Raw genomic sequence first — 55,438 nt, forward strand, 5'->3', positions numbered from 1 at the left:
GTCTGACCAGCAGTATCGCGATGAACGAAACCGTCAGCACCGCAATCTTGGCTATTGATGGCATGCGCGCGATCTTCATGCAGTATGGGCAGGGCACTGCTGATGAAATTCGCTGGGGCTTTGCCCGTTTCCTCGAGACTATGGTGGAGCCTCATCACAGCCTTGCGCAAATCGACGATGAGCGATTTGGCGTGATTCTTCCCGGCATGCGGCCGAAAGAAGCGCGAGCTTGGGCGGTTGACACGCTTCAGGTGTTTAGTCGGCTCGCGATGCCCGCTACCGGGAGCGAGCCAGAACTGAGCGCAAGCGCCGGGATCGCTCGGGCAGATTTGAGCGCAGAGTGGACAATCCGCCAGGCCGAATTGGGCCTTGTGATGGCCCGCTCGGCTGGGGGTACGCAGGCCGCGATCTGTCAGCCGCATTCCTGTCTCTCAAACGGGCGCACGGTTGAGCGCGCAATGGAGAGCGTGGTCGAGCGTTCGGCCAAGAGAATGCCCTAACCAACTCCACTACCGGATCGCGCTCTCTGGGCTTGGAGGGGCTCGAGCACTGCGCTACGGCGGGCGTATGTCTTTTACAGCCACTATCCTCCTCCTCGGTTCTGGCGAACTGGGCCGCGAGTTCACCATTTCAGCCAAGCGTCTGGGCGCGCGGGTTATTGCTTGCGATGCCTATGAGAACGCCCCCGCCATGCAAGTTGCCGACGCATGCGAAGTCTTCTCCATGTTGGACGGATCCGCCTTGCGCGCAGCAGCAGAAAAGCACCGCCCTGACCTGATCGTTCCAGAAATCGAAGCGATCCGGACCGAAGTCCTAGGCGAACTTGAAGGCGAAGGTTTCAATATCGTCCCGTCTGCCCGCGCGGCACAGCTGACGATGAACCGCGATGCCATCCGCGATCTGGCAGCCGGGGACTTGGGCCTCACCACATCGCGCTATCGCTACGCCACCAGCCTTGAAGAGGTGCACGCGGCAGCGGAGCACTCGGGTTTTCCTTGCGTCATCAAGCCTGTGATGTCGTCGTCTGGCAAAGGTCAGAGCAAGGTCGACAGCGCCGCGGCCCTTGAAGAGGCGTGGGATTATGCCTGTGCCAATATGCGCGGTGATCGCGCACGGGTGATCGTCGAGGAGTTCATAGCCTTCGATTATGAGATCACGCTTCTGACCGTGCGACATGCGGGCGGGATCAGCTTTTGTCCGCCTATTGGTCACCGCCAGGAACGCGGCGATTATCAGGAAAGCTGGCAGCCCACTGCCATGTCACCAGGTGCGATTGCCAAGGCGCAAGAGATGGCGATCAAGGTGGTCGAAGCTCTGCAAGGTGATGGCCGTGGCTGGGGCCTATTTGGCGTTGAGTTCTTTGTTCGCGATGATGAGGTGATCTTTTCAGAGCTCTCCCCGCGTCCACATGACACCGGCATGGTGACGCTTGCGAGCCAAGACCTGACCGAATTCGACCTGCACGCCCGTGCGATCCTCGGACTGCCTGTCCCCAGCGCAATCGAAGCCAATCCCGCCGCCTCTGCCGTCATCCTCGCAGAGCGCGAGAGCGGAGACTTTGCCTTCGAGGGTGTCGACGCGGCTCTCGGCACCCATGACAGCGCCGATGTCCGCATCTTCGGCAAGACTACAACGCGCCCCTATCGCCGCATGGCAGTTGCACTTGCCAGGGGCAGGGACACCGATGAAGCCCGCATTTTGGCTGCCACTACGGCAAGCAAAGTTCGTATCGTGCACCATGACTGATGTTTGGCGCGATTGATCTTTTGCAGCCGCCCCCCTAATCGAACCTTCGTATGACCAGTTATCCAAAAACCAGCGCGATGATGCAGCGCGGAACCGATTTTCTTGGCTGTGAAACCGCGATCCTTTGCGGTGCGATGAGCTGGGTGTCTGAGCGCAATCTTGTTTCTGCCATCTCCAATGCAGGCGGTTTTGGTGTGATTGCGTGCGGTGCGATGACGCCCGAGCTACTCGATGCTGAAATCGCCGCAACCAAACAGCTGACCGATAAGCCTTTTGGTGTGAACCTCATCACCATGCACCCGCAGCTTTTTGATCTCATTGAAGTTTGCAAGAGATACGCAGTCAGCCATGTCGTACTGGCTGGCGGGATTCCGCCAAAGGGCAGCGTTGAGGCGATTAAGGCATTTGGTGGCAAGGTTATCGTGTTTGCGCCAACGCTCGCGCTAGCCAAGAAGCTCCTTCGCTCTGGCGGCGATGCTCTTGTGATCGAAGGGATGGAAGCGGGTGGCCATATCGGCCCGGTTGCAACCAGCGTGCTGGCTCAGGAATTCCTTCCCGCTCTTTCTCAAGACCATGTAGTGTTCGTCGCAGGTGGCATTGGCCGGGGCGAGGCAATTGCGAGCTATCTCGAAATGGGCGCATGCGGCGTGCAGCTGGGTACGCGCTTCGCTTGCGCGGCAGAGAGCATTGCGCACCCTGATTTCAAAAAAGCCTTCTATCGCGCCAAGGCTCGAGATGCGGAAGCGAGCGTCCAGGTCGATGCGCGCTTGCCGGTGATCCCGGTGCGTGCGCTTAAGAATAAGGGCACCGAAGAATTCACCAAGAAGCAAATTGAAGTCGCCGGTATGCTCGACCGTGAAGAGGTCGATATGGGCGAAGCGCAGCTCGAAATCGAACACTTCTGGGCCGGAGCGCTCCGCCGGGCAGTCATCGAAGGCGACGTCGAAAACGGATCGCTTATGGCGGGCCAATCGGTCGGAATGGTCACCAAGGAAGAGCCGGTGATGGACATCATTACGCAGCTAATGGAGCAAAGCGAAGCGGCGCTGTCAGGGAGGTAAGCCCACCAAATGAGTGATAACCAACCACAAGACTTCCCGCTTCCCAACGCGTCGACCGACCTTTCGGGAAGCGTGGCCGTGGTCACGGGCGCCTCGTCCGGCTTCGGTAAGCGATTTGCCCGTGTTTTGGCGAGCCAAGGGGCAAAAGTCGCTCTGTGCGCGCGGCGGGTGGATCGATTGGAAGCGCTTGCTGAAGAGATCAATGCGAATGGCGGCAAAGCGATTGCCATCCCGATGGATGCCACCGATGCCGATGCTCTGGTGAATGCGGTCGAGGCGGCTGAGAAGAAACTCGGCCTCGTCGATATCCTTATCAATAATGCTGGCATTCCCGATGCGCAACGCGCGCATAAGATGGAGCTTGAGCTTATCGACCGCGTGCTAGGCGTGAACTTGCGCGCGCCGTGGATCCTGTCTTGCGAAGTTGCGCGCAGGCTCTTGGCCGCGAAGAAGCCAGGGCGGATCGTCAATATCTCTTCGACCGCGCATTACCGTTATGATGGCGGTGGGGCAGCGCTGTATGCCACCACCAAGACCGCGCTTGCCCGTATGACCGAAACGCTCAGTGTTGAGTGGGCCTATGCCAATATCAACGTCAATGCGATTTGCCCCGGCATGTTCGTTACCGAGATGACGGACGGCATGTTTGAACGCATCGGCGACCCACGTCCGATGCTTGCTCGCAAACGCGTGCCAGTGCCCGCCGAGCTGGATTCAACCTTGCTCTATTTGGTGGGGCCGGCGAGCGAATGTGTGACTGGTGCCGTGATCAAAGTTGATGATGGCCAATCTGCGCGCATGAGAATGTGAAAAGACCAGCATGAGTGACCCCCTAGTTCTGACGCTCGATTGCGCGGACCAGACCGGTATAACCGCTAAAGTGACCGCGTTTCTGTTTGAGCGCGGGTGCAACATTCTCGACGCGCAGCAATTTCGCGATGAGACCAGTGATCGCTTCTTCATGCGGGTTGCATTTGATCCCACCGGTACGACCGCCGATCAACTTCGCGCGAGCTTTACCAAGCTGGCGAGCGAATACGCGATGGAATGGAAGATCGTCTCGCAAGACCGTCCGCGCCGGGTGATCATTATGATCTCAAAGGGCGACCATTGCTTAGTGGACCTGCTCTATCGTTACCGCGTAGGTGAGCTGAATATTGAGCCGGTTGCGGTTGTTTCCAACCATCCGCGCGACGTTGCGATCCGGACCGATATTGGCGACATCCCATTCTACCATGTCCCGGTGACGAAAGAGACGAAGCCTCAGGCTGAGGCGCGGGTCCGCGCGATCGCTGAAGAAGCCCAGGCCGAACTGGTGGTGCTCGCTCGCTACATGCAAATCTTCTCCGATGAGCAGAGCGCGCATTTCGCTGGCCGCTGTATCAACATCCACCACTCTTTCTTGCCGGGCTTTAAAGGCGCAAGACCCTATCACCAGGCTCACGAGCGCGGGGTCAAGATCATCGGAGCAACCGCGCATTTTGTAACCGCGGACCTCGATGAAGGGCCAATCATCCACCAAGATGTGGAGCGTATCACCCATGCCGACGAACCTGCTGATCTGGTCCGCAAGGGCCGCGATATCGAACGCCGTGTGCTTGCCGAAGCCGTGCGGCTTTTTGCAGGCGAACGTGTCCTGATGAATGGCAATCGGACGGTTGTCTTTAGGGGCTAGTGTTTGGTAAGGCCATGAAATGTATGGCGCGGTTATCAATGAATACCGGCAGGCGATTGGTAATACCCAGTTATTCAATGGTCGGGATTTCAGAGAATACATCTCATGGAGAGGGTAATCTCGAGAGAGGCGATCCTAATTTCCGGCCCGTGGCGGCCGGGCGATAATCGCCCCATTGCGTTTCTTGCGGCGCTCTTCGTTACGTTTTTTCTGTTCAGCTGGATTCTGTTACTCAATTTCTCTGCCTCACCTTCGGTGGAACTTGAAGATGGATTGATGATGGTTGAAGTTGAGCTGCAAAGCCCGCAGCATGATTCTGAACAAGCGGAACCCAGAAAAGACGACCAGTCGGCAGGCATTGAGGCTGTTGTAACGGCGTCAGCAGCCCCTTTGCCTCCCGCGCCATTGCCGCCAACTCGGCCAATCAATCCGTCGCCGCCGCTGGTTTTCAATCCGTCTGAGCCACTCACTGATTTACCCCCTTTAGACGTGGGGCCGGTCGATATTGGCCGTGGCATAACGAATGCACCCAGTGACAACCGAGATGGCGGTGCCAATCGGCAGGCAGGCACAGGGGGAGGAACTGGCGGTCGTTTTGGCGGAAGCGGCAATGGGGATGATGTGCGCCTTGACCTCACGGCGCGTTGGGCGCCTTCGATGAACAAGATCCCATTTCCTGCAGAATATCCGAGGGCTGCACGCTCAAAGGGCATTCAAGGCTTTGCGCACCTCAAATGCTTTGCCGTCCGGCGTAACCGGGTGAGAAAATGCTCAATCTTGCAAGAGAGCCCTCCAGGCTACGGTTTTGGGCGTGCGGCGCTTAGGGCCCAAGACAAGTATCGTGTTATCGTGGAGGACCTTGAGGGAAACCTAGTCCGCAATGAGTGGATCATCATCACGGTCGAGTTTCAACCGGAGCGAGGGCGCGTTGGGGCTCAGGCACTGACTTCTTGAATGTGTTGTCTATCGTACCCCTATTCGCCCAAGCCAGCCGTCTTCGCGAACAGTGTGGCGAGGCCCCTCAATCCCGAGCCAAGGATCGAGCGAGAGGCGAAAGGAGATTTGAGTGCCATGATCTTCATCGGTGCGATCCTCATCGACTGAGCAAGGGAGATGTTGCTGTATTGGTGATATAATACAGCAAGTCAATATTTGGATTAATTACCTCTCTAACGACATGCGCAACAGATCAACGCCGCGCCACTTGTTCAGCGCTTGCCGCTTCCAGCGCTTTGTCCTCGTTGGCGCGCTGGATCACGTAAGCGCGGATCGCCTCGATCTCGTCCTTGGACATCGAGGCTGCAAAGCTCGCCATACCGTTATCGGCAAGGAGCCCATCGTGAACAACCGCTTGCCAGCTTGTTGCATTGCCCAACGTACCTGAACGCCGCAAGTCCGGTAGCGTGGTTGAGCCCACAGCTGCGGGCGCATGACAGACAGCGCAATAGCGGGCGTAGTTCACCTTGCCCAAGGCAATTGTCTCAGCGCTCGCGCGTGATGGTGGCGGATCGAGTGGGATTTCGGCAAGGGTCAGCACGTCAGGCAGGACGGCCTCGCCACCGATCTTGAACACAAGCAACCGGGAAATGTTTCGTACCGGCCCCTGATCATTGATCATATGGCCATCCGCAGTGATTGCATAGGCGCCGCCCCATCCGGCCAGAACAGCGACATATTGTTCGCCGCTCACCGTGTAGGTGATGGGGGGAGCCACAATGCCCGTCTGTGCAGCGAAGCTCCAAAGCTTCTCACCCGTGCCCGAGTTGTAGGCCGCAAACTCGCTGGAGGAGTTACCTTGGAACACAAGACCGCCGCCGGTCGCAAGCAGTCCGCCGTTCCACGGCCCCGGAAACTCGACCGTCCAGCGTGCTTCTTGTGCCACGGGATCCCAAGCCGTCAGCTTGCCTTTGACAGTGCCATAAAGGCCTTTGCGAATGCCAAGGTCAGGCGGCAAATCACCAGCGCCCAAGTCAAAGCCCACGTTAAACCCGCGCGCCCGGTCCGGCTTCCAATCCGCTTCTGGTGCGTAGACGGTCGCCGCTTCGAAAGCGGGGATATAAACAAGCCCTTCGCCCGGATGAAATGCCATCGGGTGCCAATTGTGGCCCCCAAGCGGCCCCGGCATCACTATCGCGGCCTCCCCGGTTTTGTCGATGCGCGTTTCGGGGTTGAAGATTGGACGACCATTTTCGTCGATCCCCTCCGCCCAGTTTTGCGGAATGTATTCTTCAGCGGAAATGAACTCGCCAGTCGCGCGGTCGATCACGTAGAAGAACCCATTCTTGGGAGCCTGCATCAGAACCTGACGCTCCTCACCCTCGATCTCCATATCAGCAAGGATGATGTGCTGCGTCGCGGTGTAGTCCCACGTTTCGCCCGGCGTGGTCTGATAGTGCCAGACATATTCGCCCGTATCAGGTCGGATCGCTACGATGCTGGAAAGATAAAGGTTGTCGCCTTCGCCGGTCCCGTCTTCACCGGGGGAACGGTAGGCGCGGTTCCATGGGCTCCCATTGCCAACGCCGAAATAGAGGAGGTTGAGATCGGGGTCATAGGCCATGGAATCCCAAACGGTTCCCCCGCCGCCAATGGCGTCTGATCCGGCGAGCGCTTCCATATTCCACGTCTCTGCCGCTGCTTTCAGGTGGCCGGGCGCATCATCACCCTCGGTGCCATCGGGCACGGTGTAGAAGCGCCACAGCTCGCTGCCGTCATCCACATCATAGGCCGCGATATATCCGCGCACGCCAAACTCGGCGCCGCCATTTCCGATGATGACTTTGCCATCAATGATGCGCGGCGCGCCGGTGATCGAATAGGCCATGTCCTGATCAACGGTCACGACCTCCCAATTCACCTCGCCCGTGTCGCGGTCAAGTGAGATCAGGCGACCATCAAGCGAGCCTAGGAAAAGGTCATTGCCCCATGCAGCTAAGCCTCGGTTGACGACATCGCAGCACACTTTGACTCCGGTTTCGCCGGGAACTTGTGGATCATAATCCCACAGGGGCTCGCCTGTGGTCGCATCAAAGGCCTTCACCTTCGACCATGCGGTGGTGAGGTACATCTTGCCATCGATGACAAGGGGTGTGGCTTCCTGCCCGCGCGCAGTGTCCATATCGGCAAACCATGCAAGGCCAAGCTCGCCAACGTTGCCTGCATTGATCTTCTCTAGCGGAGAGAAGCGCTGCTCATCATAGGTCCGGCCATGGGTGATCCAATCGGCGTTGTCCCCGTCGCCGTCACTCCCTGCACCCAGGAGCATTTCTGCCGTAATGCCGCCCTCACTGTTTCCGGCCATCTCTTCGCATGATGCCAAACCCAATGCGCCCAACGCCAATACGGGCGCTGCCCAAAACAGCTTTTTCATTTGTCTCTCTCCCCAGGGTGCAGTGAAGCCCCCTCTCGCAGCGCAACCTGCCTTGCAAATTGCCGCTTGTCCATGGCGGGACCTTGGGCCTATCAAACCGCGAGATCAGGGTTTTGAGGATGAGACACGATGTGTGATGAAGCCAAACTAAAAGAGTGGGCACGCGGGCAGATTAGTCGCCGCGATTTGGGCGTTCTTGCTGGCGCTGCTGCGGTCACGGCATGCGCTCCCGAGGCTGTGACGGCCAGCGGGGAAGAAGGCGAGGAGGTTGTGCCCCTTACCCAGACCGATGTGACATTCGAAACGGCCGATGGCGTGGTGGATGCTATTTTTGTGCATCCAACAGACGGCAAGCATCCGGCGGTCATTTTCTGGCCGGATATCGCTTCAATCCGCGCCGCGAAGATCGATATGGTGCGCCGCCTCGCGGGTGAGGGCTATGCGGTGCTCATGCTCAATCCATACTATCGCGATGTCGCGGGCCAGCAATTTGAAGACTTTGCTGATTTCTTCGGCAATGAGGGATTCCCGAAAGTCGCTCCTTGGCGCGAAAAGCTCGATGCCGATTCCATCGGGCGGGATGCGGGCGCAGCCGTGGTGTGGCTCGATGCGCAAGCGGCCGTCGACACCAGCAAAGGTATCGGCACCCAGGGCTATTGCATGGGTGGTCCATTCACCGTTTGGAGCGCAGCTGCGGTTCCCACACGGATCAAGGCTGCAGCCAGTTTCCATGGTGGAGGGCTTGTGCGCGATGATTATGCAAAGAGCCCACACAAAGTGCTCGGCGCGAGCCAGGCAGGCTTTCTGATCGCAGTCGCGCAAGATGATGATGCCGCCGCGCCAACGCATAAGGACGAATTCGTGGCCGCCGCTGAAGCGGCTGGTCGTCCTGCCACGGTCACGGTTTATGAAGGCGATCACGGTTGGACCGTGCCTGATAGCCCCGTCTACGCCGAAGCAGCTGCTGAGCAGGCTTATACTGATCTGCTGACGCTTTACTCAGCGAACCTCTAGGCGCGTTTTCCTACTTGTTCCGCGCAGTGTATCGCGGTGAGTATGCAGCCACTCGAATACCTCTCTCGCCCGCGCTTTCTACGATCGCGACTTGCGAGAGAGGTTTTTTACCCTTGGACAGTGTCTCAAGTGTCTCAAACTCTTTTTGATGCCGCGAGGCGTGGCGCAGAATTCTCAGGCGCTCTGCTTGCGTTTTTTGCTTCTTTCATTGGAAAGGCCAAAACGACCAAATCTGCGATAGCGGGTCATCCATTTGTCGAGGAAGAGCCCAAGTGGACGCGCTTCGATACCGAGATCAGCAAGGGTGTTGGCATCCTCGCTGACCACGCTTCCTGCCTTGAGCAAGGTCCATTGATCGCGGCTCATCGGGGTGAGGGGCATGGCGGCAAACAGTCCGCTCAACCCATCGGGCATGGCGATAAATTTGGACTCGCGCCCGGCGGCGGCGGCAATGCGCGTGTTGATATCCATCATGGTGAGCACTTCGGGCCCGCCAAGTTCGAATATCTTACCGCCGTGTTTGGCAGGATCCTCGAGCGCCACTGCAATCGCCTCGGCAACATCGTCCACATAGACAAGTTGGAGCTGTGCATCGGGGCCAAAGACTGGGAGGACCGGTGCCATCTCAATCAGGCCGCCAAACATGTTGAGGAAGTTGTCGTCCTTGCCAAACACGATGGACGGGCGAAGCACGGTCGCGTTCTTAAAGCCTTCCAGAACAAGACGCTCGCCCAAGCCTTTGCCCTTGGCATAGGTGGTAGGCGAGTCCTCGTCGCCCCCAATCGCGCTGACATGGACGAAGCCTTTGACGTTGTTCGACTTGGCTTGTGCTGCGATCTGACCCGGCGCTTCGCCCATCAGTTTGCTGAGGTCACCAGCAAAAGCGCCGACAAGGTTCACGACATAATCGGCACCGCTTAAAGCCTTGGTGATATGTTCAGGATTGGTGATGTCGCATCGTGCAAATTGGAGCTGACCCAGATTGGCGAGTGGCTTCAAGGGCCAGCTTTTCTCTGGATGGCGGCTCGCAACCCGCACGCGCGCGCCCCGCGCAAGCAGAGCCTGAACGACATAGTTCCCGATAAAGCCTCCACCGCCGAAGACAGTAACGAGGGCATTGGACAGCACTTTGGACTGGGTGGAAGGGTTGGACATGGCTCGAATATCCCGTGGAGCTGATCGGTTTGCAAGGAGCAAACTCGCTGCTCCCATGCTCCAATGCGATGGCGAGAGCAAGAGGCGAGATTTACGCATAAGGTTTGCGTTGACAGCACAGCGCACCGCCCGCTATTTGCGCGCCCCTACCCGGAAGGCCCCTTGGCGGCTTTTCCGATTGTGTGCCCAGATGGCGGAATTGGTAGACGCACCGTCTTCAGGTGGCGGCGCTCGCAAGGGCGTGGAGGTTCGAGTCCTCTTCTGGGCACCATTTGTTCTTCCCTTGTTCTCTCAGACAATCTATAAAAACCGCAGAAATCCAAGGGGTTTGGCCCTTGGATCGTTCCGGATCGTCCCACCTGTTCTCGGCCGTTCCAGACATTTTTGCGGGCCTTTTGTGGGCCTTTTGCAAAAGGCCCAAATGAAAAGGCCCACACATGCCTCTGACGGATACCAGACTCCGAGCCCTCAAACCGAAGGCAAAGCCGTACAAGGTCGCTGACGAGCGTGGCCTATATATCGAGGTCACACCCGCTGGTGGCAAACATTGGCGGTTTCGATATCGAATTGGAAAAGCGCAAAAGAAGGTGTCGCTCGGCAGCTACCCTGTGGTTAGCCTCAAGGATGCGCGAGAAGCAGCAATGGAAGCGAGGCAGACCATAGCTTCTGGCGGCGACCCAGCGGTGGAGAAGCGCAAACAGAAGATTAGGGATGAGTTCCTTTCGGCGAGTACTTTCGAGGCGGTCGCCCGCGAGTACATAGAGCAGATCATGGTTCAGAATGGCCGCGCTGAAGCGACTATCGTCAAGGCGAACTACTTTCTTGATAAGCTGGCACCAGCGATCGGAAATCGGCCGATCCACGAGATCGAACCTTTCGAAGTGCTCGCGCCTTTGAAGCGTCTTGAAGCTACTGGGAAGCACGAGACGGCAAAAAAATGTCGATCATTTGCAGGACGGGTATTTCGGTACGGGGTGGCGACAACTCGGTGCAAATCTGATCCAACTTCGCTGTTGAAGGGAGCGCTCATCACGCCAAAGCCGACGCACTACGCCGCCATTCTTGATCCAGAGAAGCTAGGCGGGCTGTTGAGAGCTATCGACGACTTTGAAGGTTACACTCTCACAAAGTTTGCGTTGAAGATTGCCCCGCATGTTTTTGTGCGTCCTGGTGAACTGAGGCATGCTGATTGGGCGGAGTTTGACCTTGATGAAGGCGTCTGGCGGATCCCAGCAGGCAAGATGAAAGCACGGCGCGCGCACGCGGTTCCGCTCTCAAAGCAGGTCATCAGCCTTTTCGAAGAGCTCGGCACCATGATGGGTAAATCAGGTTATGTGTTTCCATCAGCCCGGTCCGGTCTACGTCCCATGAGTGAAAACGCTTTGAACGCAGCCTTTAGAAGGATGGGGTTTAGCAAGGAGGAGGTCACCGCGCATGGGTTGAGGGCGACCGCATCTACCCTGCTCAATGAAAGCGGAAAATGGAGCTCAGACGCGATTGAGCGCGCGCTCGCGCATGGAGACAGTAATGCGATCCGTGGTGTTTATCATCGAGGTAAGCACTGGTCTGAGCGCGTAAAGATGTCGCAGTGGTGGAGTGACTATCTTGATAGCCTCAAGTTGGGCGGTGACTTGGTATTGCTGAAAGCGAGCTAACTCTTGAGCTTCTTCAAGATCGCGCTCATTGTTTGGCGTATGCCATCCATCGCCGGATAACGTTTCTCACATATCCTGGGGTTTCTCGATTTTTCGGAATGCCTCCTGCTCGCGATACGGCACCTGGGCCAGCATTGTAGGCTGCCAATGCGAGATGGATCGCACCGAACTGATCGAGCATCTGCCGCAAATATCTTGCGCCGCCATCGATGTTTTGAGCGGGGTCATGCCGATTGGTAACCCCGAGCTCCCGTGCTGTTGCTGGCATGAGCTGGGCTAATCCAGCCGCCCCTGCTGGGCTGATTGCCATCGGATTGAACCGTGATTCTTGCCAGACTAACGCTTGGAGGAGCCTTGGCGGCAAGCGGTGACGAGCTTCTGCTTGACGGATCAGAGGCTCGTAGAGCGCCTCTTTGAAGCTTCGTTCAATCTGCGATTTCTGACTTCTAGGATCGTATTGAACGTCCGCTCGTCGGTCTGACGCGCTTTCAACCGACCCCATAACGTGATCGAAAATCTGGAATTCTTGCGCGATGGCGCAGCTTGGGACTGCCAGTCCTAGCGTACCTATCCCGATCGCTATTTTCGAGCTTTTCACTGCGCAATCTCTCAATCTTGATAATTCTGGCGTGAGAACATATTATGAACGTATGGGTGTAGGAAACCATATGATTGGTTGCACCAACAAGAGGAGAGGGAAGCGACAGAAGGGGCAATTGAGCAACTAAGGAGCTCGCATGTCCTTTTCGAATTCCCATCAGTCTCGCGCGTCGTTTGAGGAAACCGCTCGCAAGCTCTGCGAGAGCCGCGACGGGAAGTGGTCTGGCACCAAGGGCATGGCCCGTTGTCCAGCGCACGATGACCGCACGCCTTCGCTCGGTGTCACGCTTGGCCGAAAGGCGATCCTCCTACATTGTTTCGCAGGGTGTGATCAGGCGAGCGTGCTCGCTGCCCTCGCCCGTGAAGGGATCGAGACCTCAGCTCTATTCTCAGGTTCTTCTGACGAATTTCCGTTCCAGCCGAGCTATTCCAGCAAGCCATCAGCTGCAGCACTCCGCATCTGGCGCGATGCCCGACCGCTGCAGCGAAGTCCTGCCAAGGCATATCTCGAAGAGCGCGGCATCCTCGCAACCTCCCATGCGCTGAGGTTTCATCCGCGCACACCGCTTGGACCGAAAGGTCGCGCGCGCTTTTTGCCGGCGATGATCGCTTCGGTCAGCCTCGACGAGGGGCCGATTGCCGTTCACCGGACTTTCCTGTCGCATTCCGGCAATACGCAGGCATCGTTTGCCAAGCCGAAACGTGCTCTGGGGTCTCTCGGCAAGGCGGCAGTCCGTCTGTTCGCACCCGCCGAGGGAAGGCTTGGTCTCGCCGAAGGCATTGAAAGCGCGATGTCGGCCTATGCGCTTACCGGGATCCCAACATGGGCAACGCTGGGCAATGAACGCTTCGGCCTGGTTGCCATCCCCGAGAGCGTGAGCGAGCTACATCTCTTCGTCGATCACGACGCAGGTGGAGAACTCGCGGCAACTCGCGGACTGGAAGCCAACGTTTCACCCAATCGCAAAATCCTGATCCGCAAGGTCAGATCGCGAGGCGAAGACTGGAACGATGAACTGCAGACGTGGCTGCTCCGAAAGAGCAAAACTTAGAGGAGAGAGAGCTCCTGGGTCTTTGGCCGCACGGTTGTCGTGAGGCGCAACAAAGACAGGAGACTACTCATGATCCAATCCATTCCTCTCAAGAAACTAATCTCAAGCCCTCGCAACGTACGCAAAACAAACGACGTTCTTGCCGATTTGCAATTGCGGGCTGATATCGCGGCACGCGGGCTTCTCCAAAATCTGGTAGTTCGCAAAGCCACCCGAGGGAAATTTGAAGTCGAAGCTGGCGGGCGCCGCCTCGCTGCATTGCAAGCGTTGGTCGAGGAAGGCACGCTTCCCAAGAACCATGAAGTCACTTGCCTTGTCATCGAAGGTGAGGAAAGCGAAGTGCGCGAAGCGAGCCTTGCCGAGAACTTCCAGCGCCTCGCAATGAACCCGGCCGACGAGGCGCAGGCTTTCGCTGCGATTGTCGAGGCGGGAGCTAGCACCGAAGACGTGGCTCGCCGGTTCGGTCTCACAGTCCGCTTTGTCGAGGGCCGTCTGCGCTTGGCGGGCCTCGCACCTTGTGTCTTCGAAGCGCTCGCCGAAGGCGCGATCACGCTCGATATGGCCAAGGCCTATGGAGCGATCTCAGACATTGACCGCCAAGCACACGTCTATGCCGAACTGCAGGACGCCTGGTACCAGGTCACGCCTGACACGATCCGTCGCATGGTGCTCGATGCCACTGTTCGTGGCTCCGATCCGCGCGCGGTTCTGGTCGGGCGCGAGGCCTACCTCGCAGCAGGTGGTCGGATCGAACGCGAACTCTTCGACGACGAAGCCAGCGAAAGCTGGATCGATGTCGCGCTGCTCGAAGACCTTGCCCAGAAAGCGATGGATGACGCTGCGAAGAGCGTCGCTGAAGAACACGGACTTGCCTGGGTGCGACCCACGCTTGGCAACTATGTAAGCCACGATCTCGTCGAGGGCCTCAATCGGCTTCCATGCGAACCGGCTCCGCTCAGTGAGCAGGAAGCCCGCGAGCTCAGCGACCTTGAAGCCGACTACGACCGGACAGCGGCCATCCTCGAGGATGAGGACAGCGACGAAAGCGAGATCGCCAAGGCGGAAGAAGAGCTGGTCTCGATCGACCGCGCGATGCGCGATCTGCACGATCGTCCGCCAGTGCTTGCCGACGAGCTAAAGTCAGAGGCTGGAGCGTTCCTTGTGCTCTCACGGAATGGCGAACCTGCAATGGTGCCGCAGTTTTACACTGATGCTGAAGTCATCGACACTGATGACGGAGCTGTCGAACCGGTGGATGCAGGTGCTGTTACCAAGCGCAAGAGCGGGGCGCTTTCGCAGCGTCTGCTCGACGAGCTCGCGATGCAGCGTCGCGATATCCTGGCGATCCACCTGGCCAACGATCCTGCGCTCGCGCTTGATTTCATGGTCTTCACGCTCGCAGATGCTGATGGGCATGACTGGCGCGCGAAAAAGGCGTCGACGCTCGTCGGCTCGGTCGCATCGGGGCCGGTGGCCGGATTCGAGGCGAAGGATGCCCCCGCAAGTGCTGCGCTCGCCGAGTTCGCCGCTTCGCTCGACGAGAGCTGGCGCGCCGGCGAGACTGACGTCGAACGGTTCGAACGCTTCCGCGCATTGAGCGATGAAGCACGTTCGGCCTGGCTCGGCCATGTCGTATCCCGCACACTGGTCGCGAGCCTTGCCTGCGAAGGCGATCGCTCGGCGCCGCTGCACGAGATACTCGGGTCGCTGCTCGAGATCGAAACCGCGCATTGGTGGCGGCCGACGGCGGCGAACTTCTTCGATCGTGTGGCCAAGGCGCGCACGCTTGAAGCGCTCGACGCTGCAGGCGGTCCCGAACTCGTCAGCCGCTATGCAGGTTCGAAGAAGGCAGAACTAGCGAGCGCAGCCGAGCGTATCTTCTCCGGCAATTTCATTGGCGAAGCGGATGTGAAGACGCGCGCGGGAGCGTGGGTGCCCGAGATCATGTGCTTCGGTTCTCCTGAGGAACCGGTCGAGGATGAAACTGCGGCCCCGGTTGAGGACGAGACCGCGAACGAAATTGCCGAGCAGGCTGCCTGACCCCTCCTGACAGGTCCAGGTGACTCGGCGGGCGGTCCGTCCCTCTCGGGATGGGCCGCCTTATTCGCGTTTCCGTCCGAAGGTCGCCTACGATGGTGAGTCTTAGAGGGGAGGACGCTTTGTTCATCCTGAACCCGGACACGTCCGTTCCGGCGATCAGGAGACCATCGATGACAAAGTCCCGCCGCACTGCTTCAGTTTCTCCAGCTGCGCGTATCACCGCCGCCATTATCGAAAAGCTAGAGCAAGGCACCAAGCCTTGGGTCAAGCCGTGGCGTGGCTTGCCGCTTTCTCGCCCGCTGCGATCATGCGGGACGCCGTATCGCGGCATGAATACCTTCTGGCTCTGGATGGTTGCTGATGCCTGCGGCTACGCCTCACCATACTGGATGACATATCGCCAGTGCCAGAAACTCGGCGGCCAAGTCCGCAAAGGAGAAAAATCGACCATCGCGATTTTCTACAAAAACTACACCAAGGAAGTCGAAAACGCTGAAGGTGGGCAGGATACGGAGAGCCGGCGCGTGCTGAAGACCTATTCAGTCTTCAATGCCGACCAGTGCGATGGCCTCCCCGAATTCTACCATCCCAAGCCACTGGTTGCCGCGCTTGAGCCCGAAGGCCGCGAGGAGCGGCTAGATGCCTTCTTCGCTGAGATCGACGCAGAGCTACGCCATCATGGCGCGCAAGCCTACTACGAGCCACTGCGTGATCGCGTCACCATGCCGCCGGCCGAACTCTTCGAAGCCTATGACCATTACTACGCAACACTTGCGCATGAGCTATCGCACTGGACTGGACATTCTTCGCGACTCGATCGAGGCCTCAAGAACCGCTTCGGCAGTGATGCCTATGCCGTCGAAGAACTTATCGCCGAGCTGTCCTCCGCCATTCTTGGTGCCGAACTGGGATTGCCCGTCTCGCATCTCGATCATCATGCTAGCTATATCGCGTCCTGGCTCAAGATCCTTAAACAGGACGAGCGCGCGATCCTGACCGCGGCCGCAAAGGCCGAGGAGGCAGCCACCTTGCTGCTCGAAATGGGCGGTCACCAATCGAGTGCCAATGAGGCTGATGCCGAACTTTCTGACGCAGCCTGAATAAGAGACTTAACTTGAGCAACTCTGTCAGCCAGCCCGCACGTACTGGCACTTGCCTTCACACCGAGTCAATTCGGTCTGGCCGAGCGCTCCCGGACCGATCCTGGATCACTCCCAGACAACTCCTGCGCCACTCCGACACGATCCCGCACAGCCTGTTCGCTGGTCCTCGTGCCCTGGACCGGTCAGGTCCCACAGCAACCCGCGCAAGGCTGCGGCCCGTGTGGCCCACGCCAGCCTTGCCTTGCGGGGTTTCCCGCTGACGCGGTGCGGTGGTCTCTTATCCCGGTCCTTTTCGGACACGGCGAACGGGCCCGCGCGGAACTTCCTCCGTCGGCATTCGCCGGTCTCAGGAGGACTAAAGATATGTATGACAATTTCGCCACCCAGCTTGCCGGCCTCGATCTATCCGGCTTCTCGATCACGCCTGCCCCATTCAACGGATCCGACTTCCCTTGCGAGGACGCCATGTCTCACACGCTCGGAGCAGTCTGGTCCGATCTGTTCGCGCTGTTTGCCGACACCGCGCTCGAGGCCGACGCCGAGGATCTCGCTTGGGGCTTCGTCAATCTCTTTCACCGTGCAGCCAGCCGCAAGTCGACCCAAGTAGATCGGGCCTCGGATGAAATCCGCGCCCTATTGGCATCCGCCGACGGGTCCGAAGTGCATTCGTCAAACCTCCAGGAACAAACCCTGCGTGCCCAGTCTGCTGAAGCCAGCATGCAGGTGTTCGAGCAGATGCGTGAGGTTGCAGCAGGTCTCTATCGCGACGAAACCGGTTCCTCGTGGAAGCCCGTATCGGGATCGCGTGCGCGCCACTCGAAGAACATGACATCGGCCGTGATTGATGCCCGCGACTTTTTGCGCGTACGCAAGGAGCGTCGTCAGGCTGCACATTCTCCCGAGGGTACTCCGGTGGTCTTTGCCGGTGGTCGCAACCGTTTCGAATGCGAGGCCGACGCCAAGACTTACGCGGCGAACATCTGGGCTACACTCGACAGGGTGCGCGAGGTCGTTCCTGACATGTTTCTCGTACACGGCGGCGACGGTAAGGGAGCCGACAGACTGGCCGCATCCTGGGCCGAGCGCCACGAAGTGCAACAGCTCACATTCGGGCTTGAGCGTCGTTTGGGTGCTCGTGCAGGGTTCAAGCGCAACGAGCAAATGCTTGGTCTCAGCCCTCGCTATGTGGTGGCATTTCCGGGCAACGGCGTGACCGAACGCCTCGTGATCGAAGCCAAGAAGCAGCGCATCACGGTTGTTGATCGTCGCGGGCCGTTGGGCACTAGTCCCGCTTGACGGGGAAAGAGCAACTAGACCTCTCGGATGATCAATTCCCAATCGCCGAAGAAGGGCGGCCCCATTCAAGGCCGCCCATGAGGCGCAGAACTCATTGCTGCTCCGAGTCCTACGGGTCGCAATGGCAGGGGAGTACCGAACGCAATCAATTCCATTGTAGGGTTATGAAATGCCCGAATGGATACGCCTCTGAACAGCTTCATTGCTCATCGCGCGTAACCAGCGCGCCTGTGCAGCAATCTTCCTGGACGGACGCGGTTACTGAAAACTGCGGCGCGGCACTTATCGTTCCCGCATCCGATTTTCCAAGCTACAAGATCGGCAATGCAACTCGATGATCTTCTTCTTCGCTACTTTGCCTCGACCAATTTGTCTAACGTGGCGCCAGACACTTTGGCGGCCGGGATCGAGCATTGCCGGGTCGACCTCGGTCTCGAGCAAGACAGGGGCAAGCGCTTTGCACTGTGGTCGTTCTTGCACATGTTCGGGTCCGCCCCCGACCTCGACGTGGCGTTCGACAACGAGGAAGACCGGGAGGCTGCGCGCAACTTCATGGATCTCCTGGCGGCATCGGGAGGCGATGGTGTAGGTTGATTGAAGCGGGGTCACGCGAGCCTTCAGACCCGCACCCGATACCCATCCGGCTTTCTTCGCGAACAGTCCTGAACCAGGTCAGCTGAGGAGCCGCAACCCGTTCCTTTCCGGCCGTGTTGGCAGCTGCGCTGCCTGCCCGCACCACCCGTCATGAACAGGTTCCCCTTAGAGCTTCGCTCCTGCGGTGCAGTCCTCCCATGCCCTGCTTCTTCTGGATGTTCGCAAGCCGGAGATGGTCTCCGGTTTGAGGAACTGAAGGAACTAAGATCATGACCAATATCGCAATCCTCACCGGCCGCATCGCCCGCGATCCGGACACCCGCGAGACCAAGGGCGGCACCAATGTCACCGGGATCACTGTCGTCACCGATCGCCCTGCAAGGGACAAGGACGGGAAGACCTACAAAGACGAGAACGGCTACACCGCAAAAGAAAGCGAATTCCACCGTGTGACCTGCTTCAATGGCCTCGCCAAGACCGTCGGACAGTTCTGCTCCAAGGGCCAGCTGGTTTCCGTCCAAGGCCGCATCCACTACACCCAATGGGAAGACAAGGACGGGGTCACACGCTACGGCACAGAGATCCTCGCCGACAAGGTCGACTTCCTCTCAAGGGGCAATGGCTCCGGCGAGAACGACGAGAACAAGGATGCTCCCGAAATCGACTGATCTCAGCCATCCAGCCGCCCAAGAAAGGGCTCTGTCCAAACGGGACAGGGCCCTTTCTCGTATTCACTTTCAGTGGCTTTGAGCTGTGCGTGATGCGGAGGCTGGCTTTTGAAACAGCCGCTTTATGGCTTCTTCTTCGCCTAGTTTTCCGAGCTCATTTGCAACTTCGGATAGGCCCCTCTTTGAGAAGGTCTCTATCCCCGTTCCAAGAATAACCTGGCCCAGTTCAATGGCAGCCTGTTTCTCGAGTTCTTTCTGACGTTGGTCGAGTGCCAGCCTGTCGGCCTCCAGTTTCTGGAGTGCGGCTACAGCGCTTCGTTTCGATGGCATTGAGGATACTTCTTTCTTCCCCTCCGATGACCCTCTCCTCGGCTGACGTGGACTATCACCCGTCCTGTAGGAAAGCGATTTCCCCTTGGTTTTCGCGAACACCTGAGATCGAACGGGAGGGGAGTTTGGCTCACGGACTTTCAAGGATGATGGGCGTGCAGCTGGCGCGTCAAGGACGGCGGGGCCCCACCATTTTGCCGTCCCTTCGCTTCGCTGCAGTCCGACAAAATCGTTGCCCCCACCGCCGCTTGGCGGTCGCCCAGCCGGGCGATCCCTGACCCGCCAGCCACACACCCATCTGCCTTCCTCCTGTCGTCTTACCGACAGATATCAGGAGGATTTCATGACTGCGCTTGCATCGATTCAATCAAACTCGAACAGCTACTTCGAAGCACTGGCCACTGCCGAACGGCGGGCCTTGCACAGCTTCTTCGACCAGCACGTCGTGGAAGATAATGACCTAGGATACTTCGCCCTGGACGAGGGTGACTACAACGCCTTGCCGGCGCATCTGGCCAGCCGGGTTGTGCACACGGTGCACGGCGCAATGCTCGACGAGTTCTGAACGTCCGATGGGGCGGGAGCCGGTGACGGTTCCTGCCCCTTTTTTGTGTTCGCTGCTGGAAGAGGAGAGAGTAGTAAGGAGCGGTGCTGGTGACGCGCTCGGTCCCGCACCACCTGCGGCGGCGCTCCTGCGGGCGCGGCGTATTTGGTCCGGGCCCCGCATGCACTCCTGAGCGCCAACGGGTCGAAGCGGCGCGAGGCTGACGGGAGCGACAAACCCCGCTCCCTTATCTCGCACGCGCTTCTTTTGCCGTCAGCTTATCAGGGGTGCGTCTTGGTTGGGATGCTTGCTTCCGAACTGGCGCTTGCGGTTCGCTTCAGCGTCCCGGGCTGTTGCTTTCGCTCGATCGGCACAGATGCCAATGCCCGTTCAAAACCCATTCTCTGTCGTTTCTGGACTTAGACCTCGCAGTGGGAAAACGGTAGCACACCGTACGCAGCGGGGCTGGCAAGTAAGATCATGAAGTTTATCATGAATTTGGCAATGTCCACTTCTGTGCCAGTCGTGTGCCAATGGCTTTATCGACTGTGCCAGATTGTGCTGAATTCACTTAGCACATTGAATTTCTGTCCTAATTTTCCGGTTTCCTACACCCTATTGCCCGTGCCAGAGTGGCACTCACTTTTCCGAAGAGTGAACCAGGTTCTTTTTAGCAAAAGGAACTTGGATTCATGCAAAGACATCATCGTTTTGTGACCTATGTCACGCCTCTCATTGCCGAATGGATTAAAGCTCAGGCCGATGAGCGGCGAGTAAGTTCAAGCATCGTGATTGGCGATTGCATTTTTGATGCCTGGCAGCGTGACACGGAAGCCGATTTGAGGACGCCAGCGACCGATCCGGTTCGCCAGAACATCTTCATCACCGTAGCTTTGGATGCGCTGCTCACGCACCATTCTGTGCCCGATCTGCGCGAGCAGACGGTCGCGGCCTATCAGCGCCGGCTGGAGCGTTTGGGGCTCGTTGCGCCGCGCCCGCAAGGGGGCGGCGATGAAGCATAAACTCGTCAACTTCACTCGCGGAAGCCAGCTCCTTGGGCACTTTGGTTTCATGTTTGCAGCCGGGCTCAAGGGTCCGCTCATCATCACACTGCTGGTGATTCTAGGACTTATCTATTGGGAGGTAACAAGCAGCCTCAATGACCACCAAACCTACCTTGTCTGGATGCACATCTACTCATCCTTTTATGCGTTTATGGAGTTCGATCCTGACAAGCTTGTGAACCTCACCTTGGCTGATGGAAGCATCGTCGCGTTCCCGATCAGCGTAGTCACAGAATACCCGCCCATGAAAGAGGCAATGACCGCATTTGAGGGGGCGGTTGAGGCTGCGCTTGTCACCTCGGCGTGGGGTCTTGTTCCTGCCTTCATTGCCTTTTGGTGGGTTGCTGAGCACTTCGGTTGGCGGTCCAAGCAAAGGAAGCATGTGCGCGGCGCATCGCTTGCAAGCCTTGCTGAACTGGAAGGCGAAATCGACGATCACAATCGCCATGAACGCGCCCGCGAATATGGCAGCAATTTGGGATGGAGGTGGCGGCTTGCAGGCAGCAGCGCGCTAGCTTCAGCCGGTCTCTATAGCCCCGCGCATCTTGCAGGCGTGAGCTGGCCCTGGCGTAAAGAACAAAGCCACACCATGCTGGTCGGCACGACAGGCACGGGCAAAACGGTCGCCCTTTTCGAGCTCCTTTCCGAAATCAGACAAAGACGCGAACGTGCGGTCATTTTCGACCTGACCGGCGCCTTTATCGAAACCTTCTTCGATCCCGAACGCGATATCATTTTGAACCCATTGGATACACGCTGCCCAAGCTGGAGCGTCTTCGATGATTGCACATCGCGCGCGGAGTTTCATGCAGCAGCGGAGTCGCTTGTGCCCCATGATGGAGGCGGCTCGGAACAGTTTTGGGTGCTCGCTGCGCGAACCCTATTTGTTGAAACATGTATCAAGCTGAAAGAAGCAGGGCGCGGGACCAATGCCGCACTTGCCGATGAATTGATGAATGCAGATCTCTCGGATCTGCACCGCCTGGTAGAGGACACAATGGCTGGACCGATCAGCACGCCGGCCGCTGCTCGCATGGCGGAATCGGTCCGCGCCGTCTTCAATGTGAACGCAAAAGCGATGCAAATGCTGCCTCAATCAGGGGACGCTTTTTCGGTGCGGCAGTGGGTGACTGGCGAAGGAAAACCGGGCTCCTTTCTGTTCCTATCCGCGCGCTATGTAGACATGAGCGTGCTCTCACAATTGCTGACGCTGTGGCTTGATACAGCGATCAACACGCTGATGACGGGTCGCCGGACGCGTGACCTGCAACTGTGGTTTCTGATCGATGAGCTAGGCGCGCTTCACCGCCTGCCGTCGCTCGAAAAAGGTCTGCAGACTGCGCGCAACTTTGGCGGTGCTATCGTCACGGGTGTCCATACCTTCGCGAAGCTCAAGGAGGTCTACGGCGAGAACATGGCAATGACCTTGTCGTCACTTGCCAGGACCAAACTCATCCTTGCCACTGCCGATCGCGAGACCGCCACATGGTGCTCCGACATTATCGGCCACCGCGAGGTTCGCGAGATGGAAGAAGGGTACAGCTATGGCTACAACAATGCGCGCGATGCGGTCAGTCTGACGCCGCGTCGGCAGGTGGTTCCGCTGCTTTTGCCTGATGAGTTTATGGGCCTTCCCAGCCTTGAGGGCTTCATCAAGTTCCCTGATGGTTTTCCGGCGGCGCCTGTCTCTTTGCAACCCCGAGATTGGCCGCGCCGGGTCGAAGGTTTTATCCCGTGCGAGGATGCCAAAGGACCAACGTCAAAGGCAAAGGCTGAAACTCTCAAGGAAGGCGAGGAGACTTCCAAGGTTACGGCGATTAAGGGCGGAGAGGAAGGAGAAGACGGCGGCGATCCGCGCAAGATGAAGGAAGCCACGGATCGCAAGCGTGAGCCAGCGAAGCGTCCCAAAGCGCAGTCTCGCGCGCGTGACAAGAAGGTAAAGACTGACAAGCGAGAACGTTCGGAGTCTCGCTCTAAGACAACCCTCAAACAAGCTGTTGAAGCCTCGCTCAAAAGCGAAAGAGCAGCCTCTTCAGGCAAAGTACAAGGCGAGCTTCCGCTTGGGGAGCAGCAAGTCGATCACCGTGAATCAGACGCCCTGAAAAAGCCTGCGCCTCGCACTGATCGGCCCGATCCTGACGCCGCGCAGCGTGAAGGTGAGCAACTCGCCAAGACGGATAAGACGCTTCAAGAAGAGCAGCAGCGCTCGCTCTTGGGCGGCGCGGCACGCGAAGAATATGATCACGATCTCGGCGACTTCGACGCTGAGATGTGATTGCGATGATCGGGGAGGACAGAGGGACTTGAATTGTGTGAGGCCTGCCCATGCTCTCCGTTGCCAATGTCCGCTCGTCCTCCGCAGCGGCCAACTACTTCGCATCCGATAATTATTACGCCAAAGCTGATGCTGATCGCTCGGGTGAATGGCTCGGTGAAGGCGCAAAGCGGCTTGGTCTAGAGGGGAAGGTAGACGCCATGGCCTTCGACGCTTTGTTGCGAGGTGCGCTCCCCGATGGAACGCAAGTTGGCAACCTTGGGCAGGCCCATAGGCCAGGAACCGACCTTACATTCTCTGTTCCCAAAAGCTGGTCGCTTCTTGCCCTTGTGGGCAAAGATGAGCGCATCATCAGCGCTTATCGTGAGGCGGTTGTCGAAGCGCTTCAATGGGCGGAAAAGAACGCTTCCGAAACCCGCATCATGGCGCAGGGCAAGGTTCAGACCCAAAAGACAGGCAATCTGGCGATTGGACTTTTCCAGCACGATACCAATCGCAATCAGGAACCCAATCTCCATTTCCACGCCGTGATCGCCAATGTGACACAAGGCAAGGATGGTAAGTGGCGGACGCTCAAGAATGATCGTCTATGGCAGCTCAACACCACGCTCAACTCCATCGCGATGGCGCGCTTCCGAATGGAAGTCGAGAAGCTTGGCTATGAAACCGGACCAACTCTCAAGCATGGCAATTTCGAAGCGCGCGCGATTTCGCGCGAGGATGTCATGGCCTTCTCTTCGCGGCGCCAAGAAGTGCTTGCAGCGAGGCAAGGTCCAGGCCTTGAAGCTGGGCGGATCGCTGCACTTGATACCCGCTCTGCCAAAGCGCCGATCGAGGATCGCGATACGCTTGGAGGCATGTGGCAGGAAACTTCGCAATCCATTGGTCTCGATCTAAATCCCATGGTCGAGCGTGCGCGTGTGCGCTCAGCCATGCCTGAAAAGCCTCATTCGGGTTTCGCGACACTGGTGGAACGGGGCCGAGCTCTGCTTGCCAAGTTTGCGAGCCATGTTCGAGGGGCATCAGAAGATCCGTTGGTGCCGGCCTCGGTGCTTAAACAGGACAAGCAAACGATCGCGGCCGCGCAGGCGGTTGCCTCGGCTGTGCGGCATTTGTCGCAGCGCGAGGCCGCTTTTGAACGCGAAGCGCTCTACAAGGCGGCTTTGGATTTTGGTCTGCCAACGACCATCGGTAAGATCGAAACGAGAACCCGCGCCTTGGTCAATTCTGGTCATCTTGTAGCGGGACGCAGCGAGCATAAGGGCTGGCTCGCATCGCGAGAAGCGATTGAAACCGAGGAGCGCATCATCGCCGCAGTTCAGGCGGGAAAAGGAGAATCCGCGTCTGATCTCAACGCTGAAGAGGCAGAAACCCGTGTGCAGGCCTCGGCCGAGATCGGGCACGGCTTTAGACTGAATGACGGCCAACTCTCGGCTGCGCGCCTTATCTTGACTTCATCGGATCGAACCGTTGCGGTGCAGGGCGTAGCAGGTGCTGGCAAAAGCAGCGTGCTTGGGCCGGTCGCCAAAGTACTGGGGGAAGAGGGACGGCCTGTCATCGGCCTCGCTATCCAGAACACGCTCGTTCAAATGCTAGAACGAGACACGGGAATTGAATCGCAAACGCTTGCCCGCTTTCTGGGTGGCTGGAAGCCTTTGCTGGATGATCCCTCCAATCGCACACTCAAAACCGAAGCAAAGCAGGCGCTTGGAGGCACCGTTCTCATTGTGGACGAGGCTTCGATGGTCGCCAACAGCGACAAGGAAAAGCTCGTTGCGCTCGCAAATCTAGCCGGCGTCCATCGCTTGGTACTTATGGGCGACCGCAAACAGCTTGGCGCTGTCGATGCCGGCAAGCCCTTTGCGCTCCTGCAAAAGGCCGGGATTGCGCAGGCCCAAATGAACACCAACCTGCGCGCGCGTAACCCTGTTGTTCGTGAAGCCCAAGCCGCTGCGCAGAAAGGTGATGTTCGAACTGCGCTTGCCAAACTTGAGCCCCATACGATCGAAGCCAAAGGCGATGGCGCGATTGTTGCAGCCGAGCAGTGGCTTTCTCTGAAGCCAGAGGACCGAGAGCGCACATCGATCTATGCCTCGGGACGCAGGATCCGCTCAGCTGTCAATGAGGCGGTGCAAACAGGTCTTCTTGCAAGCGGGCAGATTGGGCCGGAGAAAGCTCAATTGGCTGTACTAGAGCGCGTGAACACCACTTATGAAGAGCTGCGCCATGTTGCAGCCTATCGGACCGGCCGCATTCTCGAGGTTTCAAAGAGACAAAAGACGCTTGGCCTTATGCCGGGACAATACAGGATCTTAGGCAGGGATCCGAAACGCGAAAGGGTCGTTTTGGAGAGCGCCCGCAGAAGAAAATTCAGCTTCGATCCTTCGCGGATTAGGGCCGACAAGGCCGCTGACACTCTGGCTCTATTCAACGACCGACAGCTCGAAATCCATCGTGGCGACAAAATTCGCTGGACGCGAAATGATCACAAGCGCGGGCTGTTCAACGCTGACCAGGCAAAGGTCATTGCCATCGATAAGGGCAAGGTCACGGTTGAGACCTCAAAGGGTGAGCATGTGACGCTTGGAAAGGACGATCCTATGCTGAAGCGCATCGATCTCGCCTACGCGCTAAACGCTCACATGGCGCAGGGCCTCACCTCAGATCGCGGGATTGCTGTTATGGACAGTAGAGAGCGCAATCTATCGAACCAGAAGACGTTTTTGGTGACAGTGACCCGCCTGCGCGATCATCTGACTTTGGTCTTGGACAACACTCAAAAACTGACTGCCGCTGTTGCTCACAATAAGGGAGAGAAGGCCTCTGGGCTTGAAGTTACATCGCGCCTACAAGCAGCTGCGACGAAAGGTGGCGAGATAGAACGGAGTGAAACGAGCCAGAAAAGCGCGGGCCAAGAATTTGAGCGCATCAAGAGTAAAACGCTTGATCGGGGGATTTAGTGACGGCTTTGCGCCTTAATTGCTGCCGTTAAGGGGCAGGCTGCCCAGTGCACTAAGCTGGCGTTGGCCTTCATGTGAAAGGGGTCTCTGGCGAGTGCGGCGAGGGCTTCAAGTACCAAACTCATCTCGCGCTACCCCTTGTCAGACTGGCCCTCCTGAGTCGCAGTTGAGATCGCAGGCTATCTCTAAGCAAGACTAGGTTCTCGCGATCAGTACGTTCCCGAACCTCTTCGATGTGCTCAAAACTGCAATCGCGTATCTTTAATCCTGACCCACAGACACACGTCCAATGTCCCTTGGGTGGGCCGCCAGTTAGGGCTGTGAGATGGTCTGACGCCTGAGTTGGTGTGACACGAAAACCCAATATTCTACTTACCGACTCGGCCAAGCCTTCGGCACCATGCTTGCGCTCTCCAAATGGCCATTCCCCCTTTTGCTCGAAATAGAGCTGACTCAAAAAGAAGTCGCGCATCGGGCCACCGCAAAATGCAGCAAAGGACATGTCAGCGGAGGTTTCAAGCCACTCGGCCCATACGCAAATGCAGCAAGTCCCGTTGCTGTATATATGCCTATCAATATCCCTTGGAAAACGACCCGCTTTCTCCTGCAATACAGGCTCTGTGCTAGGGTAGTTTTCGTCCGCAGCGATAAGGACATCGAATTCCTCAATCGCCCCGTCGGCATGAGGCCCATCATTCAGGCAGTAGATGCCAGTCGCTATAAAGGTGCCGTCCTTCTCAAAGAATTCGAGCTTGGGCTGGGAGAAGTTTAAAGCACGTTTGAATTCTGCGAAACTCAACATGGGTTACTAGATGCGGTAATAAGGTGATGTGCCGCTGCGCGTGCTCTTCACCTCTTCTACGGCTTCCTTAACACGCGCCGCCACGGGTGCTGCCGTGGTAACAACTGCTCCAACAGCTCCGATAGCAGTCATCGCCGTTTCCACAGTCCGGTCGCCAAGACGCTCTGCCAAAACCGTTGGGACTTCGGTGGGACGAGACGCATTGATGAAAAGCCCAAAATCACTTCGCGCCGCCGCAAGCCAGCGATCGAAGCTGTGTTCTAACCTGCGATCTTCTGCCCAGCGGTCAGCAAAATTTTCGGCAGGGTTAACGGGGTTCGGTATCCACTTTCCATCAGAACGCGTTTCGATATGAGCGTCCATGTTGGTGAGGATGGCAGTTAAAGCACCAACAAGCGTATCCTCGTTGTCATAGGATTTTGCTGCAAGGGTCGTGATGATGATTGAGATCGGGCGAACGTCCATATCTTCAGCGAACATCGTGTCGCGATGCCGCTTCAGAAGCTGAATTGCCTTCTGCAATGTGGTTTTGACCGCGTGGTCGGGAATGTCTTCGACCTTAGCAAACGTCGAGTCCTTGGCTGCCAATTCAGCCTTTCTCAAGTGAATTGAGACGGCCATTATGTCGCGAAACCATGCAGCATATCCGAGGGGGTTACTGCACGGCCAGTCCTCGCAATATCGATCAAAATTGGGTTCAGTCTTGTCGGTAATCGCAACAGCATCAAGCGTTTTGGTGGCATCATTTGCAAGTTCAACGAACCCAGCTTTGCGAAGGCGTGATTGGTATTCCTGCGCATCTGGAATGCATGGAAGAACATCCATATGGAACTGCGACCCGTCTGCATATTCAAGTGTCCAGCAACGGCGCTTGTCCTCTGGCTCGTGGGCCATTGAATGTGCTTTTGCATAGGCAATGACCTCACGACCAACTGCGGCCTTGAGAGACTTCTGAGTGAAGGTCCCTTTATCGGATTGAAGACGACAAATCAGATCGACATCGTAGTCTTCATCTTTGCCAACAGGACGGTTTGCTGTGCCGAGCAAAAAAGAGCCCTGCGGCGCGATGTAGGGATCATATTGTGCTATACTGGAGTCATTGCGCTCAAGCCATTCACCAAGGCTCTTGAAGTGAGCTCGTGCTTCCTCGGCCTTATCATCTGGCATGTCGATTGCGCGAGCAAGCGCTTGCAGGGCATCTTCGTGGGAAGGTGGGGGTTTATCAGGCATCTGTTTTCTCTTTCAACTGATGGACAGGTGTGAATGGCGGAACTTTCTCTGCGAAAAACACCGGCTTTAGAATTGGTTTCTGCTCACGAGCTTCGACAAAGGCGCGATCTTTGAGTTGACCAATGCGCTTGGTGTTATCGAGCGAGAAGAATCCGTCGGGCGCGGCCTGGCATACGCGGTATATCGCTTTTTCCTTGGCCGCTCCGCCGACGTCACCGGTCAAAATATGAGCTAGGCCCATTGAGCCATAAGACTGCCCGGCCATGAAGAAGCCCGTGGCCTTAAGCGCAATGCTGGCTTTGCTGTATTGATCGCCCACGGCGAAAATGTCTTCGAGGCAGCTTACGGAAAGAACTTTGATGTCGTCCTTGGGCCACTCCAAGGTGCCTATAGCCTCGGCTACTGCGTACCCTGTCGGATTATTGGCCCAAACTCCTCCATCAACGAGCCCTACCTCGTCTTCGGTGACATGCTGCGGGAAGTAAGTGGGCGCTGCTGATGTCGCCAAGGCCGCATCGACGGCAAGCGACAGGTAATCGGTTTCAAGTCGAGCGTGATGGGCAGTCTTGAATATGTAAACACGCCGTGTTTGTGGGTGCCAAGCGGGTATCATCAGCCGCGTTTTTGCGTCGCCAATGCGTCGATCTCCTAGTGTATCAACCAGTGCTTTTCGAAGTGCTGTCGGGTCGTACTTTGGTCCGAGTACTGCCCCTTGGACGTTACGACGTGCTTTGCGGAATAGTCCGCGCCCACCGCCTTTGTCTTGCTCGAATATCTCCGGACCACGCTCTTCGTAGAGAGCCAAGATTTCTTTTGCGCTCAATCCCATCGCGAGCCCGATTGCGATGATGCCGCCTGTTGAGGTGCCTGTGATAAGGTCGAAATAGCTACCAATGGGGTGCGGCAGATTATCTTCAATGGCCGCCAAGAAAGCCGCCGGAAAGACACCCCGGATGCCGCCACCGTCAATTGATAGAATCTTCCGCAATGCCAAACTCCGAAATAGAATATTAAAACAAATTCGTACAATCATATCATACGGCAAGTCTTGCATCCCGTCAAGGTTGTGTCGTATGCTTTTGTATGATTTAAACTGACAATTTGGTTGTTGGACTTACGCATGAGAGAGGAAATCAATGTCATTCGCAGCGCGGCTCAAGACTGCTCGTATGAGGAAAGGCTATTCACTTCAGAAGCTTGCTGATTTGATTGGAGCATCTAAGGCCCATATCTGGGACTTAGAAACGGAGCGTGCGAAGAACCCCTCATTGGAAGTGCTCACGGGTTTGTCGCGTGCGCTCGATGTATCAATCGCCCAATTGGTTGGGGAATCTGCGTCGGAGGATGAACCGGAAACAGCCCGCGCAATGTTCAGGGATTTGCAGTCGCTAGACGAGACTGATCAGGTGACAATAAAGTTGATGATGGATCGGCTTCGCGAGCGCAAAGGAGAGGGGTGATACATGACGCTATCGCGCCTTGATCTTGATGGAACCTCCTCACCTCGTGGCTTAGTGACCAAGATTCTAAAGGCTCTGCCCAGCTTGAGCCTTCCTATGCCTATCGAGGACATTGCAAGAGCGCTCGACATTGCTGAAATCGAAGAGATTGAAACGGAAGGATTTGTTGGCGGCCTTGTCACCGACGATGCTCGCAGTTCCGGCGGAATTCTTGTTCAAAAGGGCCTCGGTCGGCAGCGACGACGTTTCACAATTGCCCATGAGCTAGGGCATTTCTTGATCCCATTTCATCGACCCGTCACTGGCGAACAGTTCATGTGTGATAGCGCGGCTATGCGGGCATGGGACGAGAAGACCAAGAAGGGTCATTATAAGATGGAGGCGGAAGCCAACCGCTTTGCATCCACGTTGCTTGTACCTCCGCCACTCTTGCGCGAATTTCTAAAATCCTATCGGACTGCCGATATGAAGGCAGCGATTGACGTTCATAGAGAATTCGATGTCAGTAAAGTCGTAGCTGCTAGGTGCTACGCTGAGTATTCTGGTGAGCGCGTAGCGTTTGTGGTCACGCGCAATGGAAAGGTCCTCTACAATTTCCGCAATCGCGAATTTCCTTGGATAGTGCCGACGAACGGTGCCCCCATTCCATCAGGTTCGCGCTTTCACTCACACAGAGGTTCTGACATTAGCCCGTTATTGAGCGTTGGCGCAGAGCATTGGATCGAAACGGAATTCGGGAAGAGAGTCCCGTTTATGAAAGAGCAGGTTTTGCCACAAGCAAACGGGCATGCCCTCATCATGCTGTGGATGGACGTTGACGATGATGATTACGACCCTGAAGAGGCGATGACATCAAAGCAGCGGCTTGAATATCGGACAGCCGAGCGAAGTTGATTGCCTATCGCCCTTCGCTTTGAGCAGTGATGGGATTGTTGGATGCACTTAATCCTGTCCGAAATTTGCATACATTTTTCGGACGGATCGTATCGACAATGTCCGAAATTGTGCTACATATTTCGGACATGAATGCTGATGCATCATCTTTGAAAGCGCAGATTCTCGAGCGCATCGCAACTCAGCCGGGGAACGCAGTCTGGACGCCATCTGACTTCCTCGAGCTCGCTAACCGTGATGCAATCGACAAAAGCCTTCAGCGGCTGGTGAACGCTGGAGAGCTGCGCAGGATCGACCGGGGATTATACGATCGGCCGAAAATCAACAGTCTTACCAAAGAAAAAAGTGCGCCCGATCCTCGACAAGTTGTCGAGGCGGTGGCGCGTCGAGACCAAATACGCGTGCTCGTCGATGGAATGACAGCAGCCAACGACCTTGGTCTAACCAATGCAGTGCCGGCGAAAATTGTCGTGCACAGCGAGGCAAGGTCCAAGACAATCAAGCTCGGCAATCTCACCATCGTGTTCAAACAGACTGCCGCCAGCAAACTCTTCTGGGCTGGCCGCCCAGCCATGCGGATTGTTCAGGCCTTGCACTGGCTTCGCGACACGATGCTGGGTGATGATGTCAAAAACTGGCGCGAGAGAGTGACCAGTATTCTCACGGATCCCGATCATGGGAAGAAGCTGCGAGCCGACCTAGCAGATGGTTTCGCTACATTACCCGCCTGGATGCAGGACTTTTTGCGTCCGTTACTGCACGATCAGGCGCTATTATCGTGAGCTCCGCATTCAACGAAATTCTGCGTACCGATGCAGAAACGCGCAACGGGCTATACGCAGCAACTGCCCAAAGGCTCGGTACAACGCCGCAGAATGTCGAGAAAGATCTCTGGGTCTGCTGGACGCTAGACGCACTATTCAACGGACTTGGCGAAGGGCCTCGGCTGCTTTTCAAGGGCGGTACTTCTCTGTCCAAGGCATTCGGTCTGATCGAGCGCTTTTCCGAAGACATCGATGTGACTGTCTTCCGCGATGATTTGGGCCATCCGGCGTCAGTTGACGAACTCGAAGCGCTGAGTGGTAAGAAACGCCAAGCCGCGCTCGACCAAATGCGTGAGGCCTGTGAAGCCTATATCAACGGGCCGTTGTTGGAACGCCTTGAGGCACTCTGCGCTGAAACCGTTACTAGAACAGGGATCGAGAAAGCTGCGCTACGGGTGGAGGCTGATCCTCACGATCGACAGACCCTCTTGTTGGTCTATCCCAGTGCTACACCCACTGATGACTACATCGCGAAGTCGGTGAAGATCGAATCAGGCGCAAAGTCAGCCCTCGATCCCAATTCGCTACAAACCCTCACACCTTATGTCGATGCCGATGTTCCGGACATGGACCTTTCAGTGCCGAACGTCACCGTGGTCGATGCTGGGCGTACGTTCTGGGACAAGGTGGTCATCCTTCATGGTCTGCGCCGCTGGTATGAAAACCGGGGGCAATTGCGAGGCAACGGGCAACGTGTCTCACGCCACTATTACGATGTGTTTCGTTTGCTCCAGTCCGACGCAGGCCTAGCAGCGCTGAAAGACCCGGCTCTCGGTGAAGACTGTGTCGCTCACGCCCGCATGTTCTTCAATCGACCGCCATTCGATCTAGCCTCGGCCCGCCCGCCAACCTTCGCCTTGTGTCCCGAGGAAGGAATGATTGATGATCTGCGGCAGGATTATCAGGCAATGAGTGTCATGATTTTCGGTGATGCGCCTGCATTCGACGAAGTTATTGAAGCCGTCGCCGACTTGCAAAACCGTTTGAACGGGCGAACATGACAGGCTTCCTCGACCGCCTGTTCGGAAAACGCTCGCCTGAGCGCAAAGGGGGAAGCAAGCGCTCAGGTGCAAGGCTCGATATCGACGAATACAGCCACGGTCTTGTCAGCATCGCACAACTCGACTTCATAGGTCATCATGCCAAGTCACCCAACGGAAGTTACCGGCTGATCTGGGCCGACAGAACACCTGACGGCTCGCGAGGTGGGAACCGAGAAAGCGGGCACGGTTCGTGGTCACTGCTTCTTCACGATCAGATCGTCAAATCTGGCAAACTTGAGCGACCACAAGAGGGAAAAGTCGCCGATAATGGCGTTTTCATTCTCCATGATTGTATGTTTGGAAACGGATTACAGAGCCGTTTCACCGCCTATGACCGCGATGGGCAGCAGCTCATTAATCAGCACTTCGCAGCCAACCTTATGAGCAATAGCCTCTCTCCTGATGGGCGCTATGCGATCTGCCAAACAGCTAATGCACCTGGAAGTGATGACAGCTGTCGGTACATGCTGTTTGACCTTGAAGCCCGACACGAGATGGCAAGATGGGAAGTCGAGACTGGTTGGGCTGAGGGCTATGATTGGGATACTGGCGCGGAAAAAGTAATCATTTGCCTGAAAGATGGAGAGCGGGTCGCTTACGATTTTGCTGGTTCTATGATCGACCGTGACGGTTGGCAGAGAGCTCGGATCGCATCTGGCGATCTGGGCGTGATCAAAGACCTGCTGGCATCGCAAGAACCCCTTTCAGAAGGAGCGCGAACGGAAATCAAAGCTGGTCTCGAACGTGCAGCGCGCGAAGGTGAGCTATGGGGTCAGGCTCGTGCGTACCGCCTTTTGGGTGAAATGTATGAAGCTGAGGGTAAGCGTGAGAAGGCGATCACGGCCTATGATGAGGCGCTAACACTAGACCCTAAGGTCGGTGTCGCAAGACGCGCTGACAAGCTTCGAAAACAAATGGGTCAGGGCGAGGCGAAACCTGCGCGCAGAAAACAAAGCCGTTTCGAAAAACAAGCGCAGAGGCTTGGTATCGAGCATGATGTAATCGTCCTTGAGAAGGGTGACGGAAAGGACTGGAGGCTACAGGCAGCCCATCAATGGTCCTCGGTCGAGTTTGCTTCACTGGAACACTATCGCAATTTGGGCTGGAGCGGAGCTGCTTCCGAAGGCGGTTTAATCTTGACTTTGCTCAAGGCGGCATCGTTTCCAAGGCTCGATCCACGCAACGCCGACACCTTTGTCGAAGCATTGTATGCGCAAAACGTTGCGTTTGATGAGGACCGTTTCGACAAGGGAGATCTGATCGCGGCGGTTTCACAAGCGACGCGTTCTCAGATCGAAACCAACTGGAAGATCATCTCTGCGAGCGCTGGGAGAACCCCAGCATTCTACCCCACCGTCCATGCAGAGCACGTGCTCGGCCTGTTCGAAACCCTCGGGACTGAACGTCTAGCGAGGATTGCTGAGGTCTTCGCAAATGCCCCATACGATTTCAGATCCGGCTGGCCTGATTTGACTTTGTGGAAGGATAATCTGGCCCGTTTTGTCGAAGTGAAAGCGCCATCCGATAGCTTTCACGCTAGTCAGGCTCGACTTATCTCCAAGCTGCTGCTGCCACTTGGATTTGACGTTGCATTGGCCGAAGTTCGGCCAAGCCCATAAGTACGGTCAATTGCCGAGAAGATGTACCGCTTCAAGCTGTTTGCGGATAGGCATGACTAAAGAGCTCTCCCAAACCATATGACCCGGCCGATCACCTCAACTCCTTCACGATCGACATCATTCCATGAAGGATAGGCGGGATTGTCACTGGAAATTGTAATCTGTTTCGCGCCGGGCTTGATGGCGATGCGCTTTACGACCAACGTATCGTCGGAGCGCAGCACATAGATGCCATCCCGCAGCCTTGCGCCATGATCGGACGCATCGACCAGAACCTCATCGCCATCGCTAAGTGTGGGCTCCATCGAATCTCCCAGAACGCTTACGATTGAAAGGCTGGCGCCCTTAGCGACGGTCAATCTCCTGAGCCATTTCTCGTCAAACCCAAAGCGCGTGTAACTGGTCTCATTCGATGCAATAGCGCCGAAGCCGGCTGAGGCATCCACGTCCAGAACGGGAACTTCGATCATTCCATCCATTGGTGTTTGAGCAGGACCACCGAGCCTTTGTTCATCGACCCCAAAGAAGCTTGCAAGTGTCTTGCGATCCTCGGGGTCAAGGATACGAGGCGATCCGCGCTTTATGAATTGCTGGATATAGCTTGGATTGCGTCCAAGCAGCCTCGAAACCGCCGCGTAGCCGTATCCGCCCTGGGTGATCAGCCTCTCAAGTTCCTCTCTTACATGTTCCATTTGTGTGGTCCTTCAGGATTGATCGTAGGATTTCTTCCTAGACTCGCGGAAATCATCCTAGTAAGAACATAACAAGAACACAAGGGATTTGCGAGTCGGAGTGAGAAAGGTATGACGCTGCTGGAACGGATCGAAAGGCATCTGAAAGACAACCATATTTCTGCAACGCGTTTTGGTAGGCGAGCCGTGGGCGATCCCCGATTTGTGCTCGATTTGAGGATGGGGCGCAGACCACGCCGAAGAACCATTGAGCGACTCAATGCCTATTTGAATACACCTGAAAGCAGGCGTCCTTCGATCTCCCCGCAGCATTGCGCCAAAGACCCGAACGGTTTGACCAACAGACCCTAAGTCCAGAAGGTGACCGACCAGATTTTGAGCTTCGTACAACTTGGCTTACACTCTCGTCTTGAAAGCAGAGGGGGCTTTGGTTTCTGGCGAAAGGACGCTGACTTATGAGCAATTCTGACAAAACTCCGCCAGAGAGCAAAAGCGATTGGGAAGGCTTTCGCGAGATCGACCGCGCTATCGCTGAGGATCGCCTTACATCGTACACTTGGAAAAAGATCTGGGCTGATCCTTGGGAACGAAAAGGCATCTACCTCTTCGCAGCCTTATTCATCGCATTTGTAATCTATGTCGTGATCTACGACGGCTTGATCTAACTACCACTCCTTCACATCGTCCGCCGCTTTGGCAGACGCGCCTCGTGCGTCTCGTGTGGTTCGATCAAGCTTCCCTCTTCTTTGCCCGATGCTTCGAGAGCCTTCGCTTTGCCTCTGACTAACGTCGTCTGCGATCTCATCTCTGGCATTTGAAGGTTCTTCCAACGAGCTTGGCACGCCGCCAAGCCGAACCGAGCCGCGCACCCCGCTTGCGCTTCCGACATTGGGCCGAGTCACCGGCGCTCCATCAGGTAGAACAAGTTCGCCCGTGATCTCATCATTGAGACCGTCAGCGTAGCTTTCCACAAAGCGGGATTGCAGTTGTTGTCCCTGCGCGCTCATCTGGAAATCGATGTCATCAAAGCGCGCTTGGCCGTAATAATCCCGATTGGCATCGATCTCAGCCATGCCCCATTCGCGGTAGGCCTGGCTTAGATTCAAGGTCCCGGCTGCATTGGCGCTTTCATACCAGCTGGCCTGGTTCTCAAGCCGATTGGCTATCTCCTCAGCGCGCCGCGCTTCGACCGTATAGCTTTGCGTTTCGGTCAGCGAGGTTGTGACACCGGCTGCACTGCTCGAGACAAGCGCTTCTGAACTTGAGCTCGTCTCGCGCAAGAAACCTTCTCTTGAGCTTGACCAGTTTTGGCTTTCTGAAATTTGGCTCAACGCGTTTTCGATGCGTGAACGATCTTCCGAGGCGATCCCGATATCGCTGTCGGTCCAGGTCTGGTTCCTTCCGCCACTCAGACCGAGTGAACCACGCGTACCCTTTCGTTCTACTCTTCCCTCGGCCCCCGCGTTTCCATTTAGGAACCATGAGACCGTGATGTCGTCCGATGCCCGGCGCGATAGGCCAAATTGCTGCTGGAGTGTGTTCGATGCATTATCGAGTTCACTGAAGGTTCTGCCAATGCTGTCATTGCTTGATGTTCCGCTGACCGTCTCATTCGAGCGAGAACGGGTGTACGCATCGCGCAGTTCGCTGAATCGCGTAACCGCCGAGCTCGTCGATTGCTGAGCGAGGTTGGAGAAGGTCTCACTCTGGCTGCGGCTCTCGCTCGCCATGGTCGAAAGTCGGCTGGAAAAATCCTGTCCAAGTGTCGGGGTATAGGGATAGCTCGAAGTGGGCACGTTGGCGAAGTCCGCTTGCGGGAAGCTGGTTGTCTGGGTGCCGTTCTCGCCGATGCCCCGCGTTTGGGCGGCTCCATAAGCGATGTTTGGCGCGAGGCTGCCTTGCGCAAATTGGCGGGAGAAGACGCTCGAATTGTCGAGATTGGTGTTACCAAGTGAGACGTTGCCCGTGCTCGCTTCGCGCGCTGCCTCTTCGGCCGCGTTCTGGCTGGGATTGAGATAGCTTGTGGCTTGGCCCGAAATGGCCATCGCGCCGCGCGCAACCCCGCCTGCGAGGAAGGGGATCGAGGCGACAAGATATCCAGCGAGAATACCAATATCGTTGTTGACGTCGGTCATGCCGGAAAAGGTTGCAAGGCTAAGGCCGCTAGAGCCGCTTGCTGCCGCAACATCGCCTGCGCCTTTCAGCATCAAGATCATGTGGAGGATGACGAAGAGCGGTCCCCAGGCAGCGAGGTAGAAAAAGCCGGTCACATAGCCTCTCAGCGCAATCGGCCCGGTCCTTGGCATTAGGAAAAGCGGGAAGAGAACTGGAAACAGCGCGTAAAAGACCACCGTCAGCACAACGTTGAGGATGGGCACCCATTTCATCGCATTATGGGCGATTGAGGAATAGGTGCGTTCGGTCTGGATATCGGCTCGGGTCTGGGCAAACACGTCAACACTTGAAGCGCCGCTTGATCCGGCAAAGCCATGCATGGCCTGATTCATCGCGTTGATCGTCAGCACCTGGCGAAAGATGCTGCTCGCATCCTTCGAAATGCCTGTCAGATATTGGTAAGCAACGGGCAAGTCCGCGATGAGCTTGGCTTTAGCGAGCACTTCGGTTTGCCTCGGATAGAGCTGGCGGCCGGCCACAAGCGTCATCTCATCGATCATGCTCGCCCATTGGCCAGATAGGCTTGTGTAGGCCTCACGGCAGGTGACGATATTGGCTGTGACGCTGTCATCACCTTGGCGGGTCAGGAACTTCTGCGCACGCGCCGGGCTGCCCGGCGCTATCGTTGCCCAGATGTCATCGCTTTCTGAGAGCTCTTTCATCGAATAGCGGCCAAGCAGCAGATCATAGAACACGCACTGGCGCACATGCTCATCGAAATTCGCGGCAAATTCAGGATCAGCGATGCGCAAGCTCCGCGTGGCCTCGAGGAGGCGCGCGCCGTAAATCATACCATTCTTGGAATAGTTGAGATCATCGGGCAACCCGAACACGGTCTCAGCCGAACGCGTTAGATAATCGCCAATCTGGCTGGTGAAGCTCGCCATAAGTGCAAGGCCGAGCGGAACATTGGCGACAGTCGCAGGAGCCAGGCTGGGATTGACGCGGTCTGTCACTTGCACATCCATGCGCGGCACCATCAGGCACATATAGATGAGTGTCGCTCCCAAGAACCAGTTGAGCCAAGCGCGCCAATTCTGATTGAATGCAACAACTATAACCGCCAGCGTCATAGCCATAACGAGCGCCACCTGAATCAGGCTCTTATAGCCTCCGGCACCCGTCCAAGCGGCTACGGCGTTCAGGACATTGACGATGTATTCGCCGCCGCCCGTGGTGAAGATCTCAACCATTGTCTTTGCCTCAGGGCACTATCGAGCGCGATTGCAGGCCGCGCGACCAGTCGAGCGCAGCCGACATGGACGGTGACATCGACGCGGCGAGCGCGTTTTCGATCATCGCTGTCTTCTCGATGATCTGCATGATCGCAGAGACTTTGGCTTGGCCTGTCGCTTGCCGCTGGATGAGACTGCTACGCACTTCGGTCACTTGTCCGCGCCAGATCGCCAACTTGGCTTCGTCCGCAGCAATAAAGCTCGCCATCGAACGGCCAGCTTCCGAGACGATCCGGTCAAGGATTGCATAGAGCAGGTCGACGCTTGCAATCTCAGCCAGCGTGTCGCGGTCATCGGTCGGCATGCCGCGCCCATAGGCGGCTTGGACAGTTAGTATCTTGTAGAGCGGGATCGAGGCGACCTGAAGCAGCTCCTTTTCGGCATTCCCGATGGCCGTGTCTGTCCGGATCGCATCGACCATATTGCCAATGAGCTGCGCCACGCGTGGTCGGATCGCCTTGGCGTTTGACAGGCTCATCTGCTGGAAGGTGGGATTGAGGCAGAGATCGGTTTCATCGCAGCGGAACACGCGCACGCTTTGGCCTTGGGTTCCATCAAGCAGCGCGCTCACCAGCGTCGAAGACGCATCGCCAGCGAAGGGCACAAACTTGCCCGGCTCGTCATCCTTGGGCGGGACGTAGATCACCGTGCCGATCAGCGTCATGGCGTATTCGGCGAGTTCGCGGTCGAAAGTGCCGCTGGGGTTGAAGAAGGCGCTCTCTTTAAGGACGTGCCAAGTGTAGTTGCGCGCTACGCCGGGATTGACGTCTGCATAGTCACTACCGGCGCTTTCATTGGTTGAAGCGCGCTGGCCTCGCGTGCCGCAGCCATGCTTGGCAGCGGCATAGTCGGTGAAGATGCCTTCAGAATTTCCGATCGCTTCGCAGATTGCTTTGTCGGCCAAATCGCCTTTGGGCCAGAGCCCTCCCACCAGCCCCTGCGCCATCTCGCAGGAATTGATCGAGAGATTGTTCATGAGCTGAGCCTTCTGGCTAAACTCCTGCATGATCTTATTGCATTCAGGGCAGACGGTATCGATCGCCAAGCTGAAGGCGAAGCCGACTGCATTGTTGGCCACTGCCTTCATCAGCGCGACCATCTCGCTTGCATTGATAAAGGAAAAAGAGCCGGCAAAGATATCGATCCCGCCGCACCCCGCACGCGCTCTGGGCAATTGCAAATTGGCGATATTGGTCGTCTTTTGCGGAAATCGCGTCCACACATTGCCCAGACTATAGTAGCCCGCAGACTGGCCTTCGAAGGCGGTCGGACCGGTAACGTTTGCCGCCGCGCCCATGTCATCCATAAAACGATCCATGCTGTCGCCGACATTTGCCGCGAGAGGCGAGGCTATCATGCTGGCAGCAGCAAGGCCGAGCGCAGCGTTTCTGATGCTAGTAATCATGTCCGGCTTCCTTTGAGGTGAGGAGATAGATGCGGTCTTGCAGCTCATCAGCGGACAGCACACCGTATCCGATCGGGATCGGCCGTTTGGCCTCGCTGTCCCACAGGACCAAAGCGGGCGTTGCTTTGGTCTCAAGGCCCATCCGCTCTCTTTGATTGGTTTCGACCCTGTAGTCGGGAAAATGCCTTGACGGCCCGCCATCGGTTGAGATCGCGCGTACGGTGATCCCCCAGCGGCTGGCGACGCCTTTCACGATCGGGCTCATCACTTCGCACGGGCCACAAGTGGCGCTAAAGAAATAGAATAAGCCATAACGCTCCGAGAGCCTGCCCATCACGGTGTTGCGTTCCGCTGCCCGCACATCCTGCCACTGTTTCTTGGCGACCGCACCGACAGGACGCTGCAGCGTGTAATCGAGTTCGGGATCCTGCCAGATGGCCCGCTGCCAGACGTCGGAGAAGAGCGAAGCACGATCGAGCTGCGCGCGCTGGAAGCGGATGTACGCTGCGACATTGTCTCTCGTCGGATAGAGGATCGCGCGCGCTTTCAACTCGCGCAGCTCGCTGGTAATTGCTTCCAATTCTTGGGCGGCTGGTATCGCCTCCTGCTCCGGTTCTACCTCTTGCTGTGGCTCGTTTTTGGGGATCGGATTGGCGCAATAGAACCAATAGCCGAGCTTGCGCTCCTGGCAGTAGAGCGTGCCTGCTGCAGTGCTTCTCTCGGTGCTCTCAACTCGCTGTGCGCTTGCTGGCACTGCGCTCAAGACTGCCGAGATGAGGATTAGCGCAAGCCGTGATGCTATGCTCATCATTGACCGCCCCTTGCGTAATAGTCGTCGATCTTTTGCTGGATGAGGATGCTCGTTTCGAGCTCATCGGGGAGGCGCGCCGCTTCGGTGAATTCGGCATAGACTTCGCTGAAATCCATGAGGCTCAAATCAAGCTGCGCAAACTCGTCGAGGGTAAATCCTTCGCACTGCTCGTGCTTGGGCTTGTCCCATGGTTTGGGGAGCTGTTTGCGACCCTGTTCCTGCAAGATGCGCGACAGTTTGCTCTCAAAGCAGCAATAGGCTTTCTTCTTGGTCAGGCAGACACCGAGGAATTTCTTCGAACAATAGGTCCCGACATAGGCACAAAGCCCCTGCGCATCGCGTTCATGGAGCAGCACTTCCTCGCGGTCGCAGCCAAGCGCGACCAGCAAGCTGATGCCGGGGATCAGCGGAAAGCCTTTGCCCTTGCAGCAATTGAGCACGCCAAAGACTTTGGACGAGCAGGTGTTTCTGGTCCCGCGGAATAGCGTCAGCGTATTGGGATCGAACTGCCCACGCGCCTCATCCATTGCATTGAGCGCGGTGACTGCATCTTTGAACTCATCATTGGGCGTGCGCTCAATGGTCTCGCAGCTTCCATCAATGCAATAGACATCGCCATCGCAGACGAATTGGGGTGAGTTCTCGGTTTCTGGAAGCGGGCATTCGTAGATGCGCTCCCAGGTCTCGCAGGGAACCTCCTCTGTGATGCATTCTTCGCGCACAAAGCGGCAGGTGCCGAGCGCTTCAATATCTGAGCAATCGCTTGCCGCTTCGCGCGATGTGCAAGTGTAGCTTCGCTCCCATTCCCAGCAGCTCTGCGTGACCGCCACTCCATCAACAATGCGGGTTTGTGGGCTTTCATCGGTGCAGATTTCCGCATCGAGTGTGCAATCTCCATCCTCCGCAAAAGGCTGGCACTGGGTTTCATCTGGAGCGGTGTCGACCGTGCTCTGGGTCGTGATCGCATAGGGCGAGTAGCGCGGGTCAGGCGTATCGCAGGAAATCTCAGCGATGGGATCGCCCGGTTCAGAACAGTAACGGTTAAAGCCGTTATCCCACCACTGCAGACATGGGCCGGGCCGGTAACCGGTGATGCGGCACAAGCCGCTGTTAAATGTAGAGCACCATGGGAGACCTTGTTGGATGCCAGTATCGTTGCAGAGATAGTGCCATTGCTGGCGCTGGGTCACGCTGGCGACTAGCGGGACAGAGCATTGCCCCTGGGCTTGCTCGACCCGTGTGCCCGTGTTGCATGTTGCTGTGTAAGTGCCAGCGGACCCGGAGCCAGGCGGCAAGGGGACGCATTCACCTTGACTGCCGGAGATCGACATGCCGCTGGTGTAATCAAGCGGTGCCTTATTGATTGCCAGACTGCGGGCGATCACCGCTTCAATATCATCGCTTTCGAAGCGCGCGCGATTGGCCATGCTGTCGCGCACCAGGCGATGGCCTTGATGATTGCGCGATGCAGCTGTGGCCGCTCCCTCGATCTGGTCGGGATTATCGGCGAGCCGCTCGAGATTTCGCACAGCCTCGCGGTCATAGTTGGGGAGCTCGGACGCGCTGGGTTGCGCTTTGCTTGCCGCTTGCGCTTCACCGCGCAGGCTCTCGCCGAAGGCTTTGCCATCGCTTCTGGCTTCCTGCTGCTGAGCCGAGGCAGGCGCGGCGAGCAAAGACAGAGCGAAGAGTAGAGCTTTGATGGATGATTGGCGGATCACATGTGCTCTCCTTGCATGCGGCGAAGATGACGGCGGGCAAGGCGGGCACCGGGGCCGCCGCCGCCTGCAAAGGTCTGGAGCACTTCTTCCACGCTGATATTGCCAGCGACACGGTCGTGGGGTGGCACGGCATCGGTGCAGTCGAATCCATCGCAGGGCGCAAAGTCGCTGGCGATCATGACGAAGCTCGGTGCCGCTTCGATCTGGAAAGCGCGAAAGAGACGCGGATCAATGCCGAGCGCGCCGGCTTCATCACCATCACTCCAAATTGCTGCGAGACGCTGCTTAAAGGCTTTGCTGTCGCCTTGAGGGAAACCTCGAAGGACAGTGATACCGCCCGCTTTGGTCACGTCTCGCACCAGCGCTTTCAGCGAAGCTTCCGGCATGCCTAGCGAAGCAAAGGCGATGAATTTGGGTGTCTCAGTGAGGCTCGCCGCTTCTGCATCGGCTTGCGCGCGGATCATACCATCCAGATCAAGCGGGCCTTCATCCACCGCCGCCTGCGCAGTTGCGGCGTAGCCAGCGCGATTATCAATCGCCTCTTGCTGGGTTTGTTTGGCTTCTTGCGCCAAAGCATCGGCTTTCGTGCGCACTGCAGTGGCGAGCGCTTCGGCGTCTTTCGTGTGTTCGTTCGCACGAGCCCGGATTTCGGCAAGATCGAGCTCGGGTGAAGCATCCTGTGCCGAAGCCACAGCCACAGTTGCAGCGATCGCAATGCTGGTGATGGCGAAGAGCGAAAAGGCGTGTCTCATAGCGCGCAGCAATTCCTTTTGCGCCAGACGAGATATCCCATGTCTTCGCCAATGGCGGGGATCATCTGTCCGGGGGATTGAAAGGTGGTTGAGGCCCCGATGGGAGGGCAGGCGTAGCGGCCTTTGGTTGCCGGATTAGGGTTGGTGGCTTGGAAGCGATATTGCTGCTTCCGCATCACAGGCATGAGGTATTTGCCGCAAAGCCCTTTGGAGCCCATCGTGCCCCATGAAACGAGCTGGCGGTGCAGCTTGTAAGCAAAGCGTGAAAGAACGAGCCGCGAGGCTTGCACATGACCGATCGAGGCAGAGACATTGCCATTCATCGGATACATTGAACCCTGGCAGCCCGCGCACCAGAACATTTCATCAAGCGGAAGATTGGCGGTCGAAGCCGCGCAGTCGGCAGCGCAGGCGGCTAGTGCGAGCGGATTGGCGAAGAGCACCGCTTCAGGGTTGATGATCGCGGTAAGCTCGCTGTCCTGCCACAGCGGATCAATCTCGGAGATGTAGAGAATGTCGATTGAGCCGGGTTCGAGGCACAGGAAATCAGCAACGATCTCCATCCAATAGATAAGAGGATAGGCGTACCAGTGGACGTGCCAGCTTGAATAATACTGGCTTGCCCCGCCGATTGCAGACGGTCCGGAGATCGAGCGAAAGCCGATATCGAAGCCGGGATCGAGCTTCATCCCGCCCAGATTGACGAAGCACCATGGCTTCATGCTGACATCAGCAAGCCGGACAGGCTCCCAGAACCCCATCGCGATGCCGGGCCGGATACCGCACAGGCAAACGGGCAGGTCGGGATTGTCGGGATCGGGCCGACTGCTAGGCCAGATTTCTAGCCCGCCCACCGAGATCGGGAACAGGCACGACCAACAAATATCGGTGATCGGATTGACGAATTGCCCGGTGCATTTGCCCGGCCCGGCATCAGCGGAAGCGGGCGAAGCGAAGGCCAACGACAACGAGGCGATCACGAGAGCCAGGAAAGCGCGGAAACTGCTCATGGCCGCACCTTCCGCGTTGGCAAAGCGATCTCGCTTACCTCAAGTATGCGCCCTTGCTGACGCACTCGTGCTGGCACGGCTTTGATGTTGAATTTGGCCGTGAGTTTGCCGCCTTGATCGAAATAGAAGCGGCGCTGACGGGTTTTCATGAGTTCGAGCGGTGCGCCTTTGACCAAGATCAGCTTGGCCTTTGAGTCTTGCTCAAGCGCCCATCGGATCTGCACTGGATCATCGCCATCGAGGAACAGAAGGTCAGCGCGCAGCTTCACACTGTTGAGCGGATTGACCCGCGTTCCGGCAGCATGGATGAGCTCGCCTTTTGCCCCGCGAATATCGGCAGCCAGCGTGATGGTTGGATCGAAGATCCAATTGCGGCTTTCATGCGCGCGGATGAGACCGGGGACAGGATCGGGCCGATTGACCCGCGCAATCGTCCGCCGTTTCAATTCCTGATTAAGCCGCGCGGTCTCGCCCGACTTCTCCATTTGGACGAGCCGCGAGTGGATCTGTTCGAGCAGGTCGCGCTCGACAATCGGAAAGAGCGCGCCGCGCTGACCGTAGTCGCGCGCTTGTGCCTGTGTCGGCAGGATGGCGAGAGAAAGCGCGATGAAAGACAGAGTGGCGCGCATCACAGGATGGCCCTCCCGCTGCCCATGATCTGCCTGGCGCAGACAAAACCTATTTCCGCATAGCGGCTATCAAGCCCGCGCGGATGATCGGTTCCGGCGTAGAAACACCCTTCCGGGATCTCGCCTTGCGGCCCTTGCGTGAGCGCTATGCCGAGGCTGGTTCTGTCGAGACGCGTAGCAATGGGTTCGCCATTGATGAAGACTTGGTCGCCTTCATGGCTGACCATATCGCCGGGTATGCCCAGCACGCGCTTGCCGAACATTTGTGGCTCTTTGCCAAAATGACTTGTAACAAGGCGGCTCTTGGGAGGCTCAAAGAATATCAGGCTGTCGCGCGTTATCTGCGCGTCTTTATCGAGCCAGAACGCCCAATTGGGCAGGCTTGGGCTCGCATTGATGAGGAAGGCGTGGTTTTTGCTAAAGGCATCGAGAGGTGCCCAGGCGAGCGGCATGAGGACGACCCCTAGGAGGAGCAGCGGGCGCTTGAAGCGAAGAGGCAGATTCATGGCCGTTCTCCCGCTTTGAGATTTTCAGCGATGCGCGCTTCGAGCTCGGGTGTTGCGTCCTCGGCCGCGCCCGCGAGCACAGCTTCGGCAACCAGAATGACGCGCCCGTCGCGTCCCATATCGTCAACCGCGCTTTCCGCTGCTTTGAGGTAGGCAAGGCTTGCCGCCTGGACCGCCGCAGGATCCGCATCAGCGCGCGCGGCTTCTTCGACAAATGTCCCGATCGTCTCGGCAAGCCGGACTGTGACGATGCGTTGGACGGGTGGTTCGCTTGTGATCTCTCGCGTGATCCATACGCCCCAAAAAAAAGCGGCGATGCAGGCTGACATGACAAGCGCTTTGAGAAGGAGCGGGCGGGTTAGGTTTGCATCAGGCATGGGACACCTCGTCTTCATGGAGGCGGCGCTCAAGCCGACGCAGGAAACCTGGTATTCTAAAAAGGGCAAGCGTCCCCGCGATTATAAGGAAGGCGATCTGCAAATCCGATGCAAAGAGCCGCTGCGCGAGGGGTTCAGCGGTTCGGTAATGGTCAGCAAGATTGCCAAGCTGCGCGAACAGCGTGGTGAGATCCCAGCCTGCGAGCAGCAGAAAAACGAACAGCGGCAGGCCAAGCACCAGTAACAGAGTGCTGGCTGCGAAGATGACGCATTCGATCAGCACAAAGCAGCTGCCTTGAAAGAGCGCGAGCCAATTGAAGGAGCGCCGCGTACGCTGTGCCCATTTCGTCAGGGGCAACGGTGTGCGATCGACAAGCGTGTTGGTTTCGAGCGTCATTGGCTTTCCCCTTGGATGCCCGCGACGAGAGCGACTGCGCGTTCTAGAGGCATGCCGCTTCCGACATGGCTCTGGATGGCAGCATAGGTGTCAGGATCAGAGGAGAAGATCGTGGCTGAGAGCGGGTCGAGCACCAGCCTTCCCACCGCTTCAGTCTCTGGGCCCTTCACATAGATCTCGCTATATTCGGTGCCCGAGCGCTTGAGGCTGCGGATCAGCGTCTCAGTGCGGTCATCCATGTCGAGCCGCGCTTCCTTGCGGAAGTCGGCGATGGTCTCGGGCTTTTGCTGGAGCACAAGCATCCAGTCGCTGTTTTCAAGCGCGGCGCGCGCGCCATCCGATTTGTAATAGTCATTGAGAGACTGGGTGGCGGTCGCGAGAGCGCCGCCATATTTGCGCGCTGTTCGAGCGTAAGTCTCTACAAACTCGCCCATCGACCCGCCTTTGAGCATGGCCCAGGCCTCGTCGATAAGGAGCAGCTTCTTGGTTGCCCTAGAGCTGCGTGTCATCGCCTGACCGGTCATGAACATGATGGCCGAGAGAACGACGCTCCTCAGTTCCTCGCGGCTCGCCAAATCGCTCATCTCAAAGACGGTGAAATCATCTTCGAGCGCAAAGCTGGCTTTGCCGGAGAAAAACCCGGCATAGCTCCCGCCTTGGCAAAAGGGTGCAATCGCTGTCGCAAGCTCTTTGCCAGCTTGGTTCTCGCTTGAATGAAGCGCGTGGGCGACATCATCCACGGCCCCGCCGCTCCCAAGTGCATCCCATACATGGGTCACAGCCTGATCAATCAGCCCACGCTCGGTGTCCGACGGCGCCGCGCTTGGCCGCGCCATCTGGCCGATGATCGCTTTGATCATGGCAAAGCAGTCGAGCCTGTAATCTTCGTCGACCTCGGCGCGGGCATCATCTACCATCGAAAAGGGGTTGAGCGAAAATCCAGAGGCGAGCGTAAACTCGACAAAGCGCCCCCCTTGAAGCTTCACCGAGTGCTCAAAGCTACGACCATCATCGATCACCACAACCTTGGCGCCCGCCCCGCGCAAAGCGGTGCAGAGTTCTTGCAGCAGCACCGACTTGCCCGAACCGGATTTACCGCAGATCGCGATATTGTGATTGCCCGCGTTGTTCTCGAAGGGCGACCAGAAAAAGGGTTGGCCGCGCCTTCCAAGCAGCAAGAGATGCGGGATTTCTCCGCCAAGATACTCGCCTTGCATCGGCGCGATGTTCGCGGCAGTCGTTGAGAGCATCGTCCGAAAGCGCTTGAGACGCGCCATGTCTTGAACAAGGCCGTCTGCAAGGCTCAGCGGGAACGCAGCGACCAGACCTTGCAATTGCAGGAAGCGTTCGTCGGCCAAATCCCATCCGGCCGCTTTGTAGATTGCCTTGATTGTGCGCTCATGCGCATCGCCTTCGCCAAGCGGGGAGATGGTGGTGACACCGTAGAAGAGTTTGACCAGTTTCTTGCCCGCTTGAAGCTCGGCCTGAACGTGTTTCCATTCGGCCGATTGCTGGGAGAGATTGGGAAGAAAGCGCGCGCTTTTCGTTTCAGAAAGGCTGGTCGTACGCATGAATTTATAGCCTACACGAGCGCTAGCTGCTTCCTGATCGGGATAGTGCAGGCACAGCATGGTGGCTGCAGGGCAAGGCAAGCGCAGTTTGTCGGTGAACATATCACCGATGAGGCGCGCACATTCCCACGGCGCCCAGCGTTCAGGTGTCGAACGCACGCCATAATGGCGAACGTCAAAGCGGTCGGGATAGCATTCGCCCATTTGCGGCACGCCATCGCGGCTTCGCCCGGTTTCGCGAAAGCGCTCGGTGCGAAGGATCAACCGATCATCTTCGACTTCCAGTTCGATATCGCGTCGGATCGCTTGGGCATCGAGCGTGTCTTCGCGGTTCCAATGTGTAGTCTCAGGCTCGCGCGCCGTGGTGGGCGATGTGAGTTCATCGATCAGCGCCAAGAGCCCAGCGGGCTCAAGCGGGATTGACGAAAGGCCCAGCGAATTGAGCATGCCCATCAGGCCCTTGCGGCATTCGCTAAGCTCTGCGTCGCTCACATTGCTTGGAACTGGCACGCCAAGCGAAATGATCAATCGTGTATGGCGGGCATGGAAAGGCGCGTGCTCGGAGCCAGATTGCCAGACAAGATCGTAAAGCCGGTCGGTGCGCGCTTTAGCTATCGCTTCATAGATGCCACCTTGCTCGTAACGCGGAGCAAACCAGGGCGCGACAATCGAGCCGATGCGCGGGCTCGCAAAATTGAGCACTTGGAGGCATGCGCCCCGCGGCAGACTTTCAGAAAAGAACTGGCCCAGGATTTCGCCCGTGCGTTCGTCGGCACCGATCAGCGGGGTTACTTCAAGCGCAAAGCCTTTCGAATGGGCGTTGCGATAGAGCCCAGCGCCTTGATCGAAGACGCGGTAGGGTAGCCAATCCGACAGCATTTCAAGCGAAAAATGCGCCGCCGTTTGGTCGGCCTTTTTGGCATCGCCGAACAGGCCTGAAAGAAGCGCATCGCGCGCAGAGCTTAGTGAGAGGGTCATAGCGTCTCTCCATCATCTGTTGGCGATTGGGGCACCCGGCCTGGGGAGGGGGAAAGGCCGGGTGCCCCTGCGGCCGGCGCTTTCGCGCCGGGCAGCTCCGGAGAAGTCTGGGAGGGGATAACCAGAACGTCCGGGAGCTGCTGCGGGGTAAAACTGGAAGGTGGAGCAATGGGTTGCTTTTGCTGTGTGCCTTGGCTGGCACGGCCGAGCGCGCGAAGAACGTGGCCCGTTGAAAGAGGTGCTCGCCACTCCGAATGCGGCGGCTCGGGCAAAGGCACATGGACAACGCGCGCTTCGTGCTCACGTCCGCTGGCATCACGCCGTGCAGCGACTACAATACGCAGCTTGCGGTCGTTGCTTGGCGCTATGACCTGAGTGACAGGTTCTTGAGGCAAGCTCGCCTTGGTCGCGGCATCATCAATCGCCGATGTGGGCGCGCAGCTGCCACCCGGCGCGCGGCAAGCGAAATCACCGCTCACATTGCTGCCCAAAGTTGTGCAGCCACTGATTGTGACAGCGAGCCCAGCAAAGATCGCAAGCTTGTAGGTGCGCCGGCTCATTGGTCCGCTCCGCCTTTGGCAAAACGGATCAGCGTTTGCGCATTGCGGTAGCCGTGAAGCACTGCACCATCTTTCGCGCGAACGATGACGGGCGTTCCGGAAAAGCCATTGGCTTTGGCAAAGGCCTCATTGGCATCTAGCGCGTCGCTTACATCGCAGCTCGAGGGTATTGGGTGTGTCTGCCCGGCATAAGCCTGATGCATCGCTTTGACGGGATCACGCGCGCAGAGCACACCTTCAGCCATCCGGCGGCTTGATGCGCCAAAGATCGAGATCGGGCGTTCTTCGATGAAAAGGCCTGTGTCTGTGAGGGCGCCGGTGAGCTGGCGGCAATAGCCGCATTGAAAGTCTGAAAAGACGATCAGCTTCTCACCCCTGGGATTGCCCCAGTGCACTGCGCCGTCTTTCGGAAGGCCAGCTGTATCGACTTTGGACTTGGCGGCTTTGGCTGGGTGGCTTTGATCCGCGCTTTCGGTGCTCCCAGCGGCGCGCGCGGCTCCTGCGGCCAGAAGATCGGGGTTGAGCTCGATCAGCCGAGTGGCTGTCACATCACGGCGTTTTTCAAGATCATAGAGCCGTCCGACGAAGAGATAGCGCGCCGCCTCGTCGATATAGAAAAGCGTGTCGCCTGAGACCACTTCGCACCAGGGCGCAAAACTCTTGCAATCTAGCGCATCAATCGGCGTTTTTGGCAGCCGGAGCTTGAGCGCCTGGCTGACATCGCGCGCAATCGCGGCATGGGCCGGGATGGCGGTCACCATGGCGACACCGCTGGTGACCACGGCAGCGGCGCTCGCTGCTGCGATCGAGAAATGAATAGCCCGTGTCATCAGACCGGGACGAAAATCGTGAAAGTTCATTGAGAGGGGCTCCTGACATGGACGCCGTCGAGAAAGACGATTTCGACTTCGATGCCGGTCGGCATCTCGACGACGGGTTGGTATTGTTCGGCGCGTTCGATGAGGTATTGGCTGACGGTGTCGGCGGCTTCGCCAGCGCCTTGACCGAAGCCGCCTGCAAGAATGTCGGTGGGGGAAAGTGCGTCGCGCTGGCCATCCTCGCCGACACGGCCGGAAAAAATGCCATTGGCGTTGGCGGAAAAGCCCCGGCCAAACCCGCCGACAATCCCAGCGAGCAGCGCTTGGCTTACAAGACTGCCTTCGCGGCTAACGACGCGGCCGCGAACGCCGGACTTGCCAGCAAAGGCGATGAAGCCTTTGACCTCGCTTACCGCATAACGACCGCCTGGCTGCGCGCAGGTCATGCGCGCTAATTTGACGTAGACTTTCTCAGCCGAGAGATCGCCGCGCGCCGCGCCATTGACGAGGCAACCGGTCAAATCGGTGGTCAGGAGGCGATTGCCTTTGAGGACAGAGCGCGCCGGGCCAGTGATGCGCAGCACCACAGGGAGCGGATCGCTTTGACTGGTCACGCCCGTAGACGCATCAACCCCGACAATGACCGTCGCAGGCGCGTAGCTGTTGGGCGGAAGGTAATCTCTGCTCGCTTGCAAGAGCAGCGGGGGTGATCCATCGCTTACACTGGTGGGCGCACCCTTGGAGTTCTCGCTTTTAAAGCTGAGCAGGCTTGCTTTTGGCTCGGTGAGCAGTGCTGGCTCCAATGCTGTTGGCTTGGAGCCAGGCTGAGGCGGAGCAATCGGCGCGGCAGGCGCCACAGGAGGATTGGCTCTCGCACTTTCGAGCTCCGAACGAAGGGCCGCATTTTCAGCTGAGATCGCATCGATTGCGGCCTGGCCATCGCTGAGCATGCGCGCGTTTTCGCCGCGCAGTGTATCGAGTTCCTGTTCGATCGAGCTTTTAGGAAGCTGGGTTTCTTGCAGGTCCTTGATCGCGCGGCCCTGCGCATCGAGCCGATTACCGTAGGTCGCCACAAATTCCCGCTGGGAAAGGTTGCGATTGACCAACCCGCCCGTATCGATGGTGGTCGCACCGCCATCCGCGCCATTTTCCGCTTCATCGCCGCTGAAAATGAACATCGACCCGCCGATGAGAGCTACTGAGCCGATCCCGGCGAGGAGCAGCTTTTGCCGTTTGGCGATTGCGCTGTTGAGACCTGCTCTTTTGCTGTCGGGTGCTTTGGCTTTGCTCTCAGCCATCACTTCAGCCCTCCCTTGGCAAAGACAAGGAAGGCCCGCGTCGTCTCGCCGGGTGCGAGCGTTTCGCTGGCATAGGCAAAGGCGAGCGCGCCTGCGGGCCCATCGCGTTCGCTTGCAAGATCGATTGTCTCAGGTCCGAGATTGCGCAGGGTGAAGGCTTGGCCGGTGAGTTTCGCACCTTCATATTCTGCGACCTGTTGAACTTCGAGACCGCCTGTGCGGCGCGGGCGCGACAAAGCTGCGCGCGTCCGAAAACCGGGTAGCACCGCATCGCTCGCCATCGCTTCGATCAGACGGATCGCGGCTTCGTCTTCGGATGGTGCGGAGCTCAAGCCGTCGCCATCATCAGGTTTGGCTAGCGCTGGATTGGTGACGAAGAGCTGGCTCGCTTCATCGCCGTCGACTGTGCAGGTGAATTTGTAGACATGGCCCTTACTGCTGGTGGCAAAGAAGCTGACCCGTGCGCTCGCATATTGCTGCGGGACGGAGACATAGATGTCGCCGCGCACGGGCTCATGCGTCACCTCAAAATCATTATAGGGATAGCCGCTTGCCATCTTTGAGACATTGGCAAAGCCGTCTTTGATCAGCGCAATCCGGGTGAGCGCACCGCGCGCGAGGACGCAATCAATCGTTGCCCCATCAGCGGCTTCGACAAACTGATCTGCATGCGCAGGGGAAGCCTGGATGAGCGAGACTGAAGCGAGCAGCACACTTGTAAGGGCTGTCGGCAGGGATCGGGTGGAGAAGCTCATTGGCTTTCCTCCTCTTGGGCAGGAAGTTGGCGGAAACCGGTGAGCCCAAGGCTGAGGCCGCGACGCTGCCAGATGAACTCAAAGCTGCGGGTCTGGCTGGCGATGACTTGCGCGCCGACAAAGGTCTTGAGCGTTCCGCTTACAGTTGAAGTGAGTGTGTCCGGATCGACATGGATTTGCGCAATCACGAAGGCTTGGCTGATGTCCGAGCCGCGCTGCTCATCAACGATCTTGATCAGTTCAGCCTTGAGACTTCCGCGCGCTGCTGGATCAGCAAGCTTGAGGATGCTCTCCATCCAATAATCGAGGCTTTCGGGCGCGCGATTGAGCAACATCAGAGCGGTGTCACGGGAAACAAGCTCAAGATATGTCGCTTCGATCCCGCCACTGGAGAGCTCGACCCGTTCCGAAGTGATCGGCACGAGGACAATGGCTTCATCGCTTGTCGCTGCGGTCCCGACTGCAAGGATGGTGGTTAGACCCAGCATACCAGCGAGCGCGGCAAAGCGGTTGCGCTGTTTCAGATGGCGCTGCGCTTCTTCATAGGCGAATTCAGATTTCATGGGTATCCTCCCTCAGCCGGCAAGCAAGCGGCAATGGGAGGGCGGCGTGGCTTTCAATCCGAGGAAACTCCCCGGCAAATACCAATAGGCAGCGTGCACCAATTTTGAGCTTGCACCAGATCTTTTCGCTTTCCGAAGAGCGAACCAGGTCACGGCCGCGAGGCCAGTCCCAATGATGATGTGCTGCGCTAGAATGCCCCAAGCGAACGGGATCAGCAGCCCCGCAAACTCATCGATTGTCCAAAAACCAATCAGCTCCGGATCATCGAGCCGCTGAGGCACCAGGTATGTGTCGGCCATGCCGCCCTCCTTTCAGCGTAACCAGCGATCAGATGGTCGCGGTCACGACAGAGGTGACGATCGGCACACCGGTGCCAACGCCGATGCCGACGCCCACAGGCACAGCGACCTGACCAAGCGCGAAACGGCCTGAGGCCAGCGCGATGAGGCCACCGGCGAGGCTAAGGACAGTAATGATCTTACCGCCGGAGCCTTCAAGAAAGTCTGTGAACTTCTGCAGCGCGGGATCGAAGGTCGTATCAGCGCCGGCATAGGCCGCGCCGGCGCAGGCCAGGGCAACGGCCGCAGGCACGATATAATCGCGTGTCCGAATGTTGCTTTTGGCCTTTGGGGGGAGAGTAAGGGTCTTGGTCATCGAGGAACTCCATTGGGAACAAGAAGCAGCGATGAGTTCGCTGTATGTTCTTCCTCGATTGAAAGACTGGGTGTAGGAAAAGCGAAACTGAGAGTTTGTCGGCCGCGCCAAGCAAAAAGCGACATTGAAAGGCTGCAGGGCCGGAATGTGCGTCGACCGGGCGTCGTATGGAGCGGTCCGCGCCATCTGGTGCGCCAGGCATGCCGCATTGTGCGCGTAACCTGCCGGAATCCGCGCGAATCATGAGAATTGACTGATTCGGCAATTCCTTGGTGTTCTATTTATGTTCTTTTGTATTTCCTACACCCTTCCTAGATCGATAGCTCGATCCTGAAGCCACAGCTCAAGGAAGGAATCGGCAATGACCGACATGGTGCAATTCTCCGAAGAACAGACCCGCGCTGATCTCGGACGGCTACTGACAAGCGCGGTCGAAGCAAGCGGGCGCACACGCTGCGACATTGCGCGTGATGCGCAGATCCATAAAGATGCCTTGCGACGCGTTCTCAACGGTAAGCGTTCGGCGACATTGGGTGAAGCAGCTCGAATGCTCCAGGCCAGCGGCGTTAGCCCGCAGCAAGCTCTGTCGATGTTCTTGCTCACCGATGCCGATCAGTCGGCAGAATGGCAGGGAACCGAGATTGGTCGGTTTCTGGAAGACTTCCTGACCGCTCTGCCGATAGCCTTGGCCTGCGAGCTTGGGGGCCGGCTACAAGATGTAAGGCCCCGCTGGGCCAGAGGCACTGCGCACCGTGTTGCGCGGCTGCTGTCTGATCATATTGATGAGCTTGAGCGAAAGGATGTGTTGCTCGGAGATGTCTTTTCAGTGGCCGAAGGAAGTCATCATGGGTGAGCATTTAGGAAAAAGACTGGCCGAGCCGCGCCGCGTGACACGCCTCATTCGTCTTCCAGAAGTGATGAGCCGGGTCGGGCTTGGCCGTTCAACGATCTATCGCTGGATGAGTGAGGGTAGGTTCCCCAAGCCTGTGCAACTGGGTGGGCATGCCGTGGCTTGGTCTGAGGACGACCTCGACAAGTGGATCGCAGGTAAGCTCAACTAGCCTTTGCCTCGAGCTCGCGGTCATTCCAGTCCTGACCCAATTGCGGACGTTAGCTTAGAGCCCAAGGTCACCGCTGGGAATGCCTTTTAACAAATGTGAGAACGGCTTTACTTCAAAGCGGCTTCAAGCGCTCGTGCTTGTCAGTCTCGCATTCAGAGTGGTCATTGATCGCCGCCATGACCTGGCATCCGCCGACTTTACCGCCCCTGCAATTTTCGATCATGCGTTTCAGCTCGCGTTCCAGAGCCTCTAGCTGTGCCAGCCGCTTTTGAACTTCGGCAAGTTGCTTCTGAGCGATTGTGTCAACTGCCGAGCAGTCTTGGTCTGGTTCAGTCTGCAATCCAATCAAGTCTTTGATTGCGTCCATCGAAAAGCCGAGTTCGCGTGCATGCCTCACAAATGAGAGGCGTTCCACATCGACGCCGCCATAGAGCCTTTGCCCACTTGCGCTACGGTCTGGCGTGCCCATCAAGCCGATACTTTCGTAATATCGAATGGTGGTCACTTTGACCTTTGCCGCACTTGAAAGACGGCCAATTGTCATTGGTTTCATAGGAATGTGCTTTTCCCGCTTGCCTCTACAGTCGCTGTAGACTGTATCACTTGACTCGAATCATAATCAAGCGAGTCGGAAAATGCCTCAAACCCAGATTTCAGAGCGATCCAAGAAACAGAAAAAGCTGTATTTCCCGCCCCTGATGCAGTTCGCGTTCTATGGCCTTGCTGGCTATATTCTGGCGACAAACCTGCCCGCGCTTGGTTACGGATCAGTGCCTCTTTTTTGGCTATCGGTTCCCGTCATTGCGGCTGGAGCGCTGGTGCTTTTCTTTGCGGTTCGATCGTTTGGGAGGGCGAACACAACGGTAAATCCGATTACGCCTGAGCAAGCCGAGCAACTCGTTACAACAGGCCTCTATCGCTTTACCCGAAACCCGATGTATCTGGGTATGCTGCTCGTGCTTGTGGGTGGAGCCTTGGCCCTCCAAAACCTCGCAGCATTCAGCGGGCCAATTCTCTACGCCCTCTCTATCACGCTCATCCAGATAATCCCTGAAGAGCGAGTTCTGGAGCAGAATTTCGGAAGCGCATTTACAGCCTACCGCAACCAGACGCGGCGCTGGTTGTAGGAGTGCTGCACATGATTGACCTGCCTTCATGGGTCGCTTGGGGTTTGTTCGGATTAGCGGCCAGCTCGATTTGCGCGATAATCGGGCTCTCCATTTTTGCGGTCTTGAGCGGAAAGTTTCAGTTCTTCCCTCCCCCTTCAGGGGACAGTTGGCAGCACCGCACCTTCATGGCGCTGTTTCGCCTGTTCCTTTACCCATTGCTGGCCCTTTCCCTTCTCGACTTTGCATCTGTGGCTCCCGCTGATGCCTTGCTCCAATATACTGTGGGCCT

55 protein-coding genes and 1 tRNA gene (2 of these 56 cut by a window edge) are annotated in these 55,438 nt (G+C 57.4%); 30 read left to right on the forward strand and 26 right to left on the reverse strand.

Annotation, left to right across the window (positions count from 1 at the left end):
- The 6 genes from Q0778_RS10990 to Q0778_RS11015 form a co-directional block, all read left to right on the forward strand.
- Positions 1-500, forward strand: partial view of a GGDEF domain-containing protein gene (locus tag Q0778_RS10990; protein ID WP_298335997.1) — the 3' portion only. Its footprint begins 517 nt before the window's first position; the window shows 500 of its 1,017 coding nt (coding positions 518-1,017); the start codon falls outside the window, past its left edge; its stop codon occupies positions 498-500.
- Positions 501-567: 67 nt separating this feature from the next.
- The gene (purT, locus tag Q0778_RS10995; protein ID WP_298335999.1) at positions 568-1,746 is read left to right on the forward strand and encodes a formate-dependent phosphoribosylglycinamide formyltransferase; all 1,179 of its coding nucleotides are present in this window, start codon (positions 568-570) and stop codon (positions 1,744-1,746) included.
- 50 nt (positions 1,747-1,796) lie between these two features.
- Entirely contained in the window at positions 1,797-2,807 is a 1,011-nt protein-coding gene (locus Q0778_RS11000; protein WP_298305681.1) for a nitronate monooxygenase, read from the forward strand.
- A gap of 9 nt (positions 2,808-2,816) precedes the next feature.
- Complete coding sequence (locus tag Q0778_RS11005) at positions 2,817-3,617, forward strand: SDR family NAD(P)-dependent oxidoreductase (RefSeq protein ID WP_298336001.1); 801 nt, start codon at positions 2,817-2,819, stop codon at positions 3,615-3,617.
- Between the two features lie 10 nt (positions 3,618-3,627).
- Positions 3,628-4,482, forward strand: a complete 855-nt coding sequence (purU, locus tag Q0778_RS11010) for a formyltetrahydrofolate deformylase (RefSeq protein ID WP_298336003.1) — start codon at positions 3,628-3,630, stop codon at positions 4,480-4,482.
- Between the two features lie 105 nt (positions 4,483-4,587).
- Positions 4,588-5,436, forward strand: a complete 849-nt coding sequence (locus tag Q0778_RS11015; RefSeq protein WP_298336005.1) for a hypothetical protein — start codon at positions 4,588-4,590, stop codon at positions 5,434-5,436.
- A 235-nt stretch (positions 5,437-5,671) separates the two neighbouring features.
- Here the strand turns inward: Q0778_RS11015 and Q0778_RS11020 are convergent, their stop codons facing one another.
- Positions 5,672-7,852, reverse strand: a complete 2,181-nt coding sequence (locus tag Q0778_RS11020; RefSeq protein WP_298336007.1) for a PQQ-dependent dehydrogenase, methanol/ethanol family — start codon at positions 7,850-7,852, stop codon at positions 5,672-5,674.
- Between the two features lie 129 nt (positions 7,853-7,981).
- Here Q0778_RS11020 and Q0778_RS11025 point away from each other — a divergent pair, with 129 nt between their 5' ends.
- A complete protein-coding gene (locus tag Q0778_RS11025; RefSeq protein WP_298336009.1) occupies positions 7,982-8,866 on the forward strand; it encodes a dienelactone hydrolase family protein in 885 nt (294 codons plus the stop codon).
- Between the two features lie 174 nt (positions 8,867-9,040).
- On the opposite strand, the gene Q0778_RS11030 is transcribed toward Q0778_RS11025, so the two are convergent.
- The gene (locus Q0778_RS11030; protein WP_298336011.1) at positions 9,041-10,021 is read right to left on the reverse strand and encodes a complex I NDUFA9 subunit family protein; all 981 of its coding nucleotides are present in this window, start codon (positions 10,019-10,021) and stop codon (positions 9,041-9,043) included.
- Positions 10,022-10,205: 184 nt separating this feature from the next.
- Here Q0778_RS11030 and Q0778_RS11035 point away from each other — a divergent pair.
- Together Q0778_RS11035 and Q0778_RS11040 are read left to right on the forward strand one after the other, a co-directional pair.
- Positions 10,206-10,292, forward strand: a tRNA-Leu gene (locus Q0778_RS11035).
- A 166-nt stretch (positions 10,293-10,458) separates the two neighbouring features.
- Positions 10,459-11,676: an integrase arm-type DNA-binding domain-containing protein gene (locus Q0778_RS11040; protein ID WP_298336013.1), complete on the forward strand. Its 1,218-nt coding sequence runs from the start codon at positions 10,459-10,461 to the stop codon at positions 11,674-11,676.
- A 25-nt stretch (positions 11,677-11,701) separates the two neighbouring features.
- On the opposite strand, the gene Q0778_RS11045 is transcribed toward Q0778_RS11040, so the two are convergent.
- Complete coding sequence (locus tag Q0778_RS11045) at positions 11,702-12,178, reverse strand: lytic transglycosylase domain-containing protein (protein WP_298336174.1); 477 nt, start codon at positions 12,176-12,178, stop codon at positions 11,702-11,704.
- 235 nt (positions 12,179-12,413) lie between these two features.
- Here Q0778_RS11045 and Q0778_RS11050 point away from each other — a divergent pair, with 235 nt between their 5' ends.
- The 6 genes from Q0778_RS11050 to Q0778_RS11075 all read left to right on the forward strand — a co-directional run bounded on the left by Q0778_RS11050 (position 12,414) and on the right by Q0778_RS11075 (position 19,029).
- Complete coding sequence (locus Q0778_RS11050) at positions 12,414-13,328, forward strand: toprim domain-containing protein (protein WP_298336015.1); 915 nt, start codon at positions 12,414-12,416, stop codon at positions 13,326-13,328.
- A 69-nt stretch (positions 13,329-13,397) separates the two neighbouring features.
- The gene (locus Q0778_RS11055) at positions 13,398-15,368 is read left to right on the forward strand and encodes a ParB/RepB/Spo0J family partition protein (protein WP_298336018.1); all 1,971 of its coding nucleotides are present in this window, start codon (positions 13,398-13,400) and stop codon (positions 15,366-15,368) included.
- A 170-nt stretch (positions 15,369-15,538) separates the two neighbouring features.
- Positions 15,539-16,468 (forward strand): zincin-like metallopeptidase domain-containing protein, encoded by a 930-nt coding sequence (locus tag Q0778_RS11060; protein WP_298336020.1) that lies wholly within the window; start codon positions 15,539-15,541, stop codon positions 16,466-16,468.
- A 366-nt stretch (positions 16,469-16,834) separates the two neighbouring features.
- Positions 16,835-17,767: a DUF2493 domain-containing protein gene (locus tag Q0778_RS11065; RefSeq protein WP_298336022.1), complete on the forward strand. Its 933-nt coding sequence runs from the start codon at positions 16,835-16,837 to the stop codon at positions 17,765-17,767.
- Positions 17,768-18,091: 324 nt separating this feature from the next.
- Positions 18,092-18,361 carry a hypothetical protein gene (locus tag Q0778_RS11070; protein WP_298336024.1) on the forward strand — a complete coding sequence of 90 codons (270 nt, stop codon included), beginning with the start codon at positions 18,092-18,094 and terminating at the stop codon, positions 18,359-18,361.
- 269 nt (positions 18,362-18,630) lie between these two features.
- Positions 18,631-19,029, forward strand: coding sequence for a single-stranded DNA-binding protein (locus tag Q0778_RS11075; protein ID WP_298336026.1), 399 nt, complete (start codon positions 18,631-18,633; stop codon positions 19,027-19,029).
- 69 nt (positions 19,030-19,098) lie between these two features.
- Here the strand turns inward: Q0778_RS11075 and Q0778_RS11080 are convergent, their stop codons facing one another.
- Positions 19,099-19,359, reverse strand: coding sequence for a DUF6437 family protein (locus tag Q0778_RS11080; protein ID WP_298336028.1), 261 nt, complete (start codon positions 19,357-19,359; stop codon positions 19,099-19,101).
- 343 nt (positions 19,360-19,702) lie between these two features.
- Here Q0778_RS11080 and Q0778_RS11085 point away from each other — a divergent pair, with 343 nt between their 5' ends.
- The 5 genes from Q0778_RS11085 (at position 19,703) to Q0778_RS11105 (ending at position 26,974) form a co-directional block, all read left to right on the forward strand.
- Positions 19,703-19,924, forward strand: coding sequence for a hypothetical protein (locus Q0778_RS11085; protein ID WP_298336030.1), 222 nt, complete (start codon positions 19,703-19,705; stop codon positions 19,922-19,924).
- A gap of 671 nt (positions 19,925-20,595) precedes the next feature.
- Positions 20,596-20,925, forward strand: a complete 330-nt coding sequence (locus Q0778_RS11090) for a hypothetical protein (protein WP_298336032.1) — start codon at positions 20,596-20,598, stop codon at positions 20,923-20,925.
- Positions 20,915-23,242 carry a type IV secretion system DNA-binding domain-containing protein gene (locus tag Q0778_RS11095; protein WP_298336034.1) on the forward strand — a complete coding sequence of 776 codons (2,328 nt, stop codon included), beginning with the start codon at positions 20,915-20,917 and terminating at the stop codon, positions 23,240-23,242. Before Q0778_RS11090 ends, Q0778_RS11095 begins: the two co-directional genes overlap by 11 nt.
- A gap of 50 nt (positions 23,243-23,292) precedes the next feature.
- Positions 23,293-26,202 carry a MobF family relaxase gene (gene mobF, locus Q0778_RS11100; RefSeq protein ID WP_298336036.1) on the forward strand — a complete coding sequence of 970 codons (2,910 nt, stop codon included), beginning with the start codon at positions 23,293-23,295 and terminating at the stop codon, positions 26,200-26,202.
- A gap of 400 nt (positions 26,203-26,602) precedes the next feature.
- Entirely contained in the window at positions 26,603-26,974 is a 372-nt protein-coding gene (locus tag Q0778_RS11105; protein WP_298336038.1) for a hypothetical protein, read from the forward strand.
- Positions 26,975-27,010: 36 nt separating this feature from the next.
- Here Q0778_RS11105 and Q0778_RS11110 read toward each other — a convergent pair whose 3' ends face one another.
- Both Q0778_RS11110 and Q0778_RS11115 read right to left on the reverse strand, forming a co-directional pair.
- A complete protein-coding gene (locus Q0778_RS11110) occupies positions 27,011-28,234 on the reverse strand; it encodes a nucleotidyltransferase (protein ID WP_298336040.1) in 1,224 nt (407 codons plus the stop codon).
- The gene (locus Q0778_RS11115) at positions 28,227-29,222 is read right to left on the reverse strand and encodes a CBASS cGAMP-activated phospholipase (protein ID WP_298336042.1); all 996 of its coding nucleotides are present in this window, start codon (positions 29,220-29,222) and stop codon (positions 28,227-28,229) included. The genes Q0778_RS11110 and Q0778_RS11115 overlap by 8 nt, the downstream gene beginning before the upstream one ends.
- 148 nt (positions 29,223-29,370) lie before the next feature.
- Between Q0778_RS11115 and Q0778_RS11120 the strand changes: the two genes are divergently transcribed.
- From Q0778_RS11120 to Q0778_RS11140, 5 genes are read left to right on the forward strand one after another with little or no spacing between them, the layout of a single operon-like run.
- On the forward strand, positions 29,371-29,694 hold the full coding sequence (locus Q0778_RS11120) for a helix-turn-helix transcriptional regulator (RefSeq protein ID WP_298336044.1): 324 nt from the start codon (positions 29,371-29,373) through the stop codon (positions 29,692-29,694).
- A gap of 3 nt (positions 29,695-29,697) precedes the next feature.
- Positions 29,698-30,588: an ImmA/IrrE family metallo-endopeptidase gene (locus Q0778_RS11125; RefSeq protein ID WP_298336046.1), complete on the forward strand. Its 891-nt coding sequence runs from the start codon at positions 29,698-29,700 to the stop codon at positions 30,586-30,588.
- Positions 30,589-30,617: 29 nt separating this feature from the next.
- Positions 30,618-31,370: a DUF6088 family protein gene (locus tag Q0778_RS11130; protein WP_298336048.1), complete on the forward strand. Its 753-nt coding sequence runs from the start codon at positions 30,618-30,620 to the stop codon at positions 31,368-31,370.
- Positions 31,367-32,413: a nucleotidyl transferase AbiEii/AbiGii toxin family protein gene (locus tag Q0778_RS11135; protein WP_298336050.1), complete on the forward strand. Its 1,047-nt coding sequence runs from the start codon at positions 31,367-31,369 to the stop codon at positions 32,411-32,413. Before Q0778_RS11130 ends, Q0778_RS11135 begins: the two co-directional genes overlap by 4 nt.
- Positions 32,410-34,074 (forward strand): VRR-NUC domain-containing protein, encoded by a 1,665-nt coding sequence (locus tag Q0778_RS11140; RefSeq protein WP_298336051.1) that lies wholly within the window; start codon positions 32,410-32,412, stop codon positions 34,072-34,074. The genes Q0778_RS11135 and Q0778_RS11140 overlap by 4 nt, the downstream gene beginning before the upstream one ends.
- A 56-nt stretch (positions 34,075-34,130) precedes the next feature.
- Here the strand turns inward: Q0778_RS11140 and Q0778_RS11145 are convergent, their stop codons facing one another.
- A complete protein-coding gene (locus Q0778_RS11145; protein ID WP_298336053.1) occupies positions 34,131-34,766 on the reverse strand; it encodes a S24 family peptidase in 636 nt (211 codons plus the stop codon).
- 455 nt (positions 34,767-35,221) lie between these two features.
- Between Q0778_RS11145 and Q0778_RS11150 the strand changes: the two genes are divergently transcribed.
- Positions 35,222-35,431, forward strand: coding sequence for a hypothetical protein (locus tag Q0778_RS11150; protein ID WP_298336055.1), 210 nt, complete (start codon positions 35,222-35,224; stop codon positions 35,429-35,431).
- Here Q0778_RS11150 and Q0778_RS11155 read toward each other — a convergent pair whose 3' ends face one another.
- From Q0778_RS11155 to Q0778_RS11240, 18 genes are read right to left on the reverse strand one after another with little or no spacing between them, the layout of a single operon-like run.
- On the reverse strand, positions 35,432-38,134 hold the full coding sequence (locus Q0778_RS11155; RefSeq protein WP_298336057.1) for a conjugal transfer protein TraG N-terminal domain-containing protein: 2,703 nt from the start codon (positions 38,132-38,134) through the stop codon (positions 35,432-35,434). It abuts the gene before it with no gap.
- Positions 38,135-38,144: 10 nt separating this feature from the next.
- Complete coding sequence (locus Q0778_RS11160) at positions 38,145-39,581, reverse strand: conjugal transfer protein TraH (protein ID WP_298336059.1); 1,437 nt, start codon at positions 39,579-39,581, stop codon at positions 38,145-38,147.
- Positions 39,571-40,392, reverse strand: coding sequence for a conjugal transfer protein TraF (locus Q0778_RS11165; protein WP_298336061.1), 822 nt, complete (start codon positions 40,390-40,392; stop codon positions 39,571-39,573). The genes Q0778_RS11160 and Q0778_RS11165 overlap by 11 nt, the downstream gene beginning before the upstream one ends.
- Positions 40,389-42,107 carry a conjugal transfer protein TraN gene (locus tag Q0778_RS11170; protein WP_298336175.1) on the reverse strand — a complete coding sequence of 573 codons (1,719 nt, stop codon included), beginning with the start codon at positions 42,105-42,107 and terminating at the stop codon, positions 40,389-40,391. Before Q0778_RS11170 ends, Q0778_RS11165 begins: the two co-directional genes overlap by 4 nt.
- Positions 42,107-42,862 (reverse strand): type-F conjugative transfer system pilin assembly protein TrbC, encoded by a 756-nt coding sequence (gene trbC, locus Q0778_RS11175; protein WP_298336063.1) that lies wholly within the window; start codon positions 42,860-42,862, stop codon positions 42,107-42,109. Before trbC ends, Q0778_RS11170 begins: the two co-directional genes overlap by 1 nt.
- On the reverse strand, positions 42,859-43,872 hold the full coding sequence (traU, locus tag Q0778_RS11180) for a conjugal transfer pilus assembly protein TraU (RefSeq protein WP_298336065.1): 1,014 nt from the start codon (positions 43,870-43,872) through the stop codon (positions 42,859-42,861). The genes trbC and traU overlap by 4 nt, the downstream gene beginning before the upstream one ends.
- Positions 43,869-44,501 carry a type-F conjugative transfer system protein TraW gene (traW, locus tag Q0778_RS11185; RefSeq protein WP_298336176.1) on the reverse strand — a complete coding sequence of 211 codons (633 nt, stop codon included), beginning with the start codon at positions 44,499-44,501 and terminating at the stop codon, positions 43,869-43,871. The genes traU and traW overlap by 4 nt, the downstream gene beginning before the upstream one ends.
- A complete protein-coding gene (locus tag Q0778_RS11190; protein WP_298336067.1) occupies positions 44,501-45,007 on the reverse strand; it encodes a S26 family signal peptidase in 507 nt (168 codons plus the stop codon). The genes traW and Q0778_RS11190 overlap by 1 nt, the downstream gene beginning before the upstream one ends.
- Positions 45,004-45,384: a TrbI F-type domain-containing protein gene (locus Q0778_RS11195; RefSeq protein WP_298336070.1), complete on the reverse strand. Its 381-nt coding sequence runs from the start codon at positions 45,382-45,384 to the stop codon at positions 45,004-45,006. Before Q0778_RS11195 ends, Q0778_RS11190 begins: the two co-directional genes overlap by 4 nt.
- Positions 45,377-45,781, reverse strand: coding sequence for a hypothetical protein (locus Q0778_RS11200; protein ID WP_298336072.1), 405 nt, complete (start codon positions 45,779-45,781; stop codon positions 45,377-45,379). The genes Q0778_RS11195 and Q0778_RS11200 overlap by 8 nt, the downstream gene beginning before the upstream one ends.
- Positions 45,778-48,330, reverse strand: a complete 2,553-nt coding sequence (gene traC, locus Q0778_RS11205; RefSeq protein WP_298336075.1) for a type IV secretion system protein TraC — start codon at positions 48,328-48,330, stop codon at positions 45,778-45,780. The genes Q0778_RS11200 and traC overlap by 4 nt, the downstream gene beginning before the upstream one ends.
- Positions 48,327-48,890: a hypothetical protein gene (locus Q0778_RS11210; RefSeq protein WP_298336077.1), complete on the reverse strand. Its 564-nt coding sequence runs from the start codon at positions 48,888-48,890 to the stop codon at positions 48,327-48,329. The genes traC and Q0778_RS11210 overlap by 4 nt, the downstream gene beginning before the upstream one ends.
- Positions 48,887-49,750: a DsbC family protein gene (locus Q0778_RS11215; protein ID WP_298336079.1), complete on the reverse strand. Its 864-nt coding sequence runs from the start codon at positions 49,748-49,750 to the stop codon at positions 48,887-48,889. The genes Q0778_RS11210 and Q0778_RS11215 overlap by 4 nt, the downstream gene beginning before the upstream one ends.
- Positions 49,747-51,006, reverse strand: a complete 1,260-nt coding sequence (locus tag Q0778_RS11220) for a TraB/VirB10 family protein (protein WP_298336081.1) — start codon at positions 51,004-51,006, stop codon at positions 49,747-49,749. The genes Q0778_RS11215 and Q0778_RS11220 overlap by 4 nt, the downstream gene beginning before the upstream one ends.
- Positions 51,006-51,761, reverse strand: a complete 756-nt coding sequence (locus tag Q0778_RS11225; protein WP_298336083.1) for a type-F conjugative transfer system secretin TraK — start codon at positions 51,759-51,761, stop codon at positions 51,006-51,008. Before Q0778_RS11225 ends, Q0778_RS11220 begins: the two co-directional genes overlap by 1 nt.
- Positions 51,758-52,324, reverse strand: coding sequence for a type IV conjugative transfer system protein TraE (locus Q0778_RS11230; protein ID WP_298336085.1), 567 nt, complete (start codon positions 52,322-52,324; stop codon positions 51,758-51,760). The genes Q0778_RS11225 and Q0778_RS11230 overlap by 4 nt, the downstream gene beginning before the upstream one ends.
- Positions 52,325-52,336: 12 nt before the next feature.
- Positions 52,337-52,624, reverse strand: a complete 288-nt coding sequence (traL, locus tag Q0778_RS11235; RefSeq protein ID WP_298336087.1) for a type IV conjugative transfer system protein TraL — start codon at positions 52,622-52,624, stop codon at positions 52,337-52,339.
- A gap of 28 nt (positions 52,625-52,652) precedes the next feature.
- Positions 52,653-52,979 (reverse strand): hypothetical protein, encoded by a 327-nt coding sequence (locus tag Q0778_RS11240; RefSeq protein ID WP_298300504.1) that lies wholly within the window; start codon positions 52,977-52,979, stop codon positions 52,653-52,655.
- Between the two features lie 361 nt (positions 52,980-53,340).
- Between Q0778_RS11240 and Q0778_RS11245 the strand changes: the two genes are divergently transcribed.
- The gene (locus tag Q0778_RS11245) at positions 53,341-53,832 is read left to right on the forward strand and encodes a helix-turn-helix domain-containing protein (RefSeq protein WP_298336089.1); all 492 of its coding nucleotides are present in this window, start codon (positions 53,341-53,343) and stop codon (positions 53,830-53,832) included.
- Positions 53,825-54,040, forward strand: a complete 216-nt coding sequence (locus Q0778_RS11250; protein WP_298336091.1) for an AlpA family transcriptional regulator — start codon at positions 53,825-53,827, stop codon at positions 54,038-54,040. Before Q0778_RS11245 ends, Q0778_RS11250 begins: the two co-directional genes overlap by 8 nt.
- A gap of 112 nt (positions 54,041-54,152) precedes the next feature.
- On the opposite strand, the gene Q0778_RS11255 is transcribed toward Q0778_RS11250, so the two are convergent.
- Complete coding sequence (locus Q0778_RS11255; RefSeq protein ID WP_298336093.1) at positions 54,153-54,593, reverse strand: helix-turn-helix domain-containing protein; 441 nt, start codon at positions 54,591-54,593, stop codon at positions 54,153-54,155.
- Between the two features lie 82 nt (positions 54,594-54,675).
- Here Q0778_RS11255 and Q0778_RS11260 point away from each other — a divergent pair, with 82 nt between their 5' ends.
- Both Q0778_RS11260 and Q0778_RS11265 read left to right on the forward strand, forming a co-directional pair.
- The gene (locus tag Q0778_RS11260) at positions 54,676-55,167 is read left to right on the forward strand and encodes an isoprenylcysteine carboxylmethyltransferase family protein (RefSeq protein ID WP_298336095.1); all 492 of its coding nucleotides are present in this window, start codon (positions 54,676-54,678) and stop codon (positions 55,165-55,167) included.
- Between the two features lie 11 nt (positions 55,168-55,178).
- Positions 55,179-55,438: the 5' end (the start) of a PEMT/PEM2 methyltransferase family protein gene (locus Q0778_RS11265; RefSeq protein ID WP_298336097.1), read on the forward strand. The gene runs 313 nt beyond the window's last position; the window shows 260 of its 573 coding nt (coding positions 1-260); its start codon is at positions 55,179-55,181; its stop codon lies off the right edge, out of view.

It is taken from the genome of uncultured Erythrobacter sp. (assembly GCF_947502395.1).
Lineage (GTDB): Bacteria > Pseudomonadota > Alphaproteobacteria > Sphingomonadales > Sphingomonadaceae > Erythrobacter.

Coding starts and splice junctions, on each gene's coding strand:
- purU (WP_298336003.1), top strand. CDS start 3,628: ATGAGTGACCCCCTAGTTCTGACGCTCGATTGCGCGGACCAGACCGGT.
- Q0778_RS11140 (WP_298336051.1), top strand. CDS start 32,410: ATGACAGGCTTCCTCGACCGCCTGTTCGGAAAACGCTCGCCTGAGCGC.
- Q0778_RS11040 (WP_298336013.1), top strand. CDS start 10,459: ATGCCTCTGACGGATACCAGACTCCGAGCCCTCAAACCGAAGGCAAAG.
- Q0778_RS11000 (WP_298305681.1), top strand. CDS start 1,797: ATGACCAGTTATCCAAAAACCAGCGCGATGATGCAGCGCGGAACCGAT.
- Q0778_RS11090 (WP_298336032.1), top strand. CDS start 20,596: ATGCAAAGACATCATCGTTTTGTGACCTATGTCACGCCTCTCATTGCC.
- Q0778_RS11125 (WP_298336046.1), top strand. CDS start 29,698: ATGACGCTATCGCGCCTTGATCTTGATGGAACCTCCTCACCTCGTGGC.
- Q0778_RS11145 (WP_298336053.1), bottom strand. CDS start 34,766: ATGGAACATGTAAGAGAGGAACTTGAGAGGCTGATCACCCAGGGCGGA.
- Q0778_RS11030 (WP_298336011.1), bottom strand. CDS start 10,021: ATGTCCAACCCTTCCACCCAGTCCAAAGTGCTGTCCAATGCCCTCGTT.
- Q0778_RS11120 (WP_298336044.1), top strand. CDS start 29,371: ATGTCATTCGCAGCGCGGCTCAAGACTGCTCGTATGAGGAAAGGCTAT.
- Q0778_RS11165 (WP_298336061.1), bottom strand. CDS start 40,392: ATGATGAGCATAGCATCACGGCTTGCGCTAATCCTCATCTCGGCAGTC.
- Q0778_RS11050 (WP_298336015.1), top strand. CDS start 12,414: ATGTCCTTTTCGAATTCCCATCAGTCTCGCGCGTCGTTTGAGGAAACC.
- Q0778_RS11190 (WP_298336067.1), bottom strand. CDS start 45,007: ATGAATCTGCCTCTTCGCTTCAAGCGCCCGCTGCTCCTCCTAGGGGTC.
- Q0778_RS11070 (WP_298336024.1), top strand. CDS start 18,092: ATGCAACTCGATGATCTTCTTCTTCGCTACTTTGCCTCGACCAATTTG.
- Q0778_RS11025 (WP_298336009.1), top strand. CDS start 7,982: ATGTGTGATGAAGCCAAACTAAAAGAGTGGGCACGCGGGCAGATTAGT.
- Q0778_RS11015 (WP_298336005.1), top strand. CDS start 4,588: ATGGAGAGGGTAATCTCGAGAGAGGCGATCCTAATTTCCGGCCCGTGG.
- Q0778_RS11060 (WP_298336020.1), top strand. CDS start 15,539: ATGACAAAGTCCCGCCGCACTGCTTCAGTTTCTCCAGCTGCGCGTATC.
- Q0778_RS11225 (WP_298336083.1), bottom strand. CDS start 51,761: ATGAGCTTCTCCACCCGATCCCTGCCGACAGCCCTTACAAGTGTGCTG.
- Q0778_RS11195 (WP_298336070.1), bottom strand. CDS start 45,384: ATGCCTGATGCAAACCTAACCCGCCCGCTCCTTCTCAAAGCGCTTGTC.
- Q0778_RS11005 (WP_298336001.1), top strand. CDS start 2,817: ATGAGTGATAACCAACCACAAGACTTCCCGCTTCCCAACGCGTCGACC.
- traL (WP_298336087.1), bottom strand. CDS start 52,624: ATGGCCGACACATACCTGGTGCCTCAGCGGCTCGATGATCCGGAGCTG.
- traC (WP_298336075.1), bottom strand. CDS start 48,330: ATGACCCTCTCACTAAGCTCTGCGCGCGATGCGCTTCTTTCAGGCCTG.
- Q0778_RS11220 (WP_298336081.1), bottom strand. CDS start 51,006: ATGGCTGAGAGCAAAGCCAAAGCACCCGACAGCAAAAGAGCAGGTCTC.
- Q0778_RS11105 (WP_298336038.1), top strand. CDS start 26,603: ATGCTTGCGCTCTCCAAATGGCCATTCCCCCTTTTGCTCGAAATAGAG.
- Q0778_RS11080 (WP_298336028.1), bottom strand. CDS start 19,359: ATGCCATCGAAACGAAGCGCTGTAGCCGCACTCCAGAAACTGGAGGCC.
- Q0778_RS11215 (WP_298336079.1), bottom strand. CDS start 49,750: ATGAACTTTCACGATTTTCGTCCCGGTCTGATGACACGGGCTATTCAT.
- Q0778_RS11230 (WP_298336085.1), bottom strand. CDS start 52,324: ATGAAATCTGAATTCGCCTATGAAGAAGCGCAGCGCCATCTGAAACAG.
- Q0778_RS11075 (WP_298336026.1), top strand. CDS start 18,631: ATGACCAATATCGCAATCCTCACCGGCCGCATCGCCCGCGATCCGGAC.
- Q0778_RS11160 (WP_298336059.1), bottom strand. CDS start 39,581: ATGATTACTAGCATCAGAAACGCTGCGCTCGGCCTTGCTGCTGCCAGC.
- Q0778_RS11155 (WP_298336057.1), bottom strand. CDS start 38,134: ATGGTTGAGATCTTCACCACGGGCGGCGGCGAATACATCGTCAATGTC.
- purT (WP_298335999.1), top strand. CDS start 568: ATGTCTTTTACAGCCACTATCCTCCTCCTCGGTTCTGGCGAACTGGGC.
- Q0778_RS11260 (WP_298336095.1), top strand. CDS start 54,676: ATGCCTCAAACCCAGATTTCAGAGCGATCCAAGAAACAGAAAAAGCTG.
- Q0778_RS11055 (WP_298336018.1), top strand. CDS start 13,398: ATGATCCAATCCATTCCTCTCAAGAAACTAATCTCAAGCCCTCGCAAC.
- traU (WP_298336065.1), bottom strand. CDS start 43,872: ATGAGCAGTTTCCGCGCTTTCCTGGCTCTCGTGATCGCCTCGTTGTCG.
- Q0778_RS11240 (WP_298300504.1), bottom strand. CDS start 52,979: ATGACCAAGACCCTTACTCTCCCCCCAAAGGCCAAAAGCAACATTCGG.
- Q0778_RS11245 (WP_298336089.1), top strand. CDS start 53,341: ATGACCGACATGGTGCAATTCTCCGAAGAACAGACCCGCGCTGATCTC.
- traW (WP_298336176.1), bottom strand. CDS start 44,501: ATGCGCGCCACTCTGTCTTTCATCGCGCTTTCTCTCGCCATCCTGCCG.
- Q0778_RS11110 (WP_298336040.1), bottom strand. CDS start 28,234: ATGCCTGATAAACCCCCACCTTCCCACGAAGATGCCCTGCAAGCGCTT.
- Q0778_RS11150 (WP_298336055.1), top strand. CDS start 35,222: ATGAGCAATTCTGACAAAACTCCGCCAGAGAGCAAAAGCGATTGGGAA.
- mobF (WP_298336036.1), top strand. CDS start 23,293: ATGCTCTCCGTTGCCAATGTCCGCTCGTCCTCCGCAGCGGCCAACTAC.
- Q0778_RS11020 (WP_298336007.1), bottom strand. CDS start 7,852: ATGAAAAAGCTGTTTTGGGCAGCGCCCGTATTGGCGTTGGGCGCATTG.
- Q0778_RS11065 (WP_298336022.1), top strand. CDS start 16,835: ATGTATGACAATTTCGCCACCCAGCTTGCCGGCCTCGATCTATCCGGC.
- trbC (WP_298336063.1), bottom strand. CDS start 42,862: ATGAGACACGCCTTTTCGCTCTTCGCCATCACCAGCATTGCGATCGCT.
- Q0778_RS11130 (WP_298336048.1), top strand. CDS start 30,618: ATGGGATTGTTGGATGCACTTAATCCTGTCCGAAATTTGCATACATTT.
- Q0778_RS11210 (WP_298336077.1), bottom strand. CDS start 48,890: ATGAGCCGGCGCACCTACAAGCTTGCGATCTTTGCTGGGCTCGCTGTC.
- Q0778_RS11250 (WP_298336091.1), top strand. CDS start 53,825: ATGGGTGAGCATTTAGGAAAAAGACTGGCCGAGCCGCGCCGCGTGACA.
- Q0778_RS11095 (WP_298336034.1), top strand. CDS start 20,915: ATGAAGCATAAACTCGTCAACTTCACTCGCGGAAGCCAGCTCCTTGGG.
- Q0778_RS11085 (WP_298336030.1), top strand. CDS start 19,703: ATGACTGCGCTTGCATCGATTCAATCAAACTCGAACAGCTACTTCGAA.
- Q0778_RS11255 (WP_298336093.1), bottom strand. CDS start 54,593: ATGAAACCAATGACAATTGGCCGTCTTTCAAGTGCGGCAAAGGTCAAA.
- Q0778_RS11045 (WP_298336174.1), bottom strand. CDS start 12,178: ATGGGGTCGGTTGAAAGCGCGTCAGACCGACGAGCGGACGTTCAATAC.
- Q0778_RS11200 (WP_298336072.1), bottom strand. CDS start 45,781: ATGACGCTCGAAACCAACACGCTTGTCGATCGCACACCGTTGCCCCTG.